The organism is Halomonas campaniensis (genome assembly GCF_002211105.1).
Taxonomy (GTDB): domain Bacteria; phylum Pseudomonadota; class Gammaproteobacteria; order Pseudomonadales; family Halomonadaceae; genus Vreelandella; species Vreelandella campaniensis_A.
Map to the genome: position 1 here is coordinate 98,879 of NZ_JPUA01000043.1, position 57,671 is coordinate 156,549.

Below are 57,671 nucleotides of genomic sequence, written 5' to 3' on the forward strand. Positions count from 1 at the left end.
CGAGATCCCCTATGCGCTTCCCGGCGTGGTGTTGGCGATTGCCTGCATTCTGCTCTTTGTCCGCCCACTGCCGATTATCAATGTGGCGCTCTACGGCACCCTGGGGCTCATTTTCATCGCTTACCTGGCGCGCTTTCTGGTGGTCTGCGTCAAGCCTGTCGCCGCCAGCCTGGCGCAGCTCGATCCCTCTCTTGAAGAGGCGGCGCAGCTCGCGGGGGCAGGCCCCTGGCGGCGCCTGGGCAGCATCATATTACCGCTGGTGGCGCCCGCGCTGTTCGCAGGCGGCCTGCTGGTGTTTCTGCTGGCAGTCAACGAACTGACCGTCTCAGCGCTACTCTGGAGCGCCGGTAACGAAACCCTCGGCGTACTGATTTTCAACCTCGACGAGGGCGGCGAAAGCGTGCTGGCCTCTGCGGTGTCAGTGCTGGTGGTGGTCATGGTCGCCTCACTGATGCTGACGCTCAGTTTACTGGCGCCGCGGTTACCCAAAGGAGTGATCCCATGGCAGAGCTAGGCACATCAGGGCTAATGATCGATCGCGTGACTAAGCGCTTTGGCGAACAGACGGCCGTGGATGCCTTGTCGCTGACGATCAATCCCGGCGAGTTTGTCGCCCTGCTCGGCCCCAGTGGCTGCGGCAAAACCACCATGCTGCGCATGTTGGCGGGGTTTGAGACAATCAACGACGGTACGATTCAATTAGCCAATCGTACCCTGGCAAGCGCTGATACCCATATGCCGCCTGAACAGCGCAATATGGCCATGGTGTTCCAGTCCTATGCGCTATGGCCGCATATGAGCGTGGCGGACAACGTCGGCTACCCGGTCAAACTGCGTGGCCTGCGCGGGGCGGCGTATCACCAAAAGGTGCAGCAGGCCCTGGCCCTGGTGGAGCTCGATGCTTATGCCGACCGCATGCCCCAGGCCCTCAGTGGCGGCCAGCGCCAGCGCGTCGCCCTGGCGCGCTGTTTGGTGAGCGACCCTTCGGTGGTGCTGCTGGATGAACCGCTGGCCAACCTTGACCGGCACCTGCGCGCCACCATGGAGCACAGCTTCCGCGATTTTCATCGGCGTACCGGCGCCACCTTGGTTTACGTCACCCACGACCAAACCGAAGCCATGGCGCTAGCGGATAAAATCGCCGTGATGAAAGCGGGTAAGCTGATTCAGTGGGGCGCCCCCGAAACGCTTTATCGGCAGCCGCGAACTACCTGGGTAGCGGGCTTTATCGGCCAGGGCAGCCAATTAAAGGTCGCCGCTGGCCACCCCGGAAAGCGTCTTGAGGGCGCTGCCCTGATGCGCGGACTGAATGCCATCGCGTCCGAGCGAACCCAAAGCGTGCTGGTGCGCCCTGAGCATATCCAGATCAGCGCAGCACCCGCATCCTCCGCAGCTCACACAGATAAACAGCTTGCCGCCCAGGTGGAGAGCGTGATTTTCCGCGGCGAGCGCTATGAGCTCACACTGCGCCTGCCCAGCGGGGAAACGCTGCTGGCCTACCATCCCAGCGCGCCTGACCTGGGTAGCCAGGTTGCCGTCGACCTTCATCAGGGCTGGTGCCTGGAGCCCGACCAATGAGTGTCACTATCGAGATTCTCAGTGGTTTAGGCGCCAAAGGGCCTGCTGCGATAGTGGTAGAAGCCCAGGGAAAACGCCTACTGCTGGATGCAGGCGGAGCACTCCACCCGGATGACACCATGACTTGGGCGAACAACCTGGATGTGGATGCCGTACTGATTAGCCACGACCATATTGACCATATCGGCGGCGTGGCCGAACTAGCAGAGGACGTGCCACTTTACTGCACGCCGCTGGTAGCCAAGGCCTTGCCTCACAACCGCGCGTGGCGCTCCTTGCCCGAACGCGGCACGTTAGAGGTGGAAGGCATCACCGTTACCACCGGTCAGGCGGGGCACTCCCTAGGCGGAGTGTGGCTGCATTTAGCGGTGGGAGGCGGCATTTTCTATAGCGGCGACGCCTGTTTTGAATCACGCCTTTTTCCGTTTGATACACCACCACCGGCGCGTATTGCGCTACTGGATGCCTCCTACGGCAGCTACGACCAGCCCCAAGCGTATTGTGTTCAGGCTATTAGTGAACGCCTTGATCAGCCACTGGCGTTTCCGGTGCCGGAGACCGGTCGCGCCCTGGAAATGGCACTATGGCTGGCGGAAGAGGCGGATCGGCGACAGTTAACGCTTGCTATCGACCCCGTGATTCGCGACAACCTGGCCGCGCTCTTGGCACTGCCTGTAACACTGCGTCGGCCAGGGCTCGACCACTCGATTCGCTCGCTGTTAGCACGGCAAAACGCTTGCTCGCCAACCCTTCAGTTGATGTGTGACCGCAACGATGTGCCGGCACAGTGGCCCGAACACCACCTGCTTCACACTGGTTATCTAACCCCTGATCGCCGCGCCCAGTTAGCCGCGGCTGAAATAAGCTGGCAGCGCTGGAATGTTCACCTGCGTGCCTCGCATCTGGTAGCGCTCGCCAACCAACTGGGCGCATTACAAGTAATGCCGCTATTTACCCAATTTAGTGATAGCGAATTAAACGCCTGGCAGGGGCTACTAGGCGATCGCCTCTGCACTGCCCAGCGTTTCTCTACTCATTCACGTTTAGTCACCTTTTCTGTTTAGGGAGTTTTCATGTCCGCAGTCATTGTCGATGTTGACGGTACCTTAGCCGAGTTTCATCCCCACCAGGTCAGCGACTGGGTGCTGGGCAGCCAAAAACAGTGGGAACCCTTCTTTGCCCATATGGCCGAAGCGCCGGTGATCGAAGCGGTGGCCAAACTGGTTAAGATCCTGAAGGCTCAAGGTCAGCAGATCGTGATTTGCAGCGGCCGCCCGGATAGCCACCGGGCGCATACCCAGCGCTGGTTAGAGCGCCACACCATCCCCTTTGATGCCATGTACCTGCGCCCTGAAGGCGATGATCATGTGGATGATGAAGAGGTAAAAGCTGCCCTGCTCGAGCAAATGCGCAGCGACGGCTTTGCACCTTGGCTGGTGCTGGATGACCGTGACGCCGTGGTCGCCCAGTGGCGCGCGCTCGGGCTTACTTGCCTGCAGTGCGCGCCGGGGGATTTTTAAGCGCTTGCCAGCCTCGCTCGCTGTTGCCACACCAGCACTGCCAAGGGCACCAGTGCGACGGGGATTAGCAGTAGGTTAAGCGTCGCCCAGCCTAAGCCGCTGACCATGGGCCCAGCGAGCAACGCAGTGATAGCGGCGGTGCCAAAGACTAAAAACTCGTTGGCGGCCTGGGTGCGCGCTTTATCTACCGGGCGGTAGCTCTCAGTAAGCAGACCGGTGGCGGGCAAAAAGGTGAAGTTCCAACCCAGGCCCAACAGAATCAACGCCACGTTGAAGCCGGCTAAGCCGATACCCCACTGGGCGACCAAGGCACTTGCTACCAGCAGCAGGCAGCCCACCACAATGACCTGCTTGGCGCCGAAGCGGGTGGCCAAATGGCCGGTAAAGAACGAGGGTAAAAACATCGCCACCACATGCCACTGAATGGTCATGGAAACGTGGTTAAAGTGGTGCCCTGCCCCCGCCATGGCGAGCGGCGTGGCGGTCATGGCCAGATTCATCACGCCATACCCGACCATCGCCGCGCTCACCGCCACAATAAATCCAGGCTGGCGGAGTATCTTGCCCAACGGTAGTGCGCTGCCTTCGCCGTGGGTACGGGATGCAGGCGGTAGCCGTGTCAGCATCAGCACCACTAGCGCCAGTGCGTAGATCGCGGCTAACCCCATAAAGCTGCCCAGAAATGGCACCTCTCCCAGCTCACGACTCACCCTAGACAACCACGGCCCAGCGAACGCCGCCAGCACACCGCCCCCCATCACCAGGCCAATCGCCCGGTCGCGCAGCTGCGCGGGAGCGGCCTCCACCGCGGCAAAGCGATAGAGCTGGCCAAACCCAATGCCGATACCAATCAACCAGGTGGCCAGCAGGAATAGCCCAAAATGCTCACCGATCAGCGCCTGTACGGCCGTCAGCGCGCCCACCAATCCGATGATATTGCCCAGCACAAAGCCGCGTTTACGCCCTAGCCTGGCCATGATTAACGAGGCAGGTATGGTGGCACACATCAACCCCAGCCACTGGGTGGCGACCGGCGCAGTCGACCAGGACGCACTTGGCGCCAAAGAGGCCCCAATCAGCGGCGAGACGGCAATCAGCAAAACATTACCGGTAACCAGTAGCGCCTGGCAGAGCGACAATAGGGTGACGGTTAAAGGCATGAAACGCTCTCCTGAATAGAATCATCTGTATGGGAAGACGCAAAGCGCTGGCGATAGACCGAGGGCGATACGCCGTAATAGCGCTGAAACTGGCGGCGCAGCTGCTCCGCCCCACCCAGCCGCCAGCGTTGTGCCAGGCGCTCAAGGGAGAGCTGTTCGCGACCGTTGAGCAGCGCCAGACGCGCTTGCTCAAGGCGTAGTTGGGTGAGGTAAGCGCCGGGGGTGGTATTTAAGTAGCGTCTAAATAGCCGGGTTAAATGGCGTGGAGAGACCGCCATCATATCCGCCATGCTCTCAATCCCATGGTCCACGCTGGGATCGGCGTGGAGCTGATCCAGCAAGCGGCGCAGCGGCCCCGCTTCTTGTTGGTGCCGCAGTATCTCGCTGAACTGGGACTGTCCACCTGGGCGCTGTAAAAATACCACTAACTCACGGGCCACTCGGCCAGCCAGATCAGCACCGTGATCTGCCTCTACCAGCGAAAGCGCCAAATCAATCCCCGCCGTAACACCGGCGCTGCTGTAGCGGCCGTTGCTTTTGATATAGAGCGCATCGGGCTCAACGCTTAGTGCGGGGTACTCATCCGCCAGTTGAGGCGCATGGCGCCAGTGGGTGGTAACACGGCAGCCATCCAGCAACCCTGTAGCGGCTAACAAAAATGCACCTGAGCAGATCGACCCAAGCCGCCGAACCGCTGGGGCGACGTCACAAAGCGCCTGTTTCACAGCGGCTATATCACGCTGCTGCATCACACCACTGCCCCCCGCCACCAACAGCGTATCCAGGGGCAGTAAATTAGCCAGTTGATGGTAGGTGTGCGTAGCGTGCACGGCTAGGCCGCCGTTGGTGGCAACCGGGCCAACGGCATCGGCGACCAGGGTCAGTTGGTAGAGCGGCTGGGAGCTTAGCGCATTGGCGCTGGCAAACACCTGCCAGGGGCCGCTGACATCCAGCAGTTGGCAGTCGGGGTAGGCAAATAGAGCAACATGGCGAGTCACAGTCTCTCTCCGCTAAGGGGGAATCGAAGCATTAGAGAGAGTGTCAGCGCTGCGGCTTATGTCGGCAAGGACGATTACCCCACCGATAGGGACATAGCGATAAATTCACTAGGCCTAGGGCTGGAATCAGGGGCTGGAATTAAGGGCTGGAGTCAGCCCGTCCTCTCAAGCGGCGCCTCCATGCGGCGTACACTGGAAACGAAGTCGCTAAAGCGCTCACCCTGAATCAACACATGGTCGCTCAGGGCTTGCTGCGCCGCCACGGGATCGCCCTGTTCAATGGCTTCCACAATGGTTTGGTGCTCGCTGAGGGAATTATTTACCCGCTGGCGCACCTGGAGCTGCAGGCGCCGGTAAGGCTTTAAACGCTGCTTCAGCTGACGCGCTTCGCTGGCCAGAAAGGCGTTGTGGCTAGCGGTGTAAATGCAGTCGTGAAAGCCTTCGTTTTCGTAGTAGTACTCGTCGCTATCACCGGCTAGCGCCGCTGCTTCGCAGCGCTGGTGGGCTTCTTTTAATGCGGCCAGTTCCTGCTCGGTGATCCGCCGTGCCGCTAGGCGTCCGCACATGCCTTCAAGTTCCGCCATCACTTCGAACATCTCGATCAGTTGATCAATGCCCACTTTCGCAACGAAGGTGCCCTTCTTAGGCGAAACGGTCACCAAGCCGCTGGCGACCAGTTGCTGAAAGGCTTCGCGCACTGGGGTACGCGAGACCTCAAACTCACGACCCAAGGCTTCTGGATCCAGGCGCTCTCCCGGTAAACGGCGGCCATTGATGATGTCATCCTCAAGAGAATCTCTTAAGCGCTGAGCATTGGATCGCTTGGTGCCCGTCATGTTTTACCTCCTTGGATCGCGGCCCATCTTAGCCGTTTAATGCTGCCATATAGTTGACATTAGCATACGTAGCGCCTATTGATATATATATCAGCCTAGCTGATAAACATATTAAGCTCATCCAAACACACAACAACAACTGTTGGAGACGCACATGCAACGCTATTTGATCTCTACTGCCGCCGCCCTTGGTCTCGCCATTGCGGCTTCCCAAGCCTCCGCCGATACCGTGCTGCGCGCGTCCCACCAATTTCCTGGAGGCCAGGGGGATGTCCGCGATGAAATGGTACAAATGATGGCCCGCCACGTGGCCGAAGCGGATGTGGGTCTGACCATAGAAGTCTACCCCGGCCAATCGCTGTTCAAAGCGCGCGAACAGTGGGGCGCCCTGGCCCGGGGCCGCCTGGATATCACCTCGCTGCCGCTGGATTATGCCAGCGGTCGGCACCCAGAGTTTTCTGCCACGCTAATGCCTGGCTTAGTGCGCAACCAGGCACACGCGCAGCGTCTGAATGACTCCGAATACATGGAGATGATCAAAGCGGTGATCCTCGATGGCGGTGCTCGAGTGCTCTCAGACGCATGGCTATCAGGCGGCTTTGCCTCTAGCGAGCGCTGCATAACCTCACCCGATACCGTCGAGGGCCAGAACCTGCGTGCCGCTGGCCCCGCCTTTGAAGAGATGCTAGAAGCCGCCGGCGCCTCCATCGCTTCTATGCCCTCTTCCGAGGTCTACACCGCCATGCAAACCGGCGTTCTGGACGCCGCAAACACCTCGTCGATGTCGTTTATCTCTTTCCGCCTCTACGAACAGGTCGAGTGTTTGACCGAGCCAGGCGACTTCGCGCTGTGGTTTATGTACGAGCCAATTCTGATCTCCGAGCAGGTGTGGCAAGGGCTTAACGAAGAGCAGCAGGCGGCACTGATGGAAGCCGGTGAAGCCGCAGAAGCCTTCTTTGCTGAAGAGGCTGCCGCCATCGATCAGGAGATGGTCGAGCTTTACGAGGAGAACGGCGTCGAGGTCGTTAGCATGAGCGAAGAGGACTACAACGCTTGGCTGGAGATAGCCCAGGAGACCTCTTACAAAAACTTTGCAGAGAACGTTCCCAACGGTCAAGCCATTATCGATGCAGCGCTGGCCGTCGAGTAAGCAACCGCTAATTGCCTAACGGCTCGGCCATTCCAACCGGAGTGGCCGCCTTCTACTGATGCTTGCTTAGCTTGGCGAGATAACCGGCTTGAAGAGGGAAATATGGCACCTGTAACGACTCACAATGCCCTTGCACGCAGGGGCATCATTGGCGGCTACATTCGCGTCATGGATAGGCTCTCGCGGCTTTCCGCCTATTTAGCCTGCGCCATGTTTATCGCTGGCGTATTAGTGATTTGCCAGATGGTATTTATTCGCTACTTACTCGGAATGAGCACCAGTTGGCAGACCGAATTCACTATCTTCTCGGTAACGGCAGCGATGCTGATGGGCAGCCCCTATGTGCTGATGACCGGTGGCCATGTCGCCATCACTATTGTTCCCGATGCGCTGGGCGGCATTTCCCGCACCATCATGCGTTTGATCGCTTCGCTGTTTGGGTTGGGTTTCTGTGCCGCCCTGGCATATGCCAGTTGGGTGTATGTATTTGAGGCACTCCACGGCGGATGGACCACGGGTTCCGTCTGGAATCCACCGCTGTGGCCCGCCCTGCTGCCCATGGCCATCGGCGCCACCCTGCTGTCGCTGCAGTATGTGGCTGAAATTCTGCGTGGGGAGAGCTAAGCATGGATCCCATTACCTTAGGTATTATTGTCGCCATCGCGCTAATTGCGCTGATGGCTATTGGCACCCCTATCGCTTTTGCCCTGGGCGGTGTATCGCTGCTGGCACTGATTTACGACCGTGGCCTGTCCGAGCTCACCTACTTCGGGGAAACCTTTTTTGACCGCATCGCCGAGTTTGGTTTTGTCGCCATTCCGATGTTTATTCTGATGGGCGCCGCGGTGGCCTCTTCCCCCACCGGGCGCGACCTGTATCGCTCGCTGGATCTTTGGATGGGCAAGCTGCCGGGGGGCTTGGCGGTTTCCAATATCGGCGCCTGCTCTATCTTTGCTGCGCTCTCGGGTTCATCCCCCGCCACCTGTGCAGCGATTGGCAAAATGGGCATTCCCGAAATGCGCATGCGCGGCTATCCCGATGGCGTCGCCGCGGGCTGTATTGCCGCAGGTGGCACTCTGGGCATTCTAATTCCGCCGTCGGTCACCATGATTATCTACGGCATCTCCACCGAAACCTCTATTGGTCGACTGTTTATTGCCGGGGTAGTGCCAGGCTTTATGCTCGCGGGCCTGTTCATGATCTGGACGATGATCGCCTGCAAGTTGGCCGGTGGCTATAACAACCCGATGGCGGAGTCGGTCGAACGACTCAAACAGAACGTTAAACAGAATGTAGATACCAACCTGAAAGCGCTCGTCCGTGTTCTGCCTTTCCTAGGCGTGGTCGCGGGCATCCTGTTTGCCCTGTATGGCGGGGTGGCAACACCTTCAGAGGCGGCGGGCGTGGGTGCATTCCTCTGTCTGGCGCTGGCGATTCTGATCTACCGCATGTGGCAGTTGGGCCCGATCAAACTGATCATGCGCGACTCGCTGCGGGAAAGCGTAATGATCATGCTGGTGATCGCCACCGCAGAAGTGTTCGCCTATGCACTCTCCTCCATGTTTATTACCCAAACCGTGGCCGCCGCGATTGCCGACCTGGAGATCAACCGCTGGGCATTGATGGGGGTGATTAACCTCTTCCTGCTGGTGGCCGGTTTCTTCCTGCCCCCCGTGGCCGTGATCGTAATGACCGCGCCGATTCTGTTACCCATTATTCTGGCGGCTAACTTCGACCCTTACTGGTTTGCGGTGATTTTGACGATCAACCTTGAGATTGGCCTGATTACGCCGCCGGTGGGCCTCAACCTGTTCATTATTAAAGGCATCGCGCCGGATATTTCGCTGCGCGACATTCTGATGGGAAGCTTGCCCTACGCGCTGTGCATGGTGCTGGGTATCTTGCTGCTGTGTCTCTTCCCAGGCATCGCGCTTTGGCTACCTAACTTGATCATGGGTTAAGGAGTTCGACCATGAACATGCTGTTTTTGCAGGAGCTGTTCAACAACATCACCCAGCGTGACGCACTGTTGCGCCGCCGCCATCCCGAGACCTTAACGCCCGACCATGGGCAGTTGGTTAACGCCTGCCACAAGCTGTTGGAAAGCGATGGCGAAGCCTCCAGCATTGCACTGGCAAGCCGCGCCCTGGCGATTTACCAGCGCCTTTCGGCGGCTGAGAAGAGCCGCTTCTTTGCCCGCCTGACGGCTGACTTTGCGGCCGAGCCCGGCCCCATTGACGCGGCCTATCTGGCCTATCAAGAGGTTCGCGACAACCAATCGCTACAGCGCCTGTTTGAAGCCTGCGAGCCACGACGCCAAGAGCTTTTCCGGCGTTTAAACCTGGCCAGCGACGGCACCTATGAGCTGGTTAAAATGCGTGAAGACCTGCTGGCATTGCTACGTGAGCAGCCCGAGCTGGCGGCTATTGACGACGATTTCGCCCATCTGTTCGGCTCCTGGTTCAACCGCGGCTTTTTGATGCTCAAGCGTATTGATTGGAACACCCCCGCGTCGATTCTCGAGAAGATCATCCGCTACGAAGCGGTACACGAAATTCAGGACTGGGACGATCTGCGTCGGCGGCTGGATGCCCGTGACCGGCGCTGCTTCGCCTTTTTCCACCCGGCGATTGGTGACGAGCCGCTGATCTTTGTGGAGGTGGCCCTGCATAAGGGTCTGCCAAGCCGTATTCAGCCCATCCTCTCTGGCGAAAGCAGCTATAGCAAAAAAGGTATCGACGACCCCGAAGATGCCGATACAGCGGCGTTCTTTGGTATCAGCAACTGCCAGACCGGGCTGCGCGGCATCTCCTTCGGTAACTTTTTGATCAAGCAGGTAGTCCAGGAGCTCTCCCAGGAGCTACCGCAGCTTAAATACTTCGTTACGCTCTCGCCGGTGCCTGGCTTCGCCCAGTGGCTGCAGGAGCAGCGTGAGGATGAGCAGCTTCCCGCGTCGCTGCGTAAATCACTCAAAGGGCTTGAAACACCGGGATGGCATCAGGACAAAGCCCGCGAAGAGGAGCTCAAAGCCATTATTCGCCCGCTAGCCGCCCGCTATCTGGTCGAAGAGAAGAACCGCCACGGCCTGCCACTCAACCCGGTGGCCCGCTTTCACCTCGGCAACGGCGCTGAACTCCACCGCATTAACTGGTTGGGCGATATCTCCGAGAAGGGCTTTAAACAAGCCGCCGGACTGATGGTTAACTACCTCTATGTGCTGGACGATATCGAACGCAATCACGAAAACTATACCGCCAAGGCGACCGTTGCTTGCTCCAATGAGGTGCGTGACCTCGCCAAACGCGCCCGCAAGCTGGCCAAGGGAGAGACCACCAAATGAGCCACAACCTATTTGAAACCTTTGCGGCCAAAATGCGCGAGTGCGCAGAGGCCGATTTTATTACCACCCGCGACGGCCGCCGCTATCGCTACGCCGATGCGCTGACCATCAGTGCGCAACTTGCCGGCGCACTAACCGAGTTAGGCGTTAAGCAAGGCGACCGCGTTGCCGTGCAGGTGGACAAAAGCCCTGAAGCCATTTTGCTTTACCTGGCCTGCCTGCGCATCGGCGGCGTCTATCTGCCTTTAAATACCGGCTATACCGGCGATGAGATACGCTACTTCTTAAACGACGCAGAGCCGGCGCTGTTTGTTTGTCGCCCCCAACTAGCAGAGCAAGCGAGGGCGCTCGCTGCTGAAACCGGCTGCCCGGCGGTGGCCACCCTGGGCAGCGCCGCCGATGGCAGCCTGATGGAAACCGCCCAAGCGGCAACGCCACGAGAGGAGGTCGTAGCGCTTGGCGAGCGCGACCTGGCCGCGATTCTCTACACCTCGGGCACCACCGGGCGCTCCAAAGGCGCCATGCTGACGCACAAAAACCTCGCCTCTAACGCCGAGACCCTGGCCAAAGCCTGGCACTTCAGCGCTGATGACCGGCTGATCCATGCGCTGCCAATCTTCCATACCCACGGTCTGTTCGTCGCCTGCAACGTCACCCTGATGGCGGGCGCCAGCATGCTCTTCCTTCCCAAGTTCGATGCCGATGTGATTTTTGACGAGCTGCCCCGTGGCAGCGTAATGATGGGCGTACCCACTTTCTATACCCGTCTGGTGCAGGACGAACGACTGACCCCAGAAGCGACCGCCAACATGCGGCTGTTCGTTTCTGGTTCTGCCCCGCTCACCGCCGAGACCCACGAGGCGTTTGAAGCCAAAACGGGGCATGCGATTCTTGAGCGCTACGGCATGACCGAAACCAATATGAACCTCTCCAATCCCTATGAGGGGGCACGGCGGGCGGGCACCGTAGGTATGCCGCTACCCGGCGTGGAGATGCGCATTACCGACAGGGAAACCGGCGACGAGGTGCCTTTGGGTGAGATTGGCATGCTGCAAATTCGTGGCCCAAATGTGTTTATCGGCTACTGGCGGATGCCTGAAAAAACCCGTGAGGAGCTATTAGACGACGGCTTTTTCATTACCGGCGATCTCGCCATGGTCGACGAGCAAGGCTATGTGCATATCGTCGGTCGTGACAAAGACCTGGTGATTTCCGGCGGCTACAACGTCTACCCCAAAGAGGTGGAGCAGGTGATCGACGAGCTCGATCAAGTTGCCGAATCCGCGGTCATCGGTCTACCGCACCCTGACTTGGGCGAGGGCGTTACCGCCGTCGTTGTACGACAGCAAGGCGCTGAGCTTGGAGAAAACCAGCTTGAAGAGGAGAAAGTCATCGCCCATTTAGATGGCCGGTTAGCTAAGTATAAGCAGCCCAAGCGGGTCTTCTTTGTCGATGAACTGCCGCGCAATACGATGGGCAAAGTACAGAAAAATGAACTGCGCAAGCGGTTCAACGACACTTACCGAACCTCCTAACTATCCGTCTTGAAAGCACAATTCTCCCAAGATTTTGCCCCGCAGCATGCGGGGCATTTTTTTGCGAAAAGGAACCATTTGCTCTACGAAATGTTAAGGTAAGGTCACTTAACAAACGATGGAGCAGACTGCCTTGACTACGCCTACCGTTACCAATGGCATCACCGCCACCGAGCTATATAAGTTAGTCAGTCAACCAGCGCACAACAGCGCTGGAGATGGATCCCTTGAGTGGCCTGAGGGCACTATCAGCCTGGATGAGACAAATCAGACCCTGATCTGGGAGCTTAACGATTACGGCAACTTGCCGATTACCCTGTCGCGCAGCGAAAATGAGTGGGTCGCCATGGCGCCTATCGTTGCCGTGGAGAGCGTTAAAAACACCACAGAGCTCAACGAAGTACTGCTGCGCCAGGGCATTGCGTTACCGCTGGCTTCCGTGGGCATTGTCGAAATCGACGGTCACGACTTTTATGTGGCTTACGGACAACTGTTTGGCGACTCGAAACTTGAATCAATTTGCGCCGAGCTGCACGCCACGGCCAGTGCCGCCATGGATGTCGCCGAACTGATCCAAACCCATTTCGCCTAACGTTCGTTAATTGGTCAATGTCACCTGCTAGGTGGCACTTTACACTCCTTTTTTAAGAGAAATTTCTTATGTTAAGCAAAATCATGACCGCCCTGCGTGGCAAAGCAAATGAAACCGGTCAAGCGGTGGTGGACTCCCAGGCGCTGCGCATTTTAGACCAGGAAATCCGCGACTCGGAAAATCACCTGAGCCAATCTAAAACCGAACTCACCCGACTGATGGGCCAGCGCCAGCTAAACAGCAATAAAGCCGACACCCTGGAAAGCAAAATTGCCGAGCTGGAGAAAAGCGCTGAGGCCGCGCTGGATAAAGGCGAGGAAGCGCTGGCGGTGGAAGTCGCCGAGCGCATGGTGGCGCTACAGGATGACCTGGAAGCGGAGCGTGCCATTATTAGTGAGTACGACGCCAGCATCGAAAAACTGCGCGGCGCCATTCGTGGCACCGACAACCAGCTCCGCCAGCTCAAGCAACAAGTGAGCGTGGTCAAAGCCACTGAGTCAGCGCAGAAAGCCCAATCCGCCGTGGCCGCTCGCCACTCGGGCCAGAACAGCGCCATGAGCAGCGCCATGGAATCCCTGGAGCGCATTAAAGAGCGCCAACAGCTTAACTCAGCGCAAATGCAGGCGGCTGACGATATGGCCGCAGAAGAGAGCGGCAGCTCGCTGGAAGCCCGTTTGAAAGCGGCCGGTGTGGGTGGCCAGAATCGTAAAGCAGACGACGTGCTAGCGCGCCTGAAAGCGAAGAAAAACGCCGCACAGGAATAAGCGTTAAGAGCAAGCCAGCATTTAAATTTATTAGGGAGCCAGGCCATGTTTAACACCCTCAAGGCACTTTTTCGCGCTACTACGGAGAAGCCGCCCGAGCCTAACGAAGGCCGCCCGGTGGCCGCTGGCCTGCCTATGGGTATCAGCCAGGAAGACCTTGAGGGCCTTCGTCTGGATGGGCGCGTCAATATTAAGCTGATCGGCCTGCGCGCCCACCCCGATGCGCTGTTTCGCTGGGATGACGACGCCTACCACCATATTGCCGCCGTGGGGCACGTCGATCTTGGTCAAGGAGCGCATCTGGTGCGCTTCTATCTGGATAACGACACTTGGCTGCAGGCCAATATTGAGAACGGTCAGGTGCTTGAATATAAGCTGTTCGACTTTTACCGTGTTGCCCATCTTTCGGACACTGAGTTTGATGACGCCATCAACGGAAAAGATAAACAGCCCGATAGCATCGGCGCCCAAACCATCGCGCTCACCTCAACCACTGAGGAGGCGCGCAGTTGCACCTATCAGCGAGTGTGGGGGAATGGTGACAGCCTGTGGTCGCCGCCGGTGGTTTTCGAAGAGCAGGTAATGACCACCGAGAGCGTGTCGGCGCGCCATGTGACCCACCATGCCATGCTCTATGAGCGCCCCATCGAAGGCGCTGAACGTATGGAGTACTTACTGCTGAGCGCAGAAAGCGATGGCGAAGGCAGCTTTATGGTGGTGCACAATGTGGGGGTAGATGTGGCCTCCGTCGATATCGACGCTGTTTGACCCGCAAGTCTATTTTTAAGCTACTGAAAAGGAAGCAACCACCATGGTGAATTACCTCTACGGCCTGCCATCATTTATCGCCTATCTAGTCACGGCGATTGTACTGCTCGCCGCCTTTATGTACTGCTACAGCCGGATTACCCCGCACCACGAGTGGACGCTGATTCGCGAAGGTAATGCGGCCGCTGCTTCCGCATACGGCGGCTCCATTTTAGGCTTTACCATTCCGCTATACAGCGCGATGGCCCACTCGATCAACTTTATCGATTTTGTACTCTGGGGCATCGTGGCCTTTATTGTTCAGTTGGCTACCTTCTTCGCAGTTAAGCTGTTTCTGCGTAAACAGGGCGAAAGCTTGTCTCAGCACATCACCGAAGGCCACCAGGCCTACGGCATTTTGATGGCCAGCGTGGCCGTGGCAGTCGGCTTGCTCAACGCCGCTTCGATGACTTGGTAACGACGACGTGGTAAAGGAGAGCCTGCATGTCTAAACACGATAGTACCCCTCATTTGCCGCGCCGCAAGCGCAGCGGGCGCTTGTCACTGGCGATGATGGGCGCCAGCGCCTTTGGTCTTACCGCCTGTGGTCAACCGCCCCAGGAAGAGCAGATCACCGATATAGAGTTCGATCAGCCGCGCAGCTTTCAAAGCGTCGAGGATTGCGTGGCGGAGAATGTCTACACCCGCAGCGCCTGCGAAGACGCCTACGAAGCCTCTCTGAAAGAGGTGCCGCGCTATAGCACGCTTGAAGAGTGCGAAGCTGAAAATGGTGAAGGCGCTTGTACTGCTCCAACCGACGAACAGTCCCAGGCCGCAACCGGAAGCACCGGGGGCAGTTGGTTTATGCCCGCCATGATGGGTTATATGGTGGGCAGCATGATGTCCAACACCAACCGTGGACGCTCCTTCGAGCGGGTGTATCAGGAACCGGTCTACCGCAATCGTCAGAACCAAGGCAACTGGAACACGGCCTCTAGCCAGGCGACTCAGCGCGTCACCCAGCGTAACGATGCCATGCGTAGCTCAGTGGTTCAGAACCGCAAAGCAGCGTCGCAGCGCAGCGGTTTTGGTTCACGCTCCTCGGCGCGGGGTGGCTGGGGCTCTTAAGCCGCCAGCAAAGGTTACTATGCTGCGAATCGATATCCCTGAAAGAAGCAATTGGAAAGCCCTGGCCCACGAGCTGGGCTTTCATTTTCATACCATCGACGGGGAGCCCTACTGGAAAGAGGACGCCTACTACCAGTTCACCCTAGAACAGGTAGAGCGGGATATCGAAACGCCTACCGAGGAAGTGCATGAGATGTGCATGGAACTGGTGGACAAGGTCTGCCACTCCAATGCGCTTATGCAGCGTTTGGCACTGCCCGAGCATATGTGGGATAGCATCCATAACTCGTGGAAATCAGGGCAGCCGCATCTCTACGGGCGAATGGACTTTGCCTATTCAGGCGATGGCCCGGCGAAACTGCTAGAACTCAACTACGATACGCCCACGTCGCTTTACGAAGCGGGCTTTTTTCAGTGGGTGTGGCTTGAGCAGGCCATCGCGCAAGGTATCCTGCCGCGACATGCGGATCAGTACAACTCGATTCAGGAGCACCTTCTCAATGCCATGGCGCACCTTGGTGATCGCATTGAAGCGCGCACGCTGTATTTCTCCTGCATCAAAGAGAACACAGAAGAGCGCGCCACCGTGCACTACTTACAGGATGTGGCGGTGCAGGCAGGCCTCAAGGCACCGTTTATCTATATGGAAGATATTGGCATCAATCCTGGCGCTGAACACTTTGTTGACCTGGATAACCAGCCCATCCACGCCCTGTTCAAACTCTATCCGTGGGAAGAGATGGCCGACGATGCCTTCGGCGAGGTTATCCCCCAGCTAAACACCCACTGGTTTGAACCACCCTGGAAAGCGATTCTGTCTAATAAGGGTATTCTGCCCCTGCTATGGGAGCACTTTGAGGGCCATCCCAATCTGCTACCGGCGTTCTTCGAGGATGCCAACAGCCCGCCACTACCGGCAGGCTGGGTGCGTAAACCATTCTTCTCCCGGGAAGGCAGCAACGTAGAGCTGATCACCCCCGCAGGTCAGCGCGAGGCCGTGGACGGTCCCTACACCGACAGCCCATGGATTCGCCAGGCCTATCACCCGATGCCCCGCTTTGGTAACAATCACGCCTTAATTGGCAGTTGGGTGGTGGGCGACCGCGCCTGTGGCATGGGCATTCGCGAAGACGTAGGCCGCATTACCAAAGACTCCTCCTGCTTCGTACCCCACGCGATCGTGTAAACGCAAGTACCAAAACACGCTTATCCAGGCTGGACAGCCCTCACAAAAAAAGCTGAAATCGTTGCTACTACCCTAAGTAGAGTGGTAAGTATCACTCTACTTCTCACCCTGAGCGCTATTGAGCAGCGCCGTTAGGGCCACCGTTTACTTTGGAGCAACGGCGAACATGATGGCGCGCTGGAAATCCCTACCTCTACGGCTTCGGCTATTTCTCTCCTTTGGGACAGTCTTAGCACTCGCGATGCTTTTGGCGCTCTATCTTCAAGCGCGTTCACACAGCCAAGCGCGGTTGGATAACCTGCTTAATCAAGAACTACCGGCACAGGTCAAAGGCCTGGCAGCGCATATAAATCTCAGCCTTAGCCAGGATCTTGCCATTTCCGAAAGCTTGGCCAATAGCTACTTTATTGAGCAGTGGGTTCGCGACGGCTTACCGGAAGAGCGACAGAACGACATTACGGCTTATTTAGCGCGCCTTATGGAGCAGTTAGACACCGAGCTGCTTTTTATCGCCGCTCAACACCAGGGCCGGGGTTACTATTTCCAACTGCGCAACGGTGAATTTCTGCAGCGCACTATCCAGCCCCCCGGCAGCGAAGATGACTGGTACTACGATTTTACCGACAGCGATAACACCTACGAACTGAATTTAGATAGCGACACCTTCTCACCCGACGATGCCTTTGTGTACGTCAATTACCGCAGCGCGGTCAATGCCGCCAATGGTCGACCGCTGGTCGTGGCTGGTGCTGGACTCGATCTCTCCCAAATGGCCAGTTTGATTGATGACTTTCGCTTAGGCGGTAGCGGACACGCCTCGTTGCTCAGCGCCGAGGGGGAGCTGCTTATTCGCAGCGACCAAGCCAATCGTAGTGATGACGCAACAGCCACCGAGGCCTTACCAGAGCAAGCGTCGCAGCGTTTACTGCAAAACGAGCAGCTACAGGTGCAGGAAGCGATGCGTGACGGCCAAGAAACGTTGGTCAGCACTATCTGGCTCCCCGAGCTGCAGCGCTACCTGATGGTGGAAGTGGATAAAGAGGCGTATCTGGCGTCCACCCGAGAGCGCTTCCTGGAGTCCAGCGGTATAGGGCTGCTCATTCTGCTCGTTGGGTTGCTGGTACTCTACCCGCTGACTGGCAGCCTCATCCGCCCGCTGATTAATTTCCAGCGCCAGTTGAAAGACATCACCCACAGCCTGGATCTTTCGCGTAGGGTCAGCACTGATGACAAAGCCGAGCTTGGCGACTTAGCCAATCAAACCAACGAGCTCCTTGAGCGCCTCTCCCGCGCTATTGCGGCGGTGGCCAAAAACGCTCAGGCGCTAACCCAAGTGGCAGACCGGCTGGCAAAAACTGCCGGGCTTTCCGGTGTGCACGGTAGCGATATCGATCATGAAGCGAGCCAAACCATGGCCGCAGCGGTGGAGGAGATGGCCTCTTCGGTAGCGGAAATCACTTCCACCATGGAGGAGCTCTCTACCTCATCCACCCAAATCGCCGACCACTCCCAATCGGTGGTCGACGTTGCCAATCAGACACTAGAGCGCAGCCGAAAAGGCAGTTCGGCCATGCAACTGCTACAGTCAAAAATGCAGGATATCCGTAGCGACAGCGAGCAGAGCCTGACAGAGATCATGACCCTGGGGGCGAAATCCAAACAGATCAACAAGGTGATGGAGCTGATCAACACCCTGGCCGCTCAGACCAAGCTGATCGCATTTAATGCCGCCTTGGAAGCCTCAAGCGCAGGCGAATCGGGCCGCCGCTTTTCGGTTGTCGCCAGCGAGATACGCCGCTTGGCTGACAGCGTGACCGACTCAACTCAAGAGATTGAAGCGCATACCGATGATATTCAGACAGCGATTAATCGCTTAGTGGTGGCCTCTGAAAAAGGCGCCTCCTCAATCGAGCAGGGCGTTGAGGCAAGCATGAGTACCGCCCAGGATCTGGAGGCGCTGCTCAAGGCGGCGAGCCAAACCAGCAGCGCGGCCCAGCAGATATCGCTCTCCACGCAGCAGCAAAAAACCGCCAGCAGCCAGGTGGTGATGGCCCTACGCGATATCGATACGGCCAGTTCTCGCAACGCGCACTCAGTGCGCAGTATTACCGATATTAGCCAGGACATGATCCATATGTCGGCTGAGCTTAACGCGCTGGTGCAGGAGTTCACCCTAACAAATAAAGATCGCTGATAAGGATACCGGATGAGTGTAATTCGGGTAGTCATTGCCGACGACAGCCAAGTAGCCCGCGACGTGCTACGCGATATCCTCAGCCGGGACGATGATATTGAGATCGTGGGGGAAGCCACTAATGGCCGCGAAGCGGTGGAGCTGGCCAAGCGCCTTGCGCCGCAGCTGATCACCATGGATCTCAATATGCCGGTGATGGACGGCTTGTCCGCTATCGAAGAGATCATGTACAGCAAAGGGGTACCCATTCTGGTGGTCAGCGACCGCTCCGATGCGCAAACGGCCTATCAAGCCCTTGAGGTAGGCGCGTTGGAGGTGATGCCTAAACCCACTCTGGAAGGCGCCGATGCCGAACGCTTGCTGGAGCGTGTACGCTTGCTTTCCGGCGTGGCGGTCATCACTCGTCTACGTCGACGCGGCTCAGCACCTCCCCCTACTCCCCCGAAACCAGCGTTTACGGTAACGCCACGGGGGGTGCCGCGTAACTTCCAGCACGTGGTCGCTATCGCCTGCTCAACCGGTGGCCCGCAAGCCTTAGTGCGGGTGCTGCGGAGGCTACCCAGCGGGTTTCCAGCCCCCATTGTGATCGCCCAACACATCAGCCATGGTTTTATTGATGGCATGGCGCAATGGCTGGCATCCCTTTGCACTATGCCGGTTAGCGTGGGCCAAGAGGGCGAACTACTACGCCCTGGGCATATTTACTTATCACCTTCCGAGCGTGATCTATGCGTATCCTCCCGCCACCGTTTCCAGCTTCAACCCAGTCCTGAATGCTCCCTGTACCACCCCTGTTGCGATGTGCTGCTGCAAAGTGTCGCAGAGGTCTATGGCAGTGATGCGATTGGCATTATTTTAACCGGCATGGGCCGCGATGGAGTGAATGGTATGCGGGCGATACATCGCGCAGGTGGAACCACGTTCGCACAAGATGAAGCCAGCTCGGTGATTTATGGCATGAATCAGGAGGCCGTTAAAGCGGGCGTCATACAGTATGAATTACCGCTCGATAGCCTTCCGGATCGGCTGCTTCGCGATGTCCGCGGCTACATGGATAGCCGACCGGAGCCTCTGGCATGAGTGAGTTTGCTCCCTTCAAAGCCCTGGTACATCAGCGCTGCGGGTTACACCTAGAGGGCTTGGCCGAAGCCCGGCTTTTCCGAGCAGTCGCCAGCTTGCAGGCCTCCACTGGGCTAACCGACACCACCCAGCTCCTCAGGAAAATAAGCCGCGACCCGGCGCTATTCGATCAATTTGTCAGCCAGTTAACGGTCAACGAAACCTATTTTTTTCGCGAACCTGACGCCCTGGACTGGCTGGTCAACACCTATTTACCGGAACGCCTAACGACAGAGCAGCCGCCGCTCTCCATCTTCAGCGCGGGCTGCTCTTCCGGTGAAGAGCCCTATAGCGTAGCGATGATGCTGTCTGAGCGCTTTGGCGAGCGAGCCAAAGCGCTGTTTACCCTTACCGGCGGCGACTTGGATCACCAAGTCCTCGCCAAGGCACGCCAAGCGGTTTATGGCGGCATGGCGTTTCGCGCCCTCTCCCCCGCCTTCAAAAAGCGTTACTTCAGCCCCCACCAGGGCCGCTACAAGCTTCACGAATCGCTGCGCCAATGGGTCACCTTTCGCCCGTTTAACCTGTTAAACGCCAACGAAGACAGCCCCGGAGGCCCCTTTGATGTCATTCTGTTTCGCAATGTCTCGATCTACTTTGATCAGCAGACACGGCGCCATATTCATCAGCAGCTTAGCCAATTGCTGGCCCCCAATGGCATTTTACTCTGCGGCGTCACCGAAACCCTGGGTAACGATCTCGGCGTGTTTGAATTGACCGAAGCTCAGGGCATATTTTACTTTCGCCATGCAGAGCATCCCGCAATAGTGCCAGCGACTCCCCTTCAGCCCTCATTACTTGCAATGGACAACATGGCTGAAGAGAGCATTAGCGTTGCTGAGAGCACGAATAAACAGATAGCGTCAGACAGCTGCACTGATGTGGCCCCCCAAGCGCCACATCAGCATGCGACGGAAAATGAGCCAACGGATAGCATTAGCCACCAACTGCACACCGCTCATCGGTTGCTCAACCAAAATGCTTTTGACGACGCCGCGACGCTACTTGAGGAACTGCTTAAGCAACAGCCGTGGTCGATCGATGCGCTAGTGCTGGCCGGGTTGGTCGCCCGCTGGCAGCAGCAGCCCCAGCTCGCCTACGACCATTTTAAGCGGGCTATTTACGTCGCCCCGGAGTGTTGGCCGGCCCATTTTTACTTAGCTGAACTTTATCGCCAAGGCGAACTGACCGGCAAGCCTGCTCAATGCCAGCGTAGCTATGCCGCGGTGGTTCGTTTGCTGACCACCGCGCCCACCTCTAATGGTGGCCTAGACACTATCACTCCACCGCTACCGCCAGGTGATGCGCGCTTTCTAGCCGAACGTTATTTAGACGCGGTTAACCTAACACTGGCATCAACCAGTACCACACAGGGAGTGGGTTAATTATGGCGCTGGATATTCGCCGCTTTATACAGCGCTTTGTGGAAGAGGCAGCCGACCACCTGCCCCGCCTGCGCGAAGGCGTTAGCGCACTGGAGCAGGGCCATGCTGATCGCGAACAGATCAACGAGCTGTTCCGCGCAGCACATACACTGAAAGGCTCGTCGCGAATGCTTAAACTGGAGCCGATTACGGCGCTGGCACATAGCACTGAAGAGCTGCTCAGCGCTCTGCGCGACAGCACCCTCACCGCGACCCCGACGGTGACCAGCCTGCTCAGCCAGGCGGTGGATGGTCTTTCTGACTTAGTCAGTCGACTCGCCGAAGGCGCAACAGGTGACGACCTACCAGCGGCGGATGAAGCGCTATGTAGCGCCCTGGAAGCGGCTGCCCTCGGCCAGCTTCCCCCCCTGCCCATTACTTCCGCTGAGGCGATGCCGTCCTCTGCACCAGCGCTACTGTCCTCCTCAACACCGCCTTCCTCCGCTGCGCTGGTGACGGAGAGCGAACTGCGCCTTAGCGATACGGTGCGGGTTCGCCTGGATCGACTGGACGATGTTATTCGTTTGATGGGCGAAGTACTTTCCGGCCACCATCATTTACATACCCTAGTTGACCAAGCCCGTGAGCTAAGCACCACCCTTCCTGCCGAACAGCAAGGGCCTTTTCACGCCTTTCACCGAGAGCTGAAAGATAGCGTGTTAAGCCACGATTCACTGATGAGCGACCTACACGACCGGGCACTGCAAATGCGCATGCTGCCGCTAAGCGTGGCGTTTGATCCACTCGCGCATATGTCCCGAGAATTGGCCCAGTCACTCGGCAAACAGGTCGACTGCCGAGTGAGAGGCAGCGAAATCGAACTGGATCGCCAGATGATTGACCGGCTGTCGGATCCGCTTATTCACCTGCTGCGCAACGCCTTGGATCACGGTTTAGAGCTGCCTGCCGAGCGCCAGGCAGCGGGTAAGCCTCCCCGTGGGCAGTTGATTATCGAAGCCTGGCAGGATGCGGACTGGGTAGTGGTAGAGATGCGTGATGACGGCGCGGGTATTTCGCTTGAAGCAGTGCGCCAGAAAGCGCTCGCTAAACAGCTGGTCAGCGAAGAGCAACTCCTTGCGCTGAGCGAACAGGAAACGCTAGAGCTTATATTCCTGCCGGGTTTCTCTACCAAGAGCATGATCACCGATTTTTCTGGCCGCGGTGTGGGCATGGATGTGGTCAAGCGCACCGTGGTAGATGAGCTTAACGGCGATCTGCAGCTTGCCAGCGAACGCGGTAGCGGCACGCGCTTTACTCTGCGCCTGCCACTCTCGTTGGCGATGATGCGGGTACTGCTGGTCAGCGTCGGCGGCGTCAACCTAGGGGTAACGGCGCCCTACGTATCAGAGTTGGTAGAGTGCTCATCACAAGCATTTATTGATGCTGCGGGTCAGCGCACGCTGATTTTACGCAATGAATTTGTGCCGGTGGTATCGCTAGCCCAGCTGCTTGAGCTACCTGAGACGGCGTCAGGTACTGATACCACCCTACTGCTGGTCGTCCACCAGCGGCACCAAAAGCTTGCTCTGATTATTGACTCACTGATTGATGAACGCGATATGATCATCAAGCCGCTGCCTGCGCATCTTCGTTATTTACCGTTGGTCTCGGGCATGGTTTCCATGGGCCGCAATGCGCTGGTAAGCCTACTCCACGTACCCGCTTTACTGGAAGCCACCCGACACGGCACCCAGCGTGCTAACGAAGAGCGTGCCTCCGCCGCTCTCGCGAAACGCATTTTGGTGGTCGACGACTCACTGAATACCCGCGAAATAGAAAAAGATGTGCTCGAAGCGTGGGGTTACCACGTCACGCTGGCCGAAAATGGTCGCGATGGATTAGCCAAAGCATTGGCAGAGCCTTTTGATGCCGTACTTACCGACGTTGAAATGCCGGTAATGGATGGCTTTGCGCTGACTGCCCGACTGCGCGAAAATGAGGTTTATCGTTATCGGCCGATCATCATTATCACCTCGCGGGAAAAAGAGGCTGATCGGCGTCGCGGTATTGAAGTCGGTGCCGACGCCTATATCGTCAAAGGTAGTTTTGACCAAAACAATTTAGTAGAGACGCTCCAGGCCCTACTGGGCTAACGGTGAGCGTTACTGATACACCATAAATGCCACAACAACCATGAGGTCATGGAATGCTTATCCTGGTCGTAGACGACGATCCGCTTGCCGGAGAAATGACGGCGGCACTGCTTGAGTCTCAGGGCCATAACACCTTGCTGGCCAGTGACGCGATGGAGGCCGTCGAGCAGTTAGACGCTCATAGCGATATCAAACTGATCGTCAGCGATATGCACATGCCCCTTGTCAGCGGATTAGCGCTGTTAGAGATGTTGCGCGAACAAGATAATCACCTGCCGTTTATTTTACTCACCGGCGACACCCCAGATACAACGCTACAGCAGACCCCTGGCCTGAACGCCTGTTTACGTAAAGATGCCGAACTTGCTTGGAACCTTGACGCTGCGGTGAAACAGACACTGGCACTCAACGGCTAAGCAACGCTTGATGCGATGAAAAGGATTAATCATGGAATGGATCGCCGCTTTCGATCACTTACGCAGGTAGTTTGATGTCTAAGCCCGCCCCTACGCTACACGATAAGCTAAACCAGCTACGTGAGCGTTTTATTGAGCAGCTTCCGTCCCGCTTAGCGCAAACCGCCGAGCTGTGGCAGCAGAGTCGCACGACGAGCGAAGAACAGTCGCGACTCGCGCCAGAGTTGCATCGTTTCTTTCATAGTTTGAAAGGAACCGGAAGGTCGCTGGGCTTTGAGCGGCTTGCCCTGCTGGCGGATCAGGCGGAAGAGGCACTCACTACCTCCCCCGCCCGCGCCGATATCGATGCGTTTATCAGTCAACTGCTTCTCCAGATGGGTCACGAACAGCAGCATCTACGCTCCCACCACGGTCAACAGCAAGCGCTGGCGGCCGTAAACAGCTTCGAGCTTTCCAGCCAGGTTGAACCACTGCGCAATAAGCGTCAGCGGTTAATTTATCTGTGCGACGATGAGCCCGAGCAGGTTGATCAATTAATCCATCACCTACGCTGCTTTGGTCACGAAGTCGTTCAGTTTATCGATACAGACACATTCTTTAACGCGGTGCTCACTCGTCGCCCTGACGCGGTGATCATGGATGTGCAGTTCCCCCAAGGCCAGACGGCAGGCACTGAAACCCTGACAAGCTTGAACAAACTGACAGGTCAACCGCTTCCCGCCATCGTTTTGTCGGCCCATAGCGACTTTCATTCACGCCTGAGTGCCGTTCGTGCAGGCTGCGGCGGCTACTTTACTAAACCGGTAAAACCGCTGGATCTGATGCTGGCAGTGGATGAACTGACCGCTCCGGCAGCGGAAGAGCCGCTGAAGGTGCTGGTAGTGGATGATGAGCCAGAAGCAGCCGCTTACCACGCTCTGTTGCTTGAAGAGGGCGGCATGAGCGTTCATCAGGTGCATCATCCCGCCGATGCACTTAATGCTATGGAGCGCTTTAGCCCCGACTTAGTGCTGGTCGATGTGTATATGCCGGTGTGTTCAGGGGAAGAGCTGGCATCGATTATTCGCCAGCAGCCGGAACACCTGGGGCTACCGATTATCTATCTCTCCAGTGAAACCGACAGCCAAAAGCAAATATCCGCAATGTCTGCGGGGGTTGAAGCCTTTCTTACCAAACCCGTTCAGCCCGAAGAGCTGGTTTCTGCCGTGCGGCTACGCGCCGAACGCCTGCGCCTACTGCGCTCGTTAATGACCCGCGACAGCATGACCGGGCTGTATAACCACAGCACTACCACCGAACTGATCAATAAAAACCTCGCTCAGGCTCACCGTGATAATAGCCAGCACGCCATGGCGATGATCGATATCGATCACTTCAAGCAGGTCAACGACACCCACGGTCATTTGGCGGGTGACCAGGTAATTATCACCCTGGCAAGACTATTAAAGAGCCGCCTGCGCCTCTCCGATATTATCGGCCGCTACGGCGGAGAAGAGTTTGTTGTACTGCTAAAGGGCATTAATGCTGAGAAAGCCGCCCCATTAATCGATAGCCTGCGCGAGGATTTTGCACTGGTCGATTTTCACGCCGGTGAGGTTCGCTTTCGCTGCACCTTTAGCGCAGGCATTAGCAGTTTCCCCGCACAACCTTCTACCGAGTCGCTGCGTTTAAGCGCCGACCAAGCGCTCTATCGCGCCAAACACCATGGTCGCAATCAGGTAGTGATATCGACGGAGCTGACCGATGACCGCTGAATTTTCCCGCGACGGCGAGGCGAATGATCAGCCGCCCGCGACCCAAACCCTGGACGAGGCATTGTCAGCACACGGCGATGCTGAGGCTGTGGTGGATGTTGATGAGCCCACCCAACAGCTGGTGCTCTTTCGGCTCAACGGCCAGCCTTTTGCACTACCCGGCAGCGCGGTGAGTGAAATTCTATCCAGCGACCAACCCGTCTATTACGTACCGGGACTGCCCGCCTCTACCGAAGGTGTGCTGCACCTGCGAGGCAAAATCGAGTCCGTCATTAGCCTGCATCGACTACTCGGTTTACCTGCACCGGAAGGCGACAGTAAGGGGATGATTCTATTAGTGAGCGCGGCGGGGATTACTAGCGGCGTACGTATTGAACAGCTTGATGATGTATCCGAGGTCAGCCAGAGTATACTGCAAGCGCCGCCAGAGACGCTTTCTGGTACGTTGCGCCCCTATGTCAGTGCCCTGTGGCAGAGAGCTGAGCGAGAAGCGCTTGCCCTGCTTGACCCAGAGGCGCTATTCGACGCTTACCAGCAGGGGCTTGGCTAAAGTGCCCTTACATCGCGGCCATCACGCACAAGCCCAGGTTGCCTTGGTGCTGTTTTGCGTAGGGCCTTACCGTGCTGCTCTGGAAGCATGCCATGTGCTGGCCATGACCGATCACCCTACGGCACTGCGCACCGCCAATGCTCAAACGCTGCTCTATGAAGGTGGAGACCATGACACCTCATCTAACCGCTGGCTCACCCTGCGCGACGCTCAAGCAGCCAGCGACAACAACAGCATTTGGCAACTGGGCGTGAGCGGTGACGTAACGCTTCAGCAACTGCCGGCCAATACGCTCTACCCGCTGCCTAAACTGCTGCTTTCCCGCCGATTCTCAACGGCGCTATGCGGGTTAACCTTCGACCAGCAGCAGCTAGTACTGCTACTGGATGCCCACAAGCTTAACCCCTAGCTTTCTCAGCCCCCTGCTCTTAGCCAGCCAACCACAAGCAGCTAATGGCATCACCCTCGGCTATGTTGCTATTGGCCGGAATGACCGCAAAGGCATCGGCGCTAATACAGGATGAGAGCACGCCGGAATTCTGGTCATTAAAGGCGGTCGCCGTCACCCCGCTTGGCGTGAACTCAAGCGTCACACGCATATAGTGCTCACGTGGGCCGGTGGAGGTAGCAAATCCCGCTTTCGCGGTTACCGCTGGCAGCGATGTTAGCGCCGGACAGCCCAGCATTGCGCCCAGTAAAGGGCGTAAAAACAGCCAGGCGCCGACAAATCCCGATACCGGATTGCCTGGTAAACCAACAAACCGCGCCAGGCTGCCGTCATTGCGAGGCAAACGACCCAGTGCTAGCGGCTTACCGGGGCGAATCGCCAGCTTCCACATATCGAGCTGACCAATCGCTTCCAGCGCAGCTTTGACATGATCCTCTTCACCGACGCTCACGCCGCCAGTGGTAACTACCAGGTCTGCCTCAGCAGCGGCGGCCGTTAACAGCGCCACGGTGCGTGTGTAGTCATCCGGCACGCTAACGGTACTCACCACCTCGGCGCCAAAGTTCTCTAACAGACGCCTAAGCATCGGTCGGTTTGAGTTGTACAGCTGCCCAGGCTTGAGCGGGGTGCCCGGATCGATAATCTCATCACCCGTCGAAAGCAGCGCCACACGGGGGCGTCGGCGCACGCTGACCTGGGTAATACCCTGGCCCGCCAAATGGCCCAGTGCCGCCGCTTCGAGCCGCTCACCGGCGTTGAGCAGCACGGAACCGCTCTTCACGTCGCGTCCTTTACGGCGAATGTTATCGCCTGCTGGTACATCTTCAGGCATCAGAGCACGTTCACCATCGACCTCTACCCGCTCCTGCATTACCACACAGTCGGCGCCGGGAGGAATCTCACCACCGGTAAAAATACGCGCACAGCTGCCGGGGGCAAGCGCTTTAGCCTGGGTGCCCGCCGCAATACGTTGACTCACCGGCAGCCACCGCCCAGCATCGGATGAACGCAGCGCGTAGCCATCCATCGCGCTGTTATCGAAGGGTGGCACATCCAGCTGTGCGGTGACGGCCTCGGCCAACACACGCCCTCCGGCGGCTTCCAGCGGAACGCTCTCTGCACCTAGTTCACTTACATCTGCTAACAGCGCCTCAAGCGCGGCGGATATCGGCTGCAAATCAGCCATGCTGCCCCCGGCCTGGGATGACCAGGTTGGCGAAGTTGCAGGGTTTGTGGCGGCTATCCAACTGCTCGGCCAGAATACCGTCCCATCCGGTGCGGCAGGCACCGGTTGAGCCGGGCAGGCAGAACACTACCGTGCCGTTGGCTAAGCCGCCGAGGCAGCGGCTTTGAATAGTGGAGCTGCCGATTTCCTCACCGCTTAGCTGACGAAAGCGTTCGCCAAAGCCTTCGATGCGCTTATCGAGCAGCACCGAGATGGCTTCCGGCGTGGAGTCGCGGCCAGTAAAGCCGGTGCCGCCGGTAGTGATCACTACCTGCACATCCGCCGCGGCGATCCAGTTCGCGACCACCGCGCGAATACGATAGACATCGTCAGGCACGATACGCTTTTCAGCGAGCGTGTGACCGGCGTTGGTTAGCCGCTCGACCAGGGCTTGACCACTGCGATCCGTCTCTTCCGTGCGGGTATCCGAGACCGTGAGTACCGCTATGTTGAGGGGCACCATTGGCTCACTCATTGACGTCACCCTTGTTTGGCTGCTTTCTTTTTGGCGTGGTGTGCTTCCCAGGCCGCCATTTGCTCAGGCGTAGCGGGCGGCTGATAAAGCTCCTTCCACTCGCTGTAAGGCATACCGTAAACGTACTCACGTGCCTCTTCGTAGTTGAGGCTTTCATCTCGCGCTTCAGCGGCACTCACCAGCCATTTAGATAAACAGTTACGGCAAAAGTCCGCCAGAATCATCAGATCGATATTCTGGACGTCTTTGTTATCGTCCAGATGCTGTAGCAAACGCCGAAACGCGGCGGCTTCAAGCTCGGTGCGCGTGGTTGGGTCTAACTCATCAAACGCTGACATAACCGTTCCTCTCATACATGGCTTGGGTTATTTAATAATTTAAGGTGAAGCATAACAAAAGACACCGCCGAAAGGCGGTGTCTTAGCGACCATTAAATGCTTATTAACTGGTTCGCGTTGCCGTCGGCTCACTGCTGCCGCCAGATGACTTGCGTGCCGCCACCTCTTGTTCCGATAGCGTTTGGTCTTTGACTTCTTCGTACCAAAGATTATGGTGCTCTTTGGCCCAGGTCTCATCCACATAGCCCGTGGTCATACCTTCTAGCGCGCCTTCGGTACCCAGTGTGCCGATATAGATATGCCCGAGGGAAACCGCCGTAAGCCCCAAGGCCCCCACAGCGTGAATAATATTGGCCCACTGCATGGTGTCACGGCTCTGGTCAAAATTGGGGAAGTCGAGCACAAAACCGCTGGCAACCACTAAGATGCCCACCGTCGCTAACAGCCAGTACCAGGCTTTTTCACCACCGTTGGCAAAACCAGCATCCACATGCTTTTTGCCAATCATACCGCCGCCTTTCTTGAACCATACCCAGTCGTGCTTTTTGGGAATATTGTCTTTGATCAAGCTGACCAGCAGGATCACCAGCAGAATGCCAAAGATCGGCCCCAGGTAGTTATGCAGCACTTTTGTCGCCGCAATCATCCAGGCCCAAATCCCATCGCCAAACAGTGGACGGAACACGAATTTACCGAACAGCAGCGTCATCCCGGTCAGCGCCAAAATGATAAATAGCGTTGCTACCGTCCAGTGCAGCGCGCGTTTCATCAGCGTCCAACGCAAGAGCAGACGCCCCGTGCGCGGCGCCTCAAGCTCTTTACGCCCGACAATGAAGTAGAACAGCGCGATCAGCGCCGCCATGCCAAATACCGCGATCAAACCAAACGGCGATACCCAGCGGTTACGAATCTGCCGCCAGGTTTCACCGCTTGAATTGATCAGGCTGTAGTTACTGTCAGCGCGTGAATCACGGTAATTGGGCCCAGTTTCTCCACTACGTACCTGGCGCCACTGGTCGGCGGTAATGCCGGGGGCTGCAGTGGTCATCTCGCGATCAGGATCCGCTTGGGCAACGGCCACTTGCGTGAAACCGAGGCTTAGCACCAGAGCAAGCGCCACCAACATAAAGCGCCAAATACCCAGGGCGAGCCCTTTACCTGAGCGCGGCACCCCACCGGGTGCCTGTGCAGTCAACAGGTTCATGACACGCCTCCTTACCCTTTATGGGCAGCATCATAGGCTAGGTTGTCGGCACTGGCCTGAGGGTTATTAGACCAGGCGCCATCTTTGTGCCCGCGATGAACCACGCGCTGACGGAAGATATCGGCCACGTCTTGGGCATCACCGGCAAGCAGCGCTTTGGTGGAGCACATCTCAGCACACAGCGGCAGCTTACCTTCGGCAATGCGGTTGGAGCCGTACTTCTGATACTCCTCTTCTTTGCTTTCGGCAGGGCCGCCCGCGCAGAAGGTGCATTTGTCCATCTTGCCGCGCTCACCAAAGGCATCCTGCTGGGGAAACTGCGGGGCGCCAAACGGGCAGGCGTAGAGGCAGTAGCCACAGCCGATGCAGAGGTCTTTGTCGTGCAGCACGATGCCGTCATCGGTTTTGTAGAAGCAGTCGGTGGGGCACACCGCCATACAGGGTGCGTCGTCACAGTGCATACAGGCCACTGAGATAGACATTTCACTGGCTTCACCGTCGTTGAGCGTGACCACGCGGCGGCGCTGAATGCCCCACTCAACATCGTTGGCATTTTTACACGCGGTGACGCAGCCGTTGCATTCGATGCAGCGCTCGGCGTCACACATAAATTTCATTTGAGCCATGGTGTTCTCCTCATGCCGGTGCGGGATGGCTCCCGCACCGTCGTGCTGTCAGGTCGGTCGCGACTTTTTTCTAAGCTTACGCCCGCTCAATGCGGCAAATGGTGCACTTGGTCTCTTGCATCAGTGTCACCGGATCGTAGCCGTAGGTGGTCGCGGTATTGGCCGCCTCACCGATGATGTACGGATCAGACCCATCCGGGTAACGGTCACGCAGGCTTTCGCCCTGGAACATGCCGCCAAAGTGGAACGGCATAAACGCCACGTTACGATCGACGCGAGGCGTGACCAGCGCTTTGACTTTGACACGGCCACCTTCAGCGCCTTCCACCCAGACATCGTCGCCATCTTTGATGCTGAGGTCGTTGGCGTCCGCCGGGTTGATCTCGACGAACATCTCCTGCTGAAGCTCAGCAAGCCACGACATGGAGCGCGTCTCTTCACCGCCGCCTTCATACTCAACCAGTCGCCCAGAGGTGAGAATCATTGGATACTCACCGGTGTTGTCGCGATCCTGAATGGTTTTGTACATGGTCGGCAGACGCATGATGGAGTCGAAGTCGTCCCAAGTAGGGAAGCGTTCAACCAAATCGCGCCGCGTGGTGTAGAGCGGCTCACGGTGCTTCGGCACCTGGTCGGGGAAAGTCCAGACCACGGCGCGTGCCTTGGCGTTGCCGTAGGGCGCACAGCCATGCTCAATGGTGACACGCTGGATACCGCCAGAGAGGTCGGTTTTCCAGTTTTTGCCTTCCGCCGCCTGCTTCTCTTCGGCAGTCAGGTCGTCCCACCAGCCTAGGTCTTTGAGCAGTTGGTCATTGAACTCTGGATAGCCGTCGTCGATATCGCCGCCAACCGGCGCTGACCCTTCCGCCAGAAGGTTGACGCCATCACGCTCGATACCAAAACGAGCGCGGAAACCCATGCCGCCTTCCATCACCGGCACGCTGGTGTCGTAAAGATTAGGCGAGCCTGGGTGGCCGAACTCAGGCGTGCCCCAGCAGGGCCACGGCAAGCCGTAGTAGTCACCATCCGCCGGGCCACCCTCTGCACGCAGGTTCTCGAAGCTGAAGGTGTGCCAGTTTTTCTGGTGCTCTTTGAGTCGCTCGGGGCTTTGCCCGGTGTAGCCGACCGTCCACATACCGCTGTTGATTTCGCGTAGAATATCGTCGATGAGCGGCTCGTCACCGTTCATCTGATAGTTCTTGACCAGCTCATTACCGAAGCCCAGCTTACGAGCAAACAGGTACATGATTTCGTGGTCGGGCTTGGACTCGAAGAGCGGCTCAATCACGCGGTCACGCCACTGAATCGAACGGTTAGTCGCGGTGACGCTGCCAGTGGTTTCGAACTGGGTGGCCGCTGGCAGCAGATAGACGCCGTCGCTGCGGTCGTGCATAACGGCAGCAACGGTGGGATAAGGGTCAACGATGACCATCATCTCAAGCTTCTGCATGGCTTTTTGCATTTCGACGCCGCGGGTCTGGGAGTTAACCGCGTGGCCCCAGTAGAACATCGCTTTCAGCGCGGTACGCTGAGAGATGTTCTCGTCCTCTTCGAGCACGCCGTCGACCCAGCGGGAGACCGTAATACCGGCGGTGTACATCGGCTTGCCGTCGGCATATTCGGTATCGTCATAGCGGCCTTTTAGCCACTCGTAGTCGAGATCCCATACCTGCGCCCAGTGCTGCCAGGCGCCTTCCGCCAAGCCGTAGTAACCCGGCAAAGAGTCACAGCCAAGGCCAAGGTCAGTTGCGCCCTGGACGTTATCGTGGCCGCGCAGGATATTAGCGCCGCCGCCCGCCACACCGATATTCCCCAGCGCCAGCTCAAGAATGCAATAAGCGCGGGTATTGTTGTTACCGGTGGTGTGCTGGGTGCCGCCCATACACCAGACCACACAGCCAGGCCGGTTGTCGGAGAGGCGTTTGGCAACATCGTACATCTCGGCTTCGGGAACGCCGGTGACTTCTTCTACAACGCTGGGCGGGAAGTTGGCGACTTCAGCGCGCACTTCATCCATACCGTAAACGCGCTGATTGATGTACTCGTTATCTTCCCAGCCGTTTTCAAAGATGTGCCACAGCAGGCCCCAGATATAGGCGACGTCAGAACCGGGGCGTAGACGCACGTACTTGTTGGCCTTGGCGGCAGTCCGGGTAAAGCGCGGGTCAGCGACGATGATGTCGCAATTGTTGCGCTCTTTGGCGATCAGAATATGCTGCATCGCCACCGGGTGCGCTTCACTGGGGTTAGAGCCAATGAACAGAATCGCCTTGCTGTTATGCATATCGTTGAGCGAGTTGGTCATCGCTCCATAACCCCAGGTATTTGCCACGCCCGCCACGGTAGTGGAGTGGCAGATACGCGCCTGGTGGTCGGTGTTGTTGGTGCCCCACAGCGAGGCAAGCTTGCGCATTAAATACGCCTGCTCGTTGCTGAACTTCGCCGAGCCCAGCCAGTAAACGCTGTCCGGGCCGTGCTCTTCGCGCAGCTCAAGCAGTTTGTCGCCAATCTCGTTAATGGCGTCATCCCAGCTCATACGCTCCCACTCACCCGCTACCAACTTCATTGGGTACTTGAGGCGCCGCGTGGAGTGGCCGTGCTGGCGCAGCGAAGCGCCTTTCGCGCAGTGCGCACCACGGTTGATGGGGTGATCAAAAGCGGGTTCTTGCTTGGTCCAAATGCCCTCTTGAACTTCGGCATACACGCCACAACCCACTGAACAGTGGGAGCAGATGGTGCGTTTGGTCTCGACCGGGGAATCCAGCACGGGTGTCTTATCGGCGGCTTCTGAGCGCTGCATCATCGGCGCGCCCATGAAGCCAACGGCGGCCACTCCGCCGGTGGCTGCACCACTGCGTTTAAGGAACTGGCGGCGGGAAATACCCAGCCCGGAGGCCTTGGGGGTGTCTGTTTTGCGAGTTAAGCGCATGGCAAATCTCCTGGCATTCCGCCGTCAGTCACGCAGCGAGGCGTAATAAGCACGGACGTGATCAGTCTCACGGTAGTTAACCGACTGTTTTTCGTTTTTCACCGGGGCCGTTTCGGCCTGGGCCAGAGTGACATGGCCGACAGCCGCTGCAGCGCCAGCAGCAGCGGTTCCCAATCCAACGGTTTTCATAAACCGGCGGCGCTCAGCGTTGTGTGACGGTTGCATGGGTTTCTCCTCTTGCATGCTTTTTATGCGGGTCTTTTTATGCTGTTTTTGCTTTTGCTGTTTCTTTTATGAAGCCTGCGTTACGGCTCAAGAATACGCACTGGCGTATGGCCCGCATCAACCCTCAAGCGAGCCTGTTCACTCTCCATAAAAGCGCCACCCAACTCCCCCAGCGCTGCATAGAAAGCGGTGTCTACCTGCCCAAGGTCGGCAAAACAACTGACCGCCCAAGGGGCTAAATGTTGGTCAAAGAAATAGCGCTGCTCGGCGCTTTCGGCGTCAATCAGCATCGCCATCACTTCACACAGGGCCGCCAAATGATCTTCAGGATCCCGAGTATGCTCACTGCGTTCAAAACCGAGCACTTTTAGGTCTTGGCGCAGCGCCACCAGCGCCGCTTCCATCAATTCGCCGTTGCGGTACCAGGAGGCATAGGGCACTACCTCACCTTGAATTACACCAACCAGGTGGCGAAAGTGCGCTCGCTGCAGTCCCTCAGTACTCGCACCGTTGGCGGCGACAGCCAACGCCTGCCAGCACTCTGCCAAGCGGCTGCCATCTTGCTCGATAGCTAGTTCAGCCAACCAGTCAAGTAACTCAGTATCCGGCGGTTGGCGCAGCAGCGTGGCTAACAGCCGGTAGATATCGGCGCGTAGCGCATCGGCTTCTTTGAGCGTGGGCAGTGCATCCGTCATCGGCTTATACCTTCAGTTGCGCGTCAGGATCGCGAATCATGGTTTTCCAAACATCTTTAACCCGGCAGTCTTCGCACATTTCCAGCCGGATCATCGCATCACCGGCGAAGTAAGGGTGGTTAGCCAGTTTCTGTTTAATGGTCGCTACCGTGCTGACGGTGGCAAACGGCTTACCACAGCTAATACACTCAAACGCCGCCTCTTCATGACAGATATAGCGCGTTTCACGGGCATTGGAGGCCAGGAAGCCGGGCATCAGGGTAATCGCATTTTCCGGGCAGGCCTGCTCGCACAAACCACACTGCACGCAGTCCGCTTCAAGGAAGCTCAGCGCGGGTGTTTTGCCACCCGACTTCAGTGCCGGGGTCGGGCAGTTGCTGACGCAGGCGTGGCACAGTGTGCAGGCATCACTATCGACCTGAATGGCACCGTAGGCAGCGCCTGCCGGTACGGCAACACGCTCGCCGCTAGGATTGCCCAGCTCGGCCAGGCGCGCCAGGACACGGTTCAAACGTGCACGCTTTTCTGGCTCGGGCAGGCTCAGGGGAGTCTCTGTCAATGGCGTAAGCGACGGTAGCGCATCCCGCCCTGCTGAATCGGCAATATCAATCAGCTTTACGCGAGCGCAATCATGGCCCAAGGCGCTCAGCAACGCGTGCGCTTGAGCAACCTGGTCGGTCAAAAAAGCACTTAAGCGGGCAGGCATATTGGGGTGAAGCTGGATACGCACTTCGGCGGCGCCGGAGGCCAGGGCGGTTAGCCACTGATCGTGACCGGCGGCGCCCAGCTCTTCTAGCGGCGCGTCAATGACATGGCCTGCGGGCACGACACCCGCGGCGCGCTCAGCGTCCTGGGAATCATGGGTAATAAAGCGCAGCACCGGTGCTTGGCCGCCCGCTTCGCGGTAGGCGCTAAGCCACGCGGAGAGGGTATCCTGTTGGCGGCGGGTTTCAGGCAGGCGGAATTCGATAGCGCCAGTGGGACAAGCGCTGGTGCAACTGCCGACACCTTGGCAGAGAAACGGATCAATCTCGATATGCGACTCAATGCGCCCTTTAATGCTGGAGATGGCATCCGCCGGACAGACGTCCAAACAGCGGGTGCAGCCAATATTGCCGCTGGTGGAGTGGGCACATAAGTCGCTATTGACCTGAAAATAACGCGGCTTATCGAATTCGCCCACCAGCCCCACAAAATCGTCAAGGATATCGCTGCGTTGCTCAACGTTTTGCCACTGCATCACCACATAGCCCGGCGGGGGTAACTCAACGGGTAGGCGAGGAGTGGTATTTAAATCCAGGATGAGGTCAAACGCCTCTCGCTGGATCAACGCACGGGCAAGATCAAGCGGCTCATCACCATCAAGCATCGCTTTGAACATGCCCAAATGGCCGCTAATGTGCAGCTTTTCGGCCTGGCCACGGGTTAGCGCCTGGGTCGTGAGGATCTCGGTGGCAGCAAGCAAATCGCTATCCGTCACTTCTTGGTCAACATCTGCGGCGTTGGGCGCGGTAAAGAGCAGGGTCAATGAAGCCAAACCACGCCCTTGCAGAATGCGTGCAGCCTGCCGGGTATCGCGCTCACTGCCGAGCAGCAGCGCATGACCGCGACTGTGATAGGTCACATTGGCAGGCGTCAGGTTAGCGGGCCAAGAGATACGCTGGCGTACCGTCTCCCGAGCCTCGGCATTGCGCTGGTCGTCTAGGGACGCCAGTTGGATTCGTTGGTTCATGCGCTCTCACGGTCAGGTGAATAATTCTTATTATAATTTTGAGTTATATTATTTAACTATTGTGGCATAACAATGCGTTGACGCTAAGTTCAGCCTATGGCGAAATCCATAAATTGCCAACCTGATTACCGTCAACGCTGCCAACGCTGGGGAGCTCTTTCGCTCCTAAACCGTTGACTTATATAGACTTAACGTTGATCTCATGTTTTCGTCTTAGTATCAGATAAATAATCAGACTGGTCGTCTAGCGGCGCATTTTTTACAGTGTTGCCACTGTCAACGCAAGATATTGAGGACGTATCCTCTAACGTAACCGCTTGCTCATTGGTCGGCTCGTCGGCTGTCCGCTCTTTTGGAGACTCGGGCTCGGTGTCCTCTAGCGACTTATCAACGACTTCTTCCACTTTATGTGTCCAGCGGCGGAGCGTGCTGGCGAGCCCAGAGCTCATGGGCTTCAATAGCTTGTTGTAGTCAGCATCGTAGTCGTCCAGACCATCCCGAACGTTGTAGTTACCCGTGGCCCACAGTCGCTTCAAGGCTTGTCTGCGTAAAGGGCCGCTTACCCCTGGTGCCATAAAAGCGCTAAAGTCGCTGCCTGCTTCCAATGTATTTGGATCAGGCAAGGTATGGTCGAGACTGCCGGGTTCTGGTTCCCGTTCTGGCACTTGCGGTGTGTCAGTTGGCTGTTGCGGCTGCTCGGTCTCATTATAAGCCGCTGCATTCGACTCCGCAGCCGTTTCATCGCTTGTTGGTGCGTCCGCGGGAGATACGTCTTCTTGCGTTGGCACATTACGCTTAAGCCGCGACCAGCGCTCTAAACGACTCATTCTGGCTGCTCCTTGGTGGGCGTCTCTTTGCCACGCCCTGCCCCTTTGCGTTTCTTCTTACGCATTTCCAGCGGTGCTTCGCCGTGGCGCGCGAGATAGCTCTCGATCCAGACCTCAATGGCCATCGGCATCGGCGCTTCAAGCACCTGCTGCTCGCCGTCCATCCAGCCGGCCGCCACATCCTGGCTAGCGGTAATCGCATCAGGCTTGGGTGTTTGCCCGGTAAAACCCGCCCGCACAAATAGTCGTGGGGTGGCAGACGTCAGGTTGAAACGGTAGGCAGCACGCTCGGTCATCGACAGTTGCAGGTTAAGCACATTGGGGCCCTGATCACTCAGGGTAAGCTCTGCAATACGCCACTGGGTTAGCGTAAAGCTTTTCACCTGCTTAGGCTCGGCGACCAGGGTGATACTCAGTGAACGTAAATTATCAGACATCGCGTAAAACCCCTTAGCGAAGTATCTAAGCAAAGTACTTGAGTACAGAACTTAAGCACAGTACTTAAGCACAGTACTTAAGCGAAGCACCTAGACTTTGAACGGATAGCAGTTGAACAGGTAGACAAGTAAGCCTCTCCAGCGCCATCATCGTCAACTCTGACCTTTTTACTCAGGTATTTTATCAGGGTCAGATGCTTTCATATTCAGCAGCGAGGATTGCGGATGCACGCCCTTCAGTTAAGCCGAGCCCGCTTACCGGCCACCACCGAGATCAGCATCGTGGATGAGTATGGCGATTCGCGCCAGCAGGCGATTGCCGCTGAAAGAGCGTTGACCGTCTACCTCAACAAGCGTGAAATTGTCACTTTGATGACCTTGGGTGACGACCCGGAGGCTCTGGTGGTCGGCTATTTGCGTAATCAGGGGCTGCTGAACGCCGCGGAAGACTTAGAAGCCGTACAAGTCGACTGGGAGGTAGAAGCGGCGGTAGTGATTACTCGCCATCTGCCCGAGGATTTGGAAGTACGCTTAAGCACCCGTACGGTCACCACCGGCTGCGGCCAGGGCACGGTATTTGGTAAGCTGCTCGATCAAACCGCTCTCACGGCGCTGCCCGATACTCAATTGGCACAATCCACGCTTTATCAGTTGCTGCAAAACCTTAACGCCTACAACGAGACCTACCGCAGCGCTGGCGCCGTTCATGGCTGCGCGCTGTGCCAGCAAACCGACGTACTCGACTTTGTTGAGGACGTAGGACGCCATAACGCGGTGGATACCCTGGCCGGGCGTCAATGGCTACAACAGGCCGATAGCGCAAATGCGGACATTTTTTACACCACCGGACGGCTAACGTCGGAGATGGTATTGAAGGTAGCGCAAATGGGTATTAGCGTGCTGGTCTCTCGCTCAGGCGTCACCCAGAAAGGCGTCGAACTGGCCGAACGCTTTGGCGTGATGCTAATCGCCCGCGCCAAAGGGCGCCATTTCCAAGCAATCAACACCCAAAACCGTTTAGCCCTGGACGCTATTCCACCTCGCCCATCCCATGCCCGCTCATCTCAAGAATATCGCTCATCAAAAAAGGCAAGCTCATGATCCCCACTCACGACCTCACTGGCATGATTCTCGCTGGCGGCGAAGGGCGCCGAATGGGCGGCCGCGACAAGGGGCTTGAACCTTTTGCAGGCCTGCCGCTAGTCGGCCATGTGGTCAAGCGCCTTGAAGGCCAGGTGGCCGAGCTGGTGATTAACGCCAATCGCAATGCCGACGCTTACCGCTTTTTCGCTGATCGAGTCATTGCTGATGCTGAAGATGGCTTTAAAGGCCCGCTGATGGGCATTTATAGCGGCCTGCGCGCGGCAAAAACCCCCTGGCTGTTAGTGGCTCCCTGCGACTCCCCCGCCCTGCCCGATGATTTAGTCGCCCGCATGGTGGCAGGCATCGCCTCAGAGAACGGCCAGCATGACATCGCCGTGGCCTTTGATGGTGAACGGCTGCACCCGGTGGTTGCCCTGCTGCACACTTCACTGGCCGATGACTTGGCCGAGACCCTTGCCGGGGGCGAGCGCAAAATTGACCGCTGGTACGCCCGCCACGACTGGTGCAAGGTCGATATGTCGGACTGCCCCGACGCCTTTGCCAATCTCAATACCGAAGAGGAGAAGCTGCGCCTGGAGAAGGTACTCATGGGCTCTCCGAGTAAGGAGGTGAAATGACCCTCTCCTGCTTTGACCTGGGCGAACAAATGATTAGCGTGGACGAAGCGCGCCAAGCGCTCGCCACCCTGATTGAACGCCCGCTGGGCAGCGAAAGTATCCCTTTGGCGCAGGCCCACGGCCGCCGCTTGGCAGCAACCGTTCAAGCCCCCATTAACGTGCCGCAAAACACCAATGCGGCCATGGATGGCGTGGCGCTAGCCTTGCCTAAGAGAGGCGTTGGCGCCAAGCAAGCCCATTGGCCGCTGGCCGGTGAAGTGTTGGCCGGGCAGTACCGCCGCGAGCTAGTGCCTGCCGGACACTGTGTACGCATCACCACTGGCGCCCCCTTACCGCCGGGCACCGATACAGTGGTGATGAGTGAACAGTTGCGCGAATCGCTAGATGAGCAGCCAGCGCATGTGATCATTAAGTCGCCCGAACTTCTCAAACACGGCCAACACGTTCGCCAGGCCGGTGAAGATATAGCCATTGGTGACACGGCTCTGCCTGAGGGGGCACGGCTTGATGCGGCGTCTCTGGGGCTTTTAGCCTCCTTGGGTTATGCCGAAATCAGCGTTTGCCGTCGCCCGAAAGTAGCGATCTTCTCCACCGGCAACGAAGTCACTGCGCCTGGCGAGCCGCTACCCAAGGCAGGCATTTATGACGCCAACCGCTTTACGCTAATGGGTCTGCTAACCGAACAGGGAGCCGAGGTGATTGACCTGGGCATTCTGCCGGACGACTTAAGCGCGACGAAAGCGGCCCTGGAGAACGCCGCCCAGCAGAGCGATCTGGTGCTCACCAGCGGCGGCGTATCGGTGGGCCAGGCGGATTTTACCCGCGAAGCATTAGAGCAACTGGGCCGTTTAGCCTTCTGGCGGGTAGCGCTGCGCCCTGGGCGCCCTATGGTTTGTGGCTGGCTAGGCGAAAGGCACACTCCGTTTGTTGGCTTACCCGGCAATCCGGTGGCGGTCATGGTAACCTTTCTGCAGTTTGTAAAGCCTCTCCTGGATCGGCTTGATGGGCAACCACTGTCGCCACCCAATCGTCTTACTGCGATTGCCGATAACGCGTTAAAAAGCCGCTACAAACGCACTGATTTTATTCGCGGCGTCTACCATACTGATGAGCATGGGCAGTTACACGTGCGCAGTACCGGCGCCCAGGGCTCGGGGATTTTAACCTCGATGGTGGCTGCTAACTGTTTGATTGAGCTTACCGATGACCAAGACAGCGCCCAACCAGGCGAGGTAGTCAGCATACAACCGCTAACGGGATGGCTATGAGCGAGCAACGAACCGCACAACAGCAATCTGGCCAACAGCAATCCACCCAAGTGCAAGCTGGCCAGCAACTGATCGATGACTTTGGTCGGCGCGTTAGCTACGTGCGTATCTCGGTCACCGATCGCTGCGATTTCCGCTGCGTGTACTGTATGAGCGAGGAGATGACCTTTCTGCCCCGCGCCCAGGTACTGACGCTGGAAGAGATCGCCATGGTCGCCCGTGCCTTTACCGAGCTAGGGGTGGAGAAGATTCGCCTGACTGGGGGCGAGCCACTGGTTCGTCGCGGCATTGAGCAACTGGTCGATGAGATCGGCGCCATGCCAGGCCTTAACGACTTCACCATGACCACCAACGGCGCCAGCCTGCGCAAGCACGCCAAGCAGCTTTACGCCAGCGGCCTGCGGCGGCTGAATATCAGCCTGGATTCCCTGGATGCGGAGCGCTTTAAGCAGCTCACCCGCACCGGAGATTTGGCCAAAGTGATCGACGGCATCCACGCCGCCCAGGAAGCGGGTTTTAAGCGTATCAAGCTCAATGCAGTGATCTTGAAAGGCCGTAACGACGACGAAGTCATCGACCTGGTCACCTTTGCCCGTCAGGAAAATCTCGATATTAGCTTTATCGAAGAGATGCCGCTGGGCGATGTCTCCGACCACTCACGGGCGGAAACCTTTTACTCCAGCGATGATGTCCAGGCACTGATTGAGTCCCGCTATCCGTTAATTCCCACGACCGAAACGACTCCTGGGCCATCCCGCTACTTCAAAATGGCGGATAGCGATAGCCGGGTAGGGTTTATTTCGCCCCATAGTCACAATTTTTGCGACACCTGCAACCGGGTACGCGTGACGGTTGAGGGTCGTTTGCTGCTCTGTCTAGGCAACGAGCACTCGGTAGATCTGCGCGCCGTGCTGCGCCGCCACCCCGGCAATATGCAGGCGCTGAAAGAGGCCATCATCAATGCCCTGCCGCTCAAGCCGGAGCGCCACCACTTCACCACCGATGGTGATGTGCAGGTGGTGCGTTTTATGAATATGACGGGGGGGTAGTCGTTGGCAGTGTCAGCAGGAGTGGCTAGCAGAAAAGTGCCGGTACATATCATCACCGGCTTTCTCGGCAGTGGCAAAACCACGCTTATCCACAGCTTGATTGAGCAGAAGCCTGTGGATGAAAAGTGGGCCATCCTGGTTAACGAGTTTGGCCAGATAGGCATCGACCAAGCCATGTTCGACGCCCGCGATGATGTGGTCATCAAGGGCCTGCCCGGCGGCTGCCTCTGCTGCCAGCTCGCCTTTGTTCTACAAGCGGCGCTCGTTAATCTGCTGGCACGCAGTAAACCCGACCGGGTCATCATCGAGCCCTCTGGCCTTGGCCACCCGGCTGGTCTGCTGGATCTTCTGCGTGGTGAGGCTTTTCATGAGGTGGTTGAGGTGCGCGACATTATTGCCACCCTCGACCCACGCCGGTTAGATGACGCCCGCGCTCGGCAGCACGATACCTTTCGTGACCAGCTCGATATGGCCGACGCCGTGGCGCTCACTATGCTCGACCAGAGCACGCCCGAACAGCTCAGCGCTGCCCACGCTTTTGTGGCTGAGCGCTGGCCGCCGCGCAAGTGGGTGCAGGAAGCCACCCAAGGCGAGCTGCCAATGTCACTGTTAGTGCAGAGCGGCAACGCCGAAGCAAGTGATATTAGCGTGCCCGCCAGCCATCAACAGTTGGCGGCAACGCCCAGCCTGGAAGGCTCGTTTTTTGACGCCCCTCCCCCTCCCGGCAAGCCCCAGCGAGAAACCGGCACCTCCCTGGGTTACACCAGTACGGGGTTGCGCTGGCACCCAAGCGAGCGCTTCGACCTGGATAGCCTGGCCAATTGTTTGGGAGAACTGCCCCAGCAAGCGCGCATCAAAGGAGTGTTCCATACTGATAGCGGCTGGAAACGCCTTAATCGCGCTAACGGCGCCTTGAGTATCGAAACCAGCGCGTGGCGGCAAGACTCCCGACTGGAAGTCATCCTTCCCGCTACCGCCCCCACTATCGATATAGAAGCTCGGCTCTGCTCGCTAACGCTGGCTTAATCACCAATAATCAATCTCTCAATGGCCGCAGCCGTGACCGGACGCCCAAACAGATAGCCTTGATAAGCGTGGCAGTCGTGGGCCAGTAGCCACGCCTGCTGCGCTTTGGTTTCCACCCCCTCGGCAATAACCTCTAGATTGAGGCTCTCTGCCAGAACAATGGTACTCTCCACAATCGCCGCATTGGCCTGACTTTCCAGCACCTGCTGCACAAAGGATTGATCGATTTTAAGCTGATCCAGCGGCAGTTGGGCCAAATACGCCAGCGATGAGTAACCGGTGCCGAAATCATCCAGAGAGAAACGCACGCCACGCGCTTTCAGGGCGAGCATTTTATCCCGGGCGTCATCCCGCGCTTCCACAAACAGTGACTCCGTCACTTCCAGCTTTAGCTGTTGAAGCGGCGCCTGGGTACGCGCAAAAACCCCTTCTACTCGGGCCAGAAATTGCTCATCGCGAAACTGGAGCGGACTGATATTCACCGATATGGTCAATTGGCTTAGTCGGGGGTGCTGCGCCCAACGCGCTAATTGATAGCAGGCGTCCTCCAAGACCCATTCGCCCACATCGTTTATCAATTCATTGCTTTCCAGCAGCGGTATAAAGTCGCCTGGAGAGACCATGCCACGCTCAGGATGATGCCAGCGCAGCAGCGCTTCAACGCCAGTGATCGTTCCGTAGTGATCAACCTGTGGCTGGTAATAGAGCTGCCACTGCTGACTGGCCTGGGCTTGGCGCAGATCCGACTCTAACTTTACATGGGCCAATAGCGCTGCCTGCATTGAAGGATCAAAAAAGCAGAGCCCGTGGCGACCATTGCTCTTAGCCTGAAAGAGCGCCATATCCACCTGCTGCAGATAGTCATCAACGCCGTACTCATTGCTCGCCATAATCGTAATACCAATGCTCCCCGTCACCATGATGCTCTCTTCGGCGAGCGTGATTGGCTCGTTAAGGGTCGCTAGCAATTTATAGGCGATACGCTCCACCAGCCGCGTGGTCTGAGCATCATTGCTATCCACGCCCTCAATTAAGACCGCAAATTCATCGCTCCCCAGCCGCGCCAAAGTGTCGGTATCCCGCAACATCTGGCCCATCCGTCGTGCCACGCTCTGTAGTACCTGATCTCCCGCATAGTGACCCAAGGTGTCATTGATTTGCTTAAAGTTGTCGATATCGATAAACAGTAGCGCTCCGCAACGCTGATGGCGCTGAAGCTCCTTAAGGGCAGTGCCCATGCGATCCATAAACAGTCGCCGGTTCGCCAACCCGGTTAGGGTGTCATAAAACGCCAGCTGATGAATCTCCTGCTCAGCGGCTTTACGCTCGCTGATATCGCTCATAGTGGCCACGTAGTGAGTTAAGGTGCCCTCATCACTGTAGACAGCACTTATGGTTAGCCACTCGGGAAACAGTTCACCATTCTTACGCTGGTTCCATATCTCGCCTTCCCAGTTACCGGTTTTGATAACACGCTTCCATAAACGCCGGTAAAAGGTGGCATTTTGTAGACCAGAGCTGAACATGCGAGGGTTGTTACCGACTATCTCGGCTTCGCTATAGCCAGTGATACGGCTGAAGGTCTCATTAACCTTGAGTATGGTGCCCCGAGGATCGGTGATTAGAATGCCTAAATGTGTTTGAAAGGCGGCAGCGGCGATTTGCGCCTCGGCACGGGCCTGCTCACGCTCTTCAATGCGCTGGCGCAGTTGATGCGCCAACGCTAAACGGTTCAGGTAGTGGCGTACCCCCCAAGCGCCCAACAGGGCAATGACTGCCGTCACCAGCATTAAAATCAAAGCGCGCTGCCGCCAGGCGGAAAGCAGCTCGTGAAGGTCTACGCCGACCACGGCCAGCATGGGATACTCGCCCACCCTCAGTACCCGAAACAGACGCTTACGGCCATCAATAGGCGAGTTAAAGTTGATTGACCAAGTAGACTCGCCACGGGTAAGCCACTCAACCGTTTCAGGGCTATCTATAGTCGTACCGATCGAAAATGACGCTTCCGGTATAGGGTACCGGGCAATAAACTTTAAATCGGAATCAACCAGGGCAATGCTCTCACCATCGTAGACACTCATCTGCTCAAGCGAGTCGGCAAATACTTGCGGTAGAACGCGAGAAATCACTACCCCGGCAAAATCACCGTGCGAGCTTTCAAAGCGCCGACCGTGGTACAAATAGAAGCGCTGATCACTTGTGGATAAGTTGAGTGGGGTAATTTTCTCCTGCTCTCTACCCTCTTCAAAATCGCTAAAAAAAGTCGTTGCCCGGATATTGAAGTTGGTATTCCATTTACCGCTGCCACTCGCCAGCAAACGTCCCTCGGCATCTATAATGACTATTTCGTCAATCATAGGCATATACTGGGTAAGGTTTTCCAACGAACGTTGAAGCTCTTCCATGTGTTCGCTATCAGTCATTCCTTGCAGCGCTAATAGTTCTGTTAGCCCAAATAATGCTTGACCACTTTGTGCAAACACGCCTTTTGCCCACTCATTGACCACGTTGGCACGGGCGGTAATACGAGACTCGGCAGCCGTAATTTCTTGCCTATACTGTTCGCTCAGCAGCCAACCGAAAAGTACCATCATGACAAGCAGTGCTAGCAGATATAGCGCAATCACATGGCGACGCTGTTGCCGGTAAGTCTTGGTAGCTTTCAACACATCATCATTTACATTAGTGGAGGTAGCGGACATCGCGCAGAAGCCTTATGCAGGTAACCCTTGGAGACACCTGATAGAGTGTAAAAAGTAACCAGAAATACTATTAAAGCACGCGCTGACACGCGGCTTTAGCTGAATAGTGCCGTGGCGCTTTTAGGATGTATATCAGTTTTTATCACCGTTAATACGTTGAAAAGCGTGACCTTATGTATTGATAGCCTACCTACCAGGGAATTGTTATGGCATCGCTGGGCCAGATGAGTGACTACGAGATACGTCTCATCCGTATTTTTAAGACCGTCGTTGAGTGCGGCGGCTTTACCGCGGCGGAAACCACGCTGGGGATTAGCCGTTCGGCGATTAGCCAGCATATGAATGATCTGGAGGGGCGGCTGGGCTTTTCGCTCTGCCAACGTGGGCGCGGCGGGTTTAGTTTAACCGAAGAGGGCAAAGAGATTTATCAGGCAGGGTTAACGCTACTTACCGCGCTTGAAACGTTTAAAAGCGATGTTAACGCGCTACATCAAACGATTAAAGGCGAGCTGAATATCGGCATCACCGATAATCTGGTGACACTACCCGCCATGCATGTCACTAATGCATTGACGGAGCTTAGCGCACCGGAGCATGAGGTAACGCTGCATATTCATATGGAGCCGTCTGACGCGGTCATCCGAGGCGTGATGGATGGCCACCTGCACGTCGGCGTTGTGCCTGCGGTGAACCTGCCCACCAGCTTAGAAGCGCGCCACCTGTATGATGAGCCATCCTATCTTTACTGCGCGGCGGGCCATCCGCTGTTTACTGAGGATGATGACGTGCTCAGTGGTGAGGATATCGCCCAGCATGCCGCTATTTCGCCCCGCTATCCGTTACCGGTTGAGGCGCGCCAGGCACATGATGTGCTCAGCCTGCGTGCTTCGGCATCTGATCGCGAAGGCGCCGCCTTTTTGATTCTGACCGGGCGCTTTATCGGCTTTCTACCTGAGCATGTCGCCGCACAGTGGGTGGCTGCAGGCAAAATGCGGGCGCTGCATACCAACACGCAGCACTACCGCATCCCCTTTGTACTGATTACCCGCCATGATCGCCGCCCTAACCGGGTTGTTGATGCGTTCTTGCGTTTCATCAAGAGCAGCTAAAATAGAAACCCCGGCACGAAGCCGGGGTTCAACTGTTTAGCGCTGCTCGGCGGCCTCCTTGGCCATTATCGGTGCAGGCCCCGCCTGTGGCGAAGAAGACAGCACTTGGCTGGCAACAAAATATACGATGGCCCCCAGCGCCGAGCCGGTGAACCAGCCGTAGTCGTAGAACCAGTTCATGGTGCCGGTTAACAGCGATAGTAAAGTAAGCGCCACGGGCACACCGAAGGCGATGAAACCAGCGACATTCACCGCAGGATAGGCATGGCTATCCATGTACAGGCTCGGCACATCCAAACGCTGCTTTTTAATCAGGAAGTAGTCCACCGCCATAATGCCCGCGATAGGGCCTAGCAGGCTTGAGTAGCCCAACAGCCAGTTGGAGTACATCTGCTCCAGAGACACGCCAGGTGGAATGATCCCCGCTTTTTGCAGCAGATCATAGCCCATCAGCAGCACGCCCACGGCACCCGTTAAAAGTACGCCGCGCGTCTGATTAATCAATTTAGGCGCAATATTCTGGAAATCGTTGGTGGGTGAGACAATATTAGCGGCGGTATTGGTAGAAAGGGTTGCGATGATAATTAACAGCATCGCCAGCACGACCCAAAATGGGCTATCGATCATTCCGATCAGATTGACCGGGTCGGCAACGGTTTGGCCCACCAGCGTCTCGGAAGCAGCGGTTAACACCACGCCGAGGGCGGCAAAGAAAAACATCGTCAGCGGCAGCCCTATCACCTGGCCGACGATTTGGTCTTTTTGGCTTTTGGCAAAGCGGCTGAAATCAGGAATATTCAGCGATAGCGTGGCCCAAAAACCCACCATGGCGGTTAAGCCCGCGAAGAAGTAGCCGTATACCGATGCCCCTTCAGGCCGCGACGGCGGCTGCGCCAGTAATTCGGTCATCGACATATGCGGCCACGCCCACACCATCAGGCCAACCCCGACTGCCAACAGCAATGGTGCCGCCAGCGTCTCCAGCCATTTAATCGACTCTGCCCCACGAACCACCACATAGAGGTTCATTGCGCCGAAGACAAAAAATCCGATCACTTCACCTACACCGCCAAGCGCAGCCCATGCGGGAATCAACTCAGACAGCAGCAAGTGAATAGCCAGCCCGCCAAACATGGTTTGGATACCAAACCAGCCACAGCCAACCAACGCGCGCACCAGGCAGGGTACGTTGGAGCCTAAAATACCGAACGATGAGCGCAGCACGACCGGAAAGGGAATACCAAACTTGGTTCCAGGAAATGCATTTAAAGTGAGAGGAATCAATACGATCACGTTGGCTAAGAGAATGGCGAACAGCGCTTCCCCTACGCTCAACCCAAAATAGGCGGTTAATACCCCGCCTAGCGTGTAGGTGGGTACGCAGATCGACATGCCTACCCACAGCGCCGCAATATTCCACTTGCTCCAAGTACGCTCGCTGGCCTGGGTAGGCGCAATATCCACATTAAAACGCGCGCTGTTGCGTACATCGTCCCCCACATCAAGCTCAATCAATCCGCCTCGATCCACCATCTGAGAGGTTATTTCGGTCATTTTTTATCTCCTCAGCATTGCGTTGTCCACCACTCCCACGGTCAGTGGAGCTGTTCAAAAAGACGCTTAGAAATCATGGCTGTTAGAAACCATAGCTTTTAGAAAACAAGCAATAAGTGTGCCTATCCACAAAAGCAGGACAACTAACTCCTTGATTAAAAACTGTCTTAAGGGACAACAATATTATTGTTAGCTTGTTACCTTACCCTCTTTCCCAACTCAAACAAAAACCAATTAAACAAAGCTAGATCAAAAAAAATATTTGCACCAACACTAAGCACAAAAATACGACGAATATCCATAAAAAATCAACTAACACAATGATTACAAAACAAAAAACAGGCAATCTATAACGGTGCAAGGGTTCACCAAAAAAGTGAATTCAGCTGCATAAAATAATAAAAACAAACGAACTCAAAGAGTTAAATGCGATTGTAGAAATTGAATTTTAAGACTTGCTAAAACCACCAAGCCAGCGATACTTTCAACAAAAGCTGCCAGACCAGTCAGCTTTATAATATTAATTCTCAACTCCTAAACACGCTTTAAATCAACAATCAGAGGGGAGTGCCTCATGCAGAAAATGAAAATCGGCTTGATTCAAATGGGTCTAAAAACCAGCACTGATTTGGAGCCCGAAGCCATCCGTGATGCGATGAACGAAGCGCATCTGCCGATGATTCAGCAAGCGGCTGATCAAGGCGTACAGGTACTGTGCTTTCAGGAAGTGTTTAACCAGCCCTACTTCTGCCCCAGCCAAGACGGCAAGTGGTACGCCGCCGCCGAGCGGGTGCCGGAAGGCCCTACCTGCCGGATGATGCAGAAGCTCGCCGCCGAGCACCGCATGGTGATCATCGTGCCGGTGTATGAAGAGACAGAGACAGGCGTTTACTACAATACCGCCGCGGTGTTCGATGCAGACGGCAGCTACCTGGGCAAGTACCACAAAACCCATATTCCCCAAGTAGCGGGGTTTTGGGAGAAATTTTTCTTCAAGCCCGGCCAATCCAACTGGCCGGTATTCGATACCGCCTACGGCAAAATCGGCGTGTATATCTGCTACGACCGCCACTTTCCCGAAGGCTGGCGGGCCTTGGCGCTTAACGGCGCCGAGGTAATCTTCAACCCCTCCGCCACCGTGGCCGGTCTTTCCCAATACCTGTGGGAGCTGGAGCAACCCGCCTCCGCCGCCGCAAACGGCTGCTTTATCGCCGCCATCAACCGTGTCGGCACTGAGGCACCGTGGAATATCGGCGACTTTTATGGCTCCAGCTACATCGTCAACCCCCGCGGAAAAATCGAAGCCCAGGCCAGCGAAACCCAAGACGAGCTACTGGTTCACGAGATCGATTTGGACATGGTTCGCGAGGTGCGCAACAACTGGCAATTCTTCCGCGACCGGCGCCCGGAAACCTATACCCGCTTAACCGACGGCGAATGATTCTGCTGGCACAATACAGGAGCTAACAATGAGTTTACTAATCAAGGGCGGCACCGTCGTCACCCACGCTGACACCTATCGTGCCGACATACTGTGCGTTGACGGTAAAATCCACGCCATCGGCACCGATTTAGAGATACCCGCCGATTGCGAGATTGTCGATGCCAGCGAGCAGTTGGTGATGCCCGGTGGCATCGACCCCCACACCCATATGCAGTTGCCGTTCATGGGCACCGTGGCCAGCGAGGATTTCTACACCGGCACCGCCGCGGCCCTGGCCGGGGGCACCACGTCAATCATCGATTTCGTGATTCCCCAGCCGGGTCAGTCGCTGCTGGAAGCGTTTGAAACCTGGCAGGGCTGGGCGGAAAAAGCCGCCACCGACTTTGCCTTCCATGTGGCGATCACCTGGTGGGATGAGAGCGTAAAGGAAGAGATGGGCACCCTGGTGCGGGAGCACGGTGTTAACAGTTTCAAGCACTTTATGGCCTACAAAGGCGCGATTATGGCCACCGATGACATTCTGGTGGAGAGCTTTTCGCGCTGCCTGGAGCTGGGTGCGATCCCCACCGTTCATGCGGAAAATGGCGAGCTTGTGTACCACATGCAGCAGAAACTGCTCGCCCAGGGCATGACGGGGCCGGAAGCGCACCCGCTCTCCCGACCACCCCAGGTCGAAGGCGAGGCCGCCAGCCGCGCGATTCGCATTGCCAGCACCTTAGGCGCGCCGATCTACCTGGTGCACGTCTCCACCAAAGACGCAGTGGACGAAATCGCCTATGCCCGCCAGCAGGGTCATCCGGTTTACGGCGAATGTTTAGCCGGGCACCTGCTCATCGATGACAGCGTTTACCAGGATACTGATTGGGGCCGTGCCGCCGCCCACGTGATGAGCCCTCCCTTCCGCCCCAAAGGGCATCAAGAGGCCCTCTGGCACGGTCTGCAATCAGGCAACCTGCAAACCACCGCCACCGACCACTGCTGTTTCTGCGCCGATCAGAAAGCCGCGGGCAAAGACGACTTCACCAAGATTCCCAACGGTACCGCCGGGGTGGAGGATCGCCTGGCCGTGCTGTGGGATGAAGGCATTAACACCGGCAAGCTCTCGCCCCAGGAGTTTGTCGCACTGACGTCCACCAACACCGCCAAGATTTTCAACCTCTACCCCCGCAAGGGGGCGATTCAGGTGGGATCTGATGCGGATATCGTGGTGTGGGATCCCAACGGCACCCGGACGATTTCTGCCGAAACCCATCACCAGAACGTTGACTTCAATATTTTCGAGGGCAAAACAGTGCGCGGTATCGCTCGCCACACCATCAGCCACGGTAAGTGGGTATGGCGTGACGGTGATCTACGCGCCGAGCGCGGTGCGGGCCGCTATCTGGAGCGCCCCGCCTATCCCGGTGTCTTTGAGCTGTTGGCCAAACGCGCCGAGCTGAATGCGCCGATGGCGGTCAAGCGCTGAATAAGAAAGAACGACCAAGACCAACAGCTGTGCCCATAACAACAGCGGAGGCTCTACTGTGACTAGCCCACTGAACCACCTACCCAGCGCAAAAGAGGTCGGCACCTATGACCCGGATACGCTGGCAAGCAACTTTAGCGACCTACACCCACCGCTTACTCCGCGCCAGGCGATGATTGAAAGCCAGCGCTGCCTCTACTGCTATGACGCACCTTGCGTAGAGGCTTGCCCATCGGATATCGATATCCCGAGCTTTATTCGCCAGATCAGCGAGAACAATATCAACGGCGCGGCAGAAACCATTCTGGAAGCCAACATTCTTGGCGGCAGCTGCGCCCGGGTGTGCCCCACCGAAATTCTCTGTGAACGCAGCTGCGTACGCAATCACGACGCCGAGTGCCAGCCGGTGCTAATCGGCCTGTTACAGCGCCACGCTACCGATAACATGCAGTTCGATAGCCACCCCTTTAAGCGCGCCGCCAGCACAGGCCGCCATATTGCCGTGGTAGGCGCCGGTCCGGCGGGGCTCTCCTGCGCTCACCGCCTAGCCATGCTGGGCCACCAAGTAACGATTTTTGAAGCCAAACAGAAGCCCGGCGGGCTAAATGAATACGGGATTGCCCGCTACAAAATGACCGACGACTTCGCCCACAAGGAAGTCGAGTTTTTGCTGGAAATTGGCGGCATCGAGATTCAGTACGGCCAACGGCTGGGCGAAAGCCTGGAGCTTGCCACGCTCCATAAGCAGTACGATAGCGTGTTTCTTGGCTTGGGCCTGGGCGCCAGCCGTGCCCTGGGTTTAACCGGGGAGCAAGCACCCGGCCTGATGCCTGCGGTGGACTACATCAACGTTCTCCGCCAGGCCGACGACCTGGGCACTCTTGCGGTAGCCCAGCGCTGTATCGTGATTGGCGCAGGCAATACCGCCATTGATATGGCCACCCAAATGGCCCGCTTAGGCGCTACGGAGGTAACGCTGGTTTACCGTCGCGGTATTGAAGCCATGTCCGCCACCGACCACGAGCAGGAGATCGCCAAAGCCAACGGTGTGCGCATGGTGACCTGGGCGCAGCCCGACGAGATTCTGCTAGATGATCAGGGCCGTGTAGCGGGCATGCGCTTTGCCAAGACTTACGACCAAGCAGGCGGCTTAACCACTACCGGAGAAACCTTCGAGGTTGTCGCTGACGCCATCTTTAAAGCCATCGGTCAGGACTTCGAGGGCGAAAGTCTACGCGACGCCACCGCCGCTGAACTCGCCCGCGACGGCGAACGTATTCATGTGGATGAGATGTTCCGCACCTCGTTGCCCAATGTGTACGCCGGTGGCGACTGTGTGAAGCCCGGCCAAGACCTTACCGTTCAGGCCGTGCAGCACGGCAAACTGGCCGCTCACGCCATTCATCAAGCGCTCGCCGCCAAGCAGGAGGCCGCATGAATACCACCCCGCTCTCTTTCCCAGGTAAGAAAAACAGTGGCGACAGCGTCGTCAACGGCGTTGATCTATCGGTTAATTTTGCTGGCATCAAAGCCCCCAATCCGTTCTGGCTGGCCTCTGCACCGCCCACCGACAAGGCCTACAACGTGGTACGCGCCTATGAGGCGGGCTGGGGCGGCGTGGTGTGGAAAACCCTTGGCGAAGAGCCACCCGCGGTGAATGTCTCCTCGCGCTACTCGGCCCATTACGGCAAGAACCGCGAGGTCATCGGCTTTAATAATATCGAGCTGATTACTGACCGTTCGCTTGAGATCAACCTTAAAGAGATCACCCAAGTGAAGAAGGATTGGCCCGACCGTGCGCTGATCGTCTCCATTATGGTGCCCTGCAATGAAGGGGCCTGGGCGTATATTCTGCCGCGGGTGGAAGCCACCGGCGCGGACGGCATTGAGCTCAACCTGGGCTGCCCCCACGGCATGCCGGAGCGCGGCATGGGCGCGGCAGTAGGCCAAAACCCCGATCTGATCGAAAAAGTCACCTACTGGTGTAAAAAGCACTACTCCAAACCGGTGATTGTAAAGCTCACCCCCAATATCACCGATATTCGCGTGGGCGCCCAGGCAGCGCTTAGGGGTGGTGCCGATGCGGTGTCGTTGATCAACACCATCAATTCAATCACCAGTATTGACCTGGACAATATGGTCGCCAAACCCACTGTGGGCCACCAAAGCACTCATGGCGGCTACTGCGGCAGCGCCGTAAAACCCATTGCCATGAATATGGTGGCGGAAATTGCTCGCGACCCGGCAACGCCGACGCTGCCCATTTCAGGCATTGGCGGCATTTCCACCTGGCGGGATGCGGCGGAATTTATCGCTCTAGGTGCGGGCAGCGTGCAGGTGTGCACCGCGGCAATGCTCAACGGTTTCCGCATTGTAGAGGAGATGAAGGACGGCCTCTCTCGCTGGATGGCGGAAAAAGACTACGATTCCATCGAGGCGTTCTCCCGTAAGGCGATACCGCAAACCACTGACTGGAAACATCTGGATATCAACTTCAAGACCATCGCCAAGATCGATCAGGATCTGTGCATCGAGTGTGGCCGCTGCTATATCGCTTGCGAGGATACTTCGCACCAGTCGATTGCCAAGCTTACCGAGCAGGACGGCGCGCGGCGTTATGAAGTGATTGAAGAGGAGTGCGTAGGCTGCAATCTCTGCCAGATCACCTGCCCGGTGGAAAACTGCATCACCATGGTGCCCCAGGAAACCGGTCAACCCTTCCTAGCCTGGGATAACGACCCGCGTAATCCCTTCCGGGTTGCCTCTTAAGCTCTTAACCCTCTCTTTTACACTTCCCGCCGCCCTCAGTCTGTGAGGGCGGTCGCGTTTCGCGCAACGTGCTGTTCCATCACCAAGTAGCGACAAGACACAGTATCCTTGAGAATATGAGAAGCTGTCGCATATAGAATATTTTCTCATAAAAGGAAGATCGATGAAGTTCGCTATCACTACCACCGCCATACTCTTAGCAACTGCCAGCGCCACCGTGAGCGCTGACCAGCGAATCGCCACCTTCGATTTAGGCAGCCTGGATACGCTGGATGCGCTAGGTTTAAATGCGCAGGTAGTGGGTGTGCCGAAAGCCAGCCTGCCTGACTATCTTGAGCAATATGCAGCCGATAACGTCACCGATATTGGCGGCCTGCGCTCACCGGATATGGATACTCTTGGCGAAAGCGAGCCCAGCCTGATTCTCTACACTGGCCGCCAGGGTGAGTGGGAAGAAGAGCTTGGCGAAATCGCCCCGCTGCTCAACACCAGCTTGCAGGGTGACGACTATCTGGCTGCTTTTGACGCCAATGTACGCGAACTAGCGAGTCGTTTAGCAGTGGAAAGAAAAGCCGAAGAGGCGCTTGGTACACTGCACGCAGAGATTGAGACCCAGCGCGAAGCGTTAAGCAACGCCCCCCGCACGCTGGTAGTAACCCACAACGGCGGCAATCTGATGCTGAATCAACACCCGGTCGTTCACGACGTACTGGGCATTGCAGCATTAGAGATGCCCGCAAATGTCACTTCTGAAACCCGCGGTAACCGTACCTTTACCCCGCTTTCACCTGAGGCAATTAGTGAAATTGATCCGCAAGTCGTGCTGGTAATTGATCGCAGCGCCGCGATTGGCGATGAACCCGCCAACGCTGATGCTTTAGCGCAAACGTTCTTAGATGCGGGAGCTGAGAAAGCGCGGGTCGTTATGTTAACGCCCGCGCTATGGTACCTCTCAGGCGGTGGACTGCAGAGCCTGGCGCTTCAGGTTGAAGAAGTGGCTGCGGCACTGAACTCGCCAAGGGAGTAGGTGCTCGCTAGACTATTACCCCCTCTTGAAGAGGGGGTAATACTGCCTAAGTATTGGGAAATACAAGTATCGGGAAATACAAGTATCGAGAAATCTAAGCGGCGGAACACGTGAGCTTAGAAAGCTTCCCAATCATCTTCAGCACTCGCCGTGGTTTTGCTACTGGCTTGACTGCGAGTCGCTGGCCGCATAAGCGCAGGCGACTTTTGTTGGGGGGCAGCTAACGGGGCGCGTTGCGTATGGCTCTCCCCTTCCGCTAAGCGAAAGGCTGAAGCAACGCTTTCAAGCCGCGCCGCCTGCTCTTCCAACGAGCTTGCCGCTGAGGAAGCTTGCTGAACCAGCGCCGCGTTCTGCTGGGTCACCTCATCCATCTGGGCAACCGCCTGGTTGACCTGCTCAATACCCGAGCTCTGCTCCTGGGATGCCGCGGATATTTCATCCATGATATCGGTCACCCGGCGCACAGAGGCAACCACTTCACGCATGGTTTCCCCTGCGCTTTCGACTAATGTTGAGCCCTCTTTTACCTGGGTTGATGACGCCTCAATCAGCGCTTTGATCTCTTTAGCGGCATCCGCACTGCGGCTCGCCAGGTTTCGCACTTCGCTGGCCACCACGGCAAAACCACGCCCTTGTTCACCTGCCCGAGCGGCTTCCACCGAGGCATTAAGCGCCAAAATATTGGTTTGAAAGGCGATAGAGTCGATAACGCTTATGATATCCGCCACTTTTTGTGAACTGCTGGAAATGCCGTGCATGGTGGTAATCACCTGCTCAACCACTTCGCCACCGTTGCTTGCCGTGCTCGATGCATCATTTGCCAACTGGCTCGCCTGACGGGCGTTATCAGCATTCTGTTTAACGGTAGCGGTTAACTGCTCCATGCTGGCGGCGGTTTCCTGCAGAGAAGCGGCCTGCTGCTCGGTACGCGACGATAGATCCGCGTTACCACTGGCAATTTCACGCGCGCCGATATGGATAGAGCCGCTGCTATCGCGCACTTCTGATACCGTTTTGGCTAAGCCGCTCTGCATATGCTGCATGGCGATAAACAGCTTACCAATCTCATTACGGCCACGATCACTGACTTTCCCTGAAAGATCATTTTGGGCAATACGTTCAAAGTGCGTTACCGCCTCATTTAACGGTTTTACAATTGAGCTGACCATGGCAATGCGAACAAATAGAACCGTTAACGCTGCAATTAAGAGTACAGCGATATCAATGTAGGTGATGAGCTGCATATCGTTTTCATAACCGGTAACCAATTGGTCACCGCGCTCAACCAAGAATTCATTGAAAGCTATACTCGCGTCCATAAACTGCTGATTCAAAGCACTAGTTCGTTCTTTTGCAGTGCGAAAACCAGCCTCATCACCTGCTTCTAACGCTTCGCCTTGAGGGATCAGTCCTTGCTGCATAAGGTTATTAAAGGAAGTGATCACCGCTTCAGCTAGCTCGGCCTGAGTAGCACGAGGATCGTATGACTCAAAAGTTGCAAAGAACTCCTGGGCAGCCGTTTGAAAAGTTGCCGCTTGAGCGAGGTAATCACTCGCTGCGCCGGTATTACCTTCGTGTTCCGCGTCTAAACTATTCAAATAAAATAGCTGCGTATAGGAGACTGATCGTTGGCTACGATTAAGAGGCAGCATTTGATGCATTGTGATGTTATCTAGCTCATCAAGGGACTCTCCCCCCTTTTTCCCAGACTGATGACTGAGAAAAGCAATTATTACAATTAACACTGAAAAAATAGCGAGCATGAGAGTCAAACTCATCTTCACTGAGATATTACTAAGTAGTCGGTTCATGGGTAAGAGCCTCGCTTCCTGAGCTTTTCGCTCCGGCTGTGCTTAAAGTTAAGAGAGGCAACTCATGCCCCCTGTATCATTAGGAGTAATCAGCCCCCTTTGGGTTACTTGATATTACAACCCTCACTCAACCTAAAACATCGAGTTCATACTTGTTAACAATTGGCCTGTTTTCACGCCAACTACTTTCTATAAAAATTAATGGCTTATAAAAATTCGCGCGGATGATTTCTCATCCGCGCGCTAGGTTTTACTTTACGTCTATTCAGCGTTTGTTGCGCAGCAACGGTAGTTGCGTTGCTAAATAATTGAGCTATTAAAACCTAAATCGAGACTCAGGCTTAAAAGGATTCCCACTCCTGGTCGACGCTACTCGTTTGCTGGCTGCGCGGCGCTGGCCGCAGTAAGGCGGGCTGTGGTTGTGACGAGTGTTGTGACGAGCGCTGCGCAGAACCCTGTAAAGAGCGTTGTGGCGAGGTTAACGGTGCATGCTGCGTGCGGCTCTCTCCTTCCGCTAAACGAAAAGCCGAGACAACACTTTCAAGCCGCGCTGCCTGCTCTTCCAACGAGCTTGCCGCAGAAGAAGCCTCTTGAACCAGGGCCGCGTTCTGCTGAGTCACCTCATCCATCTGGGCAACCGCCTGATTGACCTGCTCAATGCCCGAGCTCTGTTCCTGAGATGCTGCGGAGATTTCATCCATGATATCGGTTACGCGGCGCACAGAGTCAACCACTTCTCGCATGGTTTCCCCTGCGCTTTCAACTAATACTGAACCCTCTTTCACCTGGGCGGACGATGCTTCGATCAACGCTTTGATCTCTTTCGCTGCGTCCGCACTACGGCTCGCCAGGTTACGTACTTCGCTGGCCACCACCGCGAAGCCACGCCCTTGTTCACCTGCCCGCGCTGCTTCCACCGAGGCATTCAGCGCCAGAATATTGGTTTGGAAAGCGATAGAGTCGATAACGGTAATAATATCTGCCACTTTTTGCGAACTATCATTAATACCGTGCATAGTGGTAATGACTTTTTCAACCACTTCACCACCGTTGCTGGCCGTGCTTGAGGCATCGTTTGCCAACTGGCTGGCCTGACGGGCGTTATCGGCATTCTGCTTAACGGTGGCGGTTAACTGCTCCATACTGGCGGCCGTCTCCTGCAGAGAAGACGCCTGCTGTTCAGTGCGCGATGATAGATCCGCGTTGCCACTGGCAATTTCACGCGCCCCGATATGGATAGAGCCGCTGCTATCGCGCACCTCAGAAACGGTTTTAACCAAATTACCCTGCATATACTGCATGGCGCTGAACAGTTTGCCGATCTCGTTACGCCCGCGGTCTTTAATCTTGTGCGACAAGTCGTTTTGCGCAATACGCTCAAAATGCGCGACCGCTTCGTTTAGTGGTTTGACAATCGCCCCCACCATGGCGATGCGCACAAACAGCACGATTAACGCGGCAATTAAAAGTACCGCAAT

At 56.8% G+C, this 57,671-nt stretch carries 52 protein-coding genes (1 of these 52 cut by a window edge); 34 read left to right on the forward strand and 18 right to left on the reverse strand.

Annotation, left to right across the window (positions count from 1 at the left end; all coding sequences use genetic code 11):
- The 4 genes from JI62_RS23020 to JI62_RS19945 form a co-directional block, all read left to right on the forward strand.
- A partial coding sequence (locus JI62_RS23020; RefSeq protein ID WP_240513312.1) for an ABC transporter permease occupies positions 1-514 on the forward strand: 514 nt, incomplete at its 5' end.
- Positions 502-1,578, forward strand: coding sequence for an ABC transporter ATP-binding protein (locus JI62_RS19935; RefSeq protein ID WP_088701849.1), 1,077 nt, complete (start codon positions 502-504; stop codon positions 1,576-1,578). The genes JI62_RS23020 and JI62_RS19935, both read left to right, overlap by 13 nt.
- A complete protein-coding gene (locus JI62_RS19940) occupies positions 1,575-2,642 on the forward strand; it encodes an MBL fold metallo-hydrolase (RefSeq protein ID WP_088701850.1) in 1,068 nt (355 codons plus the stop codon). The genes JI62_RS19935 and JI62_RS19940 overlap by 4 nt, the downstream gene beginning before the upstream one ends.
- A 9-nt stretch (positions 2,643-2,651) precedes the next feature.
- Positions 2,652-3,098 carry an HAD family acid phosphatase gene (locus JI62_RS19945; protein ID WP_088701851.1) on the forward strand — a complete coding sequence of 149 codons (447 nt, stop codon included), beginning with the start codon at positions 2,652-2,654 and terminating at the stop codon, positions 3,096-3,098.
- Here the strand turns inward: JI62_RS19945 and JI62_RS19950 are convergent.
- From JI62_RS19950 to JI62_RS19960, 3 genes are all read right to left on the reverse strand, one after another.
- On the reverse strand, positions 3,095-4,258 hold the full coding sequence (locus tag JI62_RS19950; protein ID WP_088701852.1) for an MFS transporter: 1,164 nt from the start codon (positions 4,256-4,258) through the stop codon (positions 3,095-3,097). The two genes, JI62_RS19945 and JI62_RS19950, sit on opposite strands and share 4 nt — an antisense overlap.
- The gene (locus JI62_RS19955) at positions 4,249-5,256 is read right to left on the reverse strand and encodes a GlxA family transcriptional regulator (protein WP_088701853.1); all 1,008 of its coding nucleotides are present in this window, start codon (positions 5,254-5,256) and stop codon (positions 4,249-4,251) included. The genes JI62_RS19950 and JI62_RS19955 overlap by 10 nt, the downstream gene beginning before the upstream one ends.
- A 152-nt stretch (positions 5,257-5,408) precedes the next feature.
- Positions 5,409-6,092 (reverse strand): GntR family transcriptional regulator, encoded by a 684-nt coding sequence (locus JI62_RS19960; protein ID WP_088701854.1) that lies wholly within the window; start codon positions 6,090-6,092, stop codon positions 5,409-5,411.
- Between the two features lie 154 nt (positions 6,093-6,246).
- Here JI62_RS19960 and dctP point away from each other — a divergent pair, with 154 nt between their 5' ends.
- The 19 genes from dctP (at position 6,247) to JI62_RS20055 (ending at position 26,493) form a co-directional block, all read left to right on the forward strand.
- Positions 6,247-7,242 (forward strand): TRAP transporter substrate-binding protein DctP, encoded by a 996-nt coding sequence (gene dctP / locus JI62_RS19965; RefSeq protein ID WP_088701855.1) that lies wholly within the window; start codon positions 6,247-6,249, stop codon positions 7,240-7,242.
- Positions 7,243-7,344: 102 nt separating this feature from the next.
- Positions 7,345-7,866 carry a TRAP transporter small permease subunit gene (locus JI62_RS19970; RefSeq protein ID WP_088701856.1) on the forward strand — a complete coding sequence of 174 codons (522 nt, stop codon included), beginning with the start codon at positions 7,345-7,347 and terminating at the stop codon, positions 7,864-7,866.
- Between the two features lie 2 nt (positions 7,867-7,868).
- Positions 7,869-9,203 carry a TRAP transporter large permease gene (locus JI62_RS19975; protein ID WP_088701857.1) on the forward strand — a complete coding sequence of 445 codons (1,335 nt, stop codon included), beginning with the start codon at positions 7,869-7,871 and terminating at the stop codon, positions 9,201-9,203.
- Positions 9,204-9,214: 11 nt separating this feature from the next.
- Positions 9,215-10,582: a malonyl-CoA decarboxylase gene (locus JI62_RS19980; RefSeq protein ID WP_088701858.1), complete on the forward strand. Its 1,368-nt coding sequence runs from the start codon at positions 9,215-9,217 to the stop codon at positions 10,580-10,582.
- Positions 10,579-12,117, forward strand: a complete 1,539-nt coding sequence (locus JI62_RS19985; protein WP_088701859.1) for a malonate--CoA ligase — start codon at positions 10,579-10,581, stop codon at positions 12,115-12,117. The genes JI62_RS19980 and JI62_RS19985 overlap by 4 nt, the downstream gene beginning before the upstream one ends.
- A 133-nt stretch (positions 12,118-12,250) precedes the next feature.
- Positions 12,251-12,709: a DUF2170 family protein gene (locus JI62_RS19990; RefSeq protein ID WP_240513313.1), complete on the forward strand. Its 459-nt coding sequence runs from the start codon at positions 12,251-12,253 to the stop codon at positions 12,707-12,709.
- 68 nt (positions 12,710-12,777) lie between these two features.
- Positions 12,778-13,473, forward strand: coding sequence for a PspA/IM30 family protein (locus JI62_RS19995; RefSeq protein WP_088701861.1), 696 nt, complete (start codon positions 12,778-12,780; stop codon positions 13,471-13,473).
- A 45-nt stretch (positions 13,474-13,518) separates the two neighbouring features.
- On the forward strand, positions 13,519-14,241 hold the full coding sequence (locus JI62_RS20000) for a DUF2491 family protein (RefSeq protein WP_088701862.1): 723 nt from the start codon (positions 13,519-13,521) through the stop codon (positions 14,239-14,241).
- A 43-nt stretch (positions 14,242-14,284) separates the two neighbouring features.
- Positions 14,285-14,698: a DUF350 domain-containing protein gene (locus tag JI62_RS20005; protein WP_007112741.1), complete on the forward strand. Its 414-nt coding sequence runs from the start codon at positions 14,285-14,287 to the stop codon at positions 14,696-14,698.
- A 26-nt stretch (positions 14,699-14,724) separates the two neighbouring features.
- Positions 14,725-15,348 (forward strand): DUF1190 domain-containing protein, encoded by a 624-nt coding sequence (locus JI62_RS20010; protein WP_088701863.1) that lies wholly within the window; start codon positions 14,725-14,727, stop codon positions 15,346-15,348.
- A 19-nt stretch (positions 15,349-15,367) separates the two neighbouring features.
- Positions 15,368-16,534 (forward strand): glutathionylspermidine synthase family protein, encoded by a 1,167-nt coding sequence (locus JI62_RS20015; RefSeq protein ID WP_088701864.1) that lies wholly within the window; start codon positions 15,368-15,370, stop codon positions 16,532-16,534.
- 166 nt (positions 16,535-16,700) lie between these two features.
- A complete protein-coding gene (locus JI62_RS20020) occupies positions 16,701-18,728 on the forward strand; it encodes a methyl-accepting chemotaxis protein (RefSeq protein WP_088701865.1) in 2,028 nt (675 codons plus the stop codon).
- A gap of 12 nt (positions 18,729-18,740) precedes the next feature.
- Positions 18,741-19,808 carry a chemotaxis-specific protein-glutamate methyltransferase CheB gene (gene cheB, locus JI62_RS20025; protein WP_088701866.1) on the forward strand — a complete coding sequence of 356 codons (1,068 nt, stop codon included), beginning with the start codon at positions 18,741-18,743 and terminating at the stop codon, positions 19,806-19,808.
- Entirely contained in the window at positions 19,805-21,232 is a 1,428-nt protein-coding gene (locus JI62_RS20030) for a CheR family methyltransferase (RefSeq protein WP_088701867.1), read from the forward strand. The genes cheB and JI62_RS20030 overlap by 4 nt, the downstream gene beginning before the upstream one ends.
- A gap of 2 nt (positions 21,233-21,234) precedes the next feature.
- Complete coding sequence (locus tag JI62_RS20035; RefSeq protein ID WP_088701868.1) at positions 21,235-23,364, forward strand: hybrid sensor histidine kinase/response regulator; 2,130 nt, start codon at positions 21,235-21,237, stop codon at positions 23,362-23,364.
- 53 nt (positions 23,365-23,417) lie between these two features.
- On the forward strand, positions 23,418-23,780 hold the full coding sequence (locus tag JI62_RS20040) for a response regulator (protein ID WP_088701869.1): 363 nt from the start codon (positions 23,418-23,420) through the stop codon (positions 23,778-23,780).
- A gap of 74 nt (positions 23,781-23,854) precedes the next feature.
- Positions 23,855-25,534, forward strand: a complete 1,680-nt coding sequence (locus JI62_RS20045; protein ID WP_088701870.1) for a diguanylate cyclase — start codon at positions 23,855-23,857, stop codon at positions 25,532-25,534.
- A complete protein-coding gene (locus JI62_RS20050) occupies positions 25,524-26,084 on the forward strand; it encodes a chemotaxis protein CheW (protein WP_088701871.1) in 561 nt (186 codons plus the stop codon). Before JI62_RS20045 ends, JI62_RS20050 begins: the two co-directional genes overlap by 11 nt.
- Before the next feature lies 1 nt (position 26,085).
- Complete coding sequence (locus tag JI62_RS20055; RefSeq protein WP_088701872.1) at positions 26,086-26,493, forward strand: hypothetical protein; 408 nt, start codon at positions 26,086-26,088, stop codon at positions 26,491-26,493.
- A gap of 19 nt (positions 26,494-26,512) precedes the next feature.
- Here the strand turns inward: JI62_RS20055 and JI62_RS20060 are convergent, their stop codons facing one another.
- From JI62_RS20060 to JI62_RS20110, 11 genes are all read right to left on the reverse strand, one after another.
- Entirely contained in the window at positions 26,513-27,718 is a 1,206-nt protein-coding gene (locus tag JI62_RS20060; RefSeq protein WP_088701873.1) for a molybdopterin molybdotransferase MoeA, read from the reverse strand.
- On the reverse strand, positions 27,711-28,232 hold the full coding sequence (gene moaB / locus JI62_RS20065) for a molybdenum cofactor biosynthesis protein B (protein WP_088701874.1): 522 nt from the start codon (positions 28,230-28,232) through the stop codon (positions 27,711-27,713). Before moaB ends, JI62_RS20060 begins: the two co-directional genes overlap by 8 nt.
- A gap of 5 nt (positions 28,233-28,237) precedes the next feature.
- Positions 28,238-28,570, reverse strand: coding sequence for a DUF1244 domain-containing protein (locus JI62_RS20070; protein WP_088701875.1), 333 nt, complete (start codon positions 28,568-28,570; stop codon positions 28,238-28,240).
- Between the two features lie 103 nt (positions 28,571-28,673).
- Positions 28,674-29,774: a formate dehydrogenase subunit gamma gene (locus JI62_RS20075; protein WP_088701876.1), complete on the reverse strand. Its 1,101-nt coding sequence runs from the start codon at positions 29,772-29,774 to the stop codon at positions 28,674-28,676.
- Positions 29,775-29,785: 11 nt separating this feature from the next.
- Positions 29,786-30,400 (reverse strand): formate dehydrogenase FDH3 subunit beta, encoded by a 615-nt coding sequence (fdh3B, locus tag JI62_RS20080; protein WP_007112726.1) that lies wholly within the window; start codon positions 30,398-30,400, stop codon positions 29,786-29,788.
- Positions 30,401-30,476: 76 nt separating this feature from the next.
- Positions 30,477-33,329: a molybdopterin-dependent oxidoreductase gene (locus JI62_RS20085; RefSeq protein ID WP_088701877.1), complete on the reverse strand. Its 2,853-nt coding sequence runs from the start codon at positions 33,327-33,329 to the stop codon at positions 30,477-30,479.
- 24 nt (positions 33,330-33,353) lie between these two features.
- Positions 33,354-33,554: a twin-arginine translocation signal domain-containing protein gene (locus JI62_RS20090; RefSeq protein WP_088701878.1), complete on the reverse strand. Its 201-nt coding sequence runs from the start codon at positions 33,552-33,554 to the stop codon at positions 33,354-33,356.
- A gap of 80 nt (positions 33,555-33,634) precedes the next feature.
- Entirely contained in the window at positions 33,635-34,249 is a 615-nt protein-coding gene (locus JI62_RS20095; RefSeq protein WP_088701879.1) for a TorD/DmsD family molecular chaperone, read from the reverse strand.
- 4 nt (positions 34,250-34,253) lie between these two features.
- Complete coding sequence (locus JI62_RS20100; protein WP_088701880.1) at positions 34,254-35,981, reverse strand: 4Fe-4S dicluster domain-containing protein; 1,728 nt, start codon at positions 35,979-35,981, stop codon at positions 34,254-34,256.
- Between the two features lie 200 nt (positions 35,982-36,181).
- Positions 36,182-36,808, reverse strand: coding sequence for a DUF3306 domain-containing protein (locus tag JI62_RS20105; protein WP_088701881.1), 627 nt, complete (start codon positions 36,806-36,808; stop codon positions 36,182-36,184).
- Positions 36,805-37,245 carry a DUF3305 domain-containing protein gene (locus tag JI62_RS20110; RefSeq protein WP_088701882.1) on the reverse strand — a complete coding sequence of 147 codons (441 nt, stop codon included), beginning with the start codon at positions 37,243-37,245 and terminating at the stop codon, positions 36,805-36,807. Before JI62_RS20110 ends, JI62_RS20105 begins: the two co-directional genes overlap by 4 nt.
- 225 nt (positions 37,246-37,470) lie before the next feature.
- Here JI62_RS20110 and JI62_RS20115 point away from each other — a divergent pair, with 225 nt between their 5' ends.
- From JI62_RS20115 to JI62_RS20135, 5 genes are read left to right on the forward strand one after another with little or no spacing between them, the layout of a single operon-like run.
- Positions 37,471-38,346 carry a formate dehydrogenase accessory sulfurtransferase FdhD gene (locus tag JI62_RS20115; RefSeq protein WP_088701883.1) on the forward strand — a complete coding sequence of 292 codons (876 nt, stop codon included), beginning with the start codon at positions 37,471-37,473 and terminating at the stop codon, positions 38,344-38,346.
- A complete protein-coding gene (gene mobA, locus JI62_RS20120; RefSeq protein WP_088701884.1) occupies positions 38,343-38,966 on the forward strand; it encodes a molybdenum cofactor guanylyltransferase MobA in 624 nt (207 codons plus the stop codon). The genes JI62_RS20115 and mobA overlap by 4 nt, the downstream gene beginning before the upstream one ends.
- Positions 38,963-40,234, forward strand: coding sequence for a molybdopterin molybdotransferase MoeA (moeA, locus tag JI62_RS20125; protein WP_088701885.1), 1,272 nt, complete (start codon positions 38,963-38,965; stop codon positions 40,232-40,234). The genes mobA and moeA overlap by 4 nt, the downstream gene beginning before the upstream one ends.
- Positions 40,231-41,283 (forward strand): GTP 3',8-cyclase MoaA, encoded by a 1,053-nt coding sequence (gene moaA, locus JI62_RS20130; RefSeq protein ID WP_240513314.1) that lies wholly within the window; start codon positions 40,231-40,233, stop codon positions 41,281-41,283. The genes moeA and moaA overlap by 4 nt, the downstream gene beginning before the upstream one ends.
- A 36-nt stretch (positions 41,284-41,319) precedes the next feature.
- Positions 41,320-42,309: a CobW family GTP-binding protein gene (locus JI62_RS20135; RefSeq protein ID WP_240513315.1), complete on the forward strand. Its 990-nt coding sequence runs from the start codon at positions 41,320-41,322 to the stop codon at positions 42,307-42,309.
- Here JI62_RS20135 and JI62_RS20140 read toward each other — a convergent pair.
- Positions 42,306-45,014, reverse strand: a complete 2,709-nt coding sequence (locus JI62_RS20140; RefSeq protein WP_088701886.1) for a bifunctional diguanylate cyclase/phosphodiesterase — start codon at positions 45,012-45,014, stop codon at positions 42,306-42,308. The two genes, JI62_RS20135 and JI62_RS20140, sit on opposite strands and share 4 nt — an antisense overlap.
- 206 nt (positions 45,015-45,220) lie before the next feature.
- Between JI62_RS20140 and JI62_RS20145 the strand changes: the two genes are divergently transcribed.
- A complete protein-coding gene (locus tag JI62_RS20145; protein WP_088701887.1) occupies positions 45,221-46,123 on the forward strand; it encodes a LysR family transcriptional regulator in 903 nt (300 codons plus the stop codon).
- A gap of 36 nt (positions 46,124-46,159) precedes the next feature.
- On the opposite strand, the gene JI62_RS20150 is transcribed toward JI62_RS20145, so the two are convergent.
- Positions 46,160-47,677, reverse strand: a complete 1,518-nt coding sequence (locus JI62_RS20150; protein WP_088701888.1) for an NCS1 family nucleobase:cation symporter-1 — start codon at positions 47,675-47,677, stop codon at positions 46,160-46,162.
- A gap of 574 nt (positions 47,678-48,251) precedes the next feature.
- Between JI62_RS20150 and JI62_RS20155 the strand changes: the two genes are divergently transcribed.
- The 5 genes from JI62_RS20155 (at position 48,252) to JI62_RS20175 (ending at position 54,382) form a co-directional block, all read left to right on the forward strand.
- A complete protein-coding gene (locus JI62_RS20155; protein WP_088701889.1) occupies positions 48,252-49,118 on the forward strand; it encodes a nitrilase-related carbon-nitrogen hydrolase in 867 nt (288 codons plus the stop codon).
- 28 nt (positions 49,119-49,146) lie between these two features.
- A complete protein-coding gene (gene hydA, locus JI62_RS20160; protein WP_088701890.1) occupies positions 49,147-50,586 on the forward strand; it encodes a dihydropyrimidinase in 1,440 nt (479 codons plus the stop codon).
- Positions 50,587-50,644: 58 nt separating this feature from the next.
- Positions 50,645-52,024: an NAD(P)-dependent oxidoreductase gene (locus JI62_RS20165; protein WP_088701891.1), complete on the forward strand. Its 1,380-nt coding sequence runs from the start codon at positions 50,645-50,647 to the stop codon at positions 52,022-52,024.
- Entirely contained in the window at positions 52,021-53,355 is a 1,335-nt protein-coding gene (gene preA / locus JI62_RS20170) for an NAD-dependent dihydropyrimidine dehydrogenase subunit PreA (protein WP_088701892.1), read from the forward strand. Before JI62_RS20165 ends, preA begins: the two co-directional genes overlap by 4 nt.
- A 163-nt stretch (positions 53,356-53,518) precedes the next feature.
- Complete coding sequence (locus JI62_RS20175; protein ID WP_088701893.1) at positions 53,519-54,382, forward strand: ABC transporter substrate-binding protein; 864 nt, start codon at positions 53,519-53,521, stop codon at positions 54,380-54,382.
- A 116-nt stretch (positions 54,383-54,498) separates the two neighbouring features.
- Here the strand turns inward: JI62_RS20175 and JI62_RS20180 are convergent, their stop codons facing one another.
- Entirely contained in the window at positions 54,499-56,193 is a 1,695-nt protein-coding gene (locus JI62_RS20180) for a methyl-accepting chemotaxis protein (protein ID WP_088701894.1), read from the reverse strand.
- Positions 56,194-56,534: 341 nt separating this feature from the next.
- A protein-coding gene (locus JI62_RS20185; RefSeq protein ID WP_088701895.1) for a methyl-accepting chemotaxis protein crosses the window boundary here: on the reverse strand, positions 56,535-57,671 show its 3' portion. 579 nt of this gene lie beyond the right edge of the window; 1,137 of the gene's 1,716 nt are visible here — the last part of the coding sequence; its start codon lies off the right edge, out of view — the gene reads right to left on this strand; its stop codon occupies positions 56,535-56,537.

Coding starts and splice junctions, on each gene's coding strand:
- JI62_RS19935 (WP_088701849.1), top strand. CDS start 502: ATGGCAGAGCTAGGCACATCAGGGCTAATGATCGATCGCGTGACTAAG.
- JI62_RS19940 (WP_088701850.1), top strand. CDS start 1,575: ATGAGTGTCACTATCGAGATTCTCAGTGGTTTAGGCGCCAAAGGGCCT.
- JI62_RS19945 (WP_088701851.1), top strand. CDS start 2,652: ATGTCCGCAGTCATTGTCGATGTTGACGGTACCTTAGCCGAGTTTCAT.
- JI62_RS19950 (WP_088701852.1), bottom strand. CDS start 4,258: ATGCCTTTAACCGTCACCCTATTGTCGCTCTGCCAGGCGCTACTGGTT.
- JI62_RS19960 (WP_088701854.1), bottom strand. CDS start 6,092: ATGACGGGCACCAAGCGATCCAATGCTCAGCGCTTAAGAGATTCTCTT.
- dctP (WP_088701855.1), top strand. CDS start 6,247: ATGCAACGCTATTTGATCTCTACTGCCGCCGCCCTTGGTCTCGCCATT.
- JI62_RS19970 (WP_088701856.1), top strand. CDS start 7,345: ATGGCACCTGTAACGACTCACAATGCCCTTGCACGCAGGGGCATCATT.
- JI62_RS19975 (WP_088701857.1), top strand. CDS start 7,869: ATGGATCCCATTACCTTAGGTATTATTGTCGCCATCGCGCTAATTGCG.
- JI62_RS19980 (WP_088701858.1), top strand. CDS start 9,215: ATGAACATGCTGTTTTTGCAGGAGCTGTTCAACAACATCACCCAGCGT.
- JI62_RS19985 (WP_088701859.1), top strand. CDS start 10,579: ATGAGCCACAACCTATTTGAAACCTTTGCGGCCAAAATGCGCGAGTGC.
- JI62_RS19995 (WP_088701861.1), top strand. CDS start 12,778: ATGTTAAGCAAAATCATGACCGCCCTGCGTGGCAAAGCAAATGAAACC.
- JI62_RS20000 (WP_088701862.1), top strand. CDS start 13,519: ATGTTTAACACCCTCAAGGCACTTTTTCGCGCTACTACGGAGAAGCCG.
- JI62_RS20005 (WP_007112741.1), top strand. CDS start 14,285: ATGGTGAATTACCTCTACGGCCTGCCATCATTTATCGCCTATCTAGTC.
- JI62_RS20010 (WP_088701863.1), top strand. CDS start 14,725: ATGTCTAAACACGATAGTACCCCTCATTTGCCGCGCCGCAAGCGCAGC.
- JI62_RS20015 (WP_088701864.1), top strand. CDS start 15,368: ATGCTGCGAATCGATATCCCTGAAAGAAGCAATTGGAAAGCCCTGGCC.
- JI62_RS20020 (WP_088701865.1), top strand. CDS start 16,701: ATGATGGCGCGCTGGAAATCCCTACCTCTACGGCTTCGGCTATTTCTC.
- cheB (WP_088701866.1), top strand. CDS start 18,741: ATGAGTGTAATTCGGGTAGTCATTGCCGACGACAGCCAAGTAGCCCGC.
- JI62_RS20030 (WP_088701867.1), top strand. CDS start 19,805: ATGAGTGAGTTTGCTCCCTTCAAAGCCCTGGTACATCAGCGCTGCGGG.
- JI62_RS20035 (WP_088701868.1), top strand. CDS start 21,235: ATGGCGCTGGATATTCGCCGCTTTATACAGCGCTTTGTGGAAGAGGCA.
- JI62_RS20040 (WP_088701869.1), top strand. CDS start 23,418: ATGCTTATCCTGGTCGTAGACGACGATCCGCTTGCCGGAGAAATGACG.
- JI62_RS20045 (WP_088701870.1), top strand. CDS start 23,855: ATGTCTAAGCCCGCCCCTACGCTACACGATAAGCTAAACCAGCTACGT.
- JI62_RS20050 (WP_088701871.1), top strand. CDS start 25,524: ATGACCGCTGAATTTTCCCGCGACGGCGAGGCGAATGATCAGCCGCCC.
- JI62_RS20060 (WP_088701873.1), bottom strand. CDS start 27,718: ATGGCTGATTTGCAGCCGATATCCGCCGCGCTTGAGGCGCTGTTAGCA.
- moaB (WP_088701874.1), bottom strand. CDS start 28,232: ATGAGTGAGCCAATGGTGCCCCTCAACATAGCGGTACTCACGGTCTCG.
- JI62_RS20070 (WP_088701875.1), bottom strand. CDS start 28,570: ATGTCAGCGTTTGATGAGTTAGACCCAACCACGCGCACCGAGCTTGAA.
- JI62_RS20075 (WP_088701876.1), bottom strand. CDS start 29,774: ATGAACCTGTTGACTGCACAGGCACCCGGTGGGGTGCCGCGCTCAGGT.
- fdh3B (WP_007112726.1), bottom strand. CDS start 30,400: ATGGCTCAAATGAAATTTATGTGTGACGCCGAGCGCTGCATCGAATGC.
- JI62_RS20085 (WP_088701877.1), bottom strand. CDS start 33,329: ATGCGCTTAACTCGCAAAACAGACACCCCCAAGGCCTCCGGGCTGGGT.
- JI62_RS20090 (WP_088701878.1), bottom strand. CDS start 33,554: ATGCAACCGTCACACAACGCTGAGCGCCGCCGGTTTATGAAAACCGTT.
- JI62_RS20095 (WP_088701879.1), bottom strand. CDS start 34,249: ATGACGGATGCACTGCCCACGCTCAAAGAAGCCGATGCGCTACGCGCC.
- JI62_RS20100 (WP_088701880.1), bottom strand. CDS start 35,981: ATGAACCAACGAATCCAACTGGCGTCCCTAGACGACCAGCGCAATGCC.
- JI62_RS20105 (WP_088701881.1), bottom strand. CDS start 36,808: ATGAGTCGTTTAGAGCGCTGGTCGCGGCTTAAGCGTAATGTGCCAACG.
- JI62_RS20110 (WP_088701882.1), bottom strand. CDS start 37,245: ATGTCTGATAATTTACGTTCACTGAGTATCACCCTGGTCGCCGAGCCT.
- JI62_RS20115 (WP_088701883.1), top strand. CDS start 37,471: ATGCACGCCCTTCAGTTAAGCCGAGCCCGCTTACCGGCCACCACCGAG.
- mobA (WP_088701884.1), top strand. CDS start 38,343: ATGATCCCCACTCACGACCTCACTGGCATGATTCTCGCTGGCGGCGAA.
- moeA (WP_088701885.1), top strand. CDS start 38,963: ATGACCCTCTCCTGCTTTGACCTGGGCGAACAAATGATTAGCGTGGAC.
- moaA (WP_240513314.1), top strand. CDS start 40,231: ATGAGCGAGCAACGAACCGCACAACAGCAATCTGGCCAACAGCAATCC.
- JI62_RS20140 (WP_088701886.1), bottom strand. CDS start 45,014: ATGTCCGCTACCTCCACTAATGTAAATGATGATGTGTTGAAAGCTACC.
- JI62_RS20145 (WP_088701887.1), top strand. CDS start 45,221: ATGGCATCGCTGGGCCAGATGAGTGACTACGAGATACGTCTCATCCGT.
- JI62_RS20150 (WP_088701888.1), bottom strand. CDS start 47,677: ATGACCGAAATAACCTCTCAGATGGTGGATCGAGGCGGATTGATTGAG.
- JI62_RS20155 (WP_088701889.1), top strand. CDS start 48,252: ATGCAGAAAATGAAAATCGGCTTGATTCAAATGGGTCTAAAAACCAGC.
- hydA (WP_088701890.1), top strand. CDS start 49,147: ATGAGTTTACTAATCAAGGGCGGCACCGTCGTCACCCACGCTGACACC.
- preA (WP_088701892.1), top strand. CDS start 52,021: ATGAATACCACCCCGCTCTCTTTCCCAGGTAAGAAAAACAGTGGCGAC.
- JI62_RS20175 (WP_088701893.1), top strand. CDS start 53,519: ATGAAGTTCGCTATCACTACCACCGCCATACTCTTAGCAACTGCCAGC.
- JI62_RS20180 (WP_088701894.1), bottom strand. CDS start 56,193: ATGAACCGACTACTTAGTAATATCTCAGTGAAGATGAGTTTGACTCTC.